Origin of the sequence: Streptomyces cinereoruber, assembly GCF_009299385.1 — a bacterium.
Classification (GTDB): Bacteria; Actinomycetota; Actinomycetes; order Streptomycetales; family Streptomycetaceae; genus Streptomyces; species Streptomyces bikiniensis.
Map to the genome: position 1 here is coordinate 2,615,191 of NZ_CP023693.1, position 57,671 is coordinate 2,672,861.

General features: G+C 72.1%; 44 protein-coding genes and 2 tRNA genes (2 of these 46 only partly in view). 15 read left to right on the top strand and 31 right to left on the bottom strand.

The window, feature by feature from the left end; genetic code table 11:
* The 13 genes from CP977_RS11650 to folC all read right to left on the bottom strand — a co-directional run.
* Positions 1 to 2,283, bottom strand: the 5' portion of a protein-coding gene (locus CP977_RS11650) for an Rne/Rng family ribonuclease (RefSeq protein WP_152370050.1). The gene continues 1,674 nt to the left of window position 1, outside the view; the window shows 2,283 of its 3,957 coding nt (coding positions 1-2,283); the start codon lies at positions 2,281 to 2,283; the stop codon falls past the left edge of the window.
* A gap of 233 nt (positions 2,284 to 2,516) precedes the next feature.
* On the bottom strand, positions 2,517 to 3,308 hold the full coding sequence (locus CP977_RS11655) for a TIGR03936 family radical SAM-associated protein (protein WP_062755706.1): 792 nt from the start codon (positions 3,306 to 3,308) through the stop codon (positions 2,517 to 2,519).
* Between the two features lie 123 nt (positions 3,309 to 3,431).
* Positions 3,432 to 4,625 (bottom strand): hypothetical protein, encoded by a 1,194-nt coding sequence (locus CP977_RS11660; RefSeq protein ID WP_229991654.1) that lies wholly within the window; start codon positions 4,623 to 4,625, stop codon positions 3,432 to 3,434.
* Positions 4,626 to 4,689: 64 nt separating this feature from the next.
* Positions 4,690 to 6,618 (bottom strand): TIGR03960 family B12-binding radical SAM protein, encoded by a 1,929-nt coding sequence (locus tag CP977_RS11665; protein ID WP_062755700.1) that lies wholly within the window; start codon positions 6,616 to 6,618, stop codon positions 4,690 to 4,692.
* An 86-nt stretch (positions 6,619 to 6,704) separates the two neighbouring features.
* Positions 6,705 to 8,213: a CYTH and CHAD domain-containing protein gene (locus CP977_RS11670; RefSeq protein ID WP_152370052.1), complete on the bottom strand. Its 1,509-nt coding sequence runs from the start codon at positions 8,211 to 8,213 to the stop codon at positions 6,705 to 6,707.
* A 60-nt stretch (positions 8,214 to 8,273) separates the two neighbouring features.
* Complete coding sequence (gene rodA, locus CP977_RS11675) at positions 8,274 to 9,473, bottom strand: rod shape-determining protein RodA (RefSeq protein ID WP_062755696.1); 1,200 nt, start codon at positions 9,471 to 9,473, stop codon at positions 8,274 to 8,276.
* A 4-nt stretch (positions 9,474 to 9,477) separates the two neighbouring features.
* Complete coding sequence (gene mrdA / locus CP977_RS11680; protein ID WP_062755694.1) at positions 9,478 to 11,685, bottom strand: penicillin-binding protein 2; 2,208 nt, start codon at positions 11,683 to 11,685, stop codon at positions 9,478 to 9,480.
* A 19-nt stretch (positions 11,686 to 11,704) separates the two neighbouring features.
* On the bottom strand, positions 11,705 to 12,373 hold the full coding sequence (gene mreD / locus CP977_RS11685; RefSeq protein ID WP_062755692.1) for a rod shape-determining protein MreD: 669 nt from the start codon (positions 12,371 to 12,373) through the stop codon (positions 11,705 to 11,707).
* Complete coding sequence (gene mreC / locus CP977_RS11690; protein ID WP_062755690.1) at positions 12,370 to 13,365, bottom strand: rod shape-determining protein MreC; 996 nt, start codon at positions 13,363 to 13,365, stop codon at positions 12,370 to 12,372. The genes mreD and mreC overlap by 4 nt, the downstream gene beginning before the upstream one ends.
* 118 nt (positions 13,366 to 13,483) lie before the next feature.
* A complete protein-coding gene (locus CP977_RS11695; protein WP_030211198.1) occupies positions 13,484 to 14,503 on the bottom strand; it encodes a rod shape-determining protein in 1,020 nt (339 codons plus the stop codon).
* A gap of 307 nt (positions 14,504 to 14,810) precedes the next feature.
* On the bottom strand, positions 14,811 to 15,224 hold the full coding sequence (ndk, locus tag CP977_RS11700; protein WP_109185942.1) for a nucleoside-diphosphate kinase: 414 nt from the start codon (positions 15,222 to 15,224) through the stop codon (positions 14,811 to 14,813).
* Positions 15,225 to 15,290: 66 nt separating this feature from the next.
* Complete coding sequence (locus CP977_RS11705; RefSeq protein WP_062755686.1) at positions 15,291 to 15,653, bottom strand: DUF4233 domain-containing protein; 363 nt, start codon at positions 15,651 to 15,653, stop codon at positions 15,291 to 15,293.
* Between the two features lie 5 nt (positions 15,654 to 15,658).
* Positions 15,659 to 17,188 carry a bifunctional tetrahydrofolate synthase/dihydrofolate synthase gene (folC, locus tag CP977_RS11710; RefSeq protein WP_062755684.1) on the bottom strand — a complete coding sequence of 510 codons (1,530 nt, stop codon included), beginning with the start codon at positions 17,186 to 17,188 and terminating at the stop codon, positions 15,659 to 15,661.
* Positions 17,189 to 17,377: 189 nt separating this feature from the next.
* Here folC and CP977_RS11715 point away from each other — a divergent pair, with 189 nt between their 5' ends.
* A complete protein-coding gene (locus tag CP977_RS11715; protein WP_152370053.1) occupies positions 17,378 to 19,963 on the top strand; it encodes a YfhO family protein in 2,586 nt (861 codons plus the stop codon).
* A gap of 86 nt (positions 19,964 to 20,049) precedes the next feature.
* Here CP977_RS11715 and CP977_RS11720 read toward each other — a convergent pair whose 3' ends face one another.
* Positions 20,050 to 22,671, bottom strand: a complete 2,622-nt coding sequence (locus CP977_RS11720) for a valine--tRNA ligase (RefSeq protein WP_062755678.1) — start codon at positions 22,669 to 22,671, stop codon at positions 20,050 to 20,052.
* A 138-nt stretch (positions 22,672 to 22,809) separates the two neighbouring features.
* Here CP977_RS11720 and CP977_RS11725 point away from each other — a divergent pair, with 138 nt between their 5' ends.
* Positions 22,810 to 23,736, top strand: a complete 927-nt coding sequence (locus CP977_RS11725; protein ID WP_062755676.1) for a hypothetical protein — start codon at positions 22,810 to 22,812, stop codon at positions 23,734 to 23,736.
* 74 nt (positions 23,737 to 23,810) lie between these two features.
* Here CP977_RS11725 and clpX read toward each other — a convergent pair whose 3' ends face one another.
* The 5 genes from clpX to CP977_RS11750 all read right to left on the bottom strand — a co-directional run bounded on the left by clpX (position 23,811) and on the right by CP977_RS11750 (position 28,521).
* A complete protein-coding gene (gene clpX, locus CP977_RS11730; protein ID WP_030210686.1) occupies positions 23,811 to 25,094 on the bottom strand; it encodes an ATP-dependent Clp protease ATP-binding subunit ClpX in 1,284 nt (427 codons plus the stop codon).
* A gap of 173 nt (positions 25,095 to 25,267) precedes the next feature.
* Positions 25,268 to 25,927: an ATP-dependent Clp protease proteolytic subunit gene (locus CP977_RS11735; RefSeq protein ID WP_121830265.1), complete on the bottom strand. Its 660-nt coding sequence runs from the start codon at positions 25,925 to 25,927 to the stop codon at positions 25,268 to 25,270.
* Between the two features lie 62 nt (positions 25,928 to 25,989).
* Positions 25,990 to 26,607 carry an ATP-dependent Clp protease proteolytic subunit gene (locus tag CP977_RS11740; protein ID WP_062755674.1) on the bottom strand — a complete coding sequence of 206 codons (618 nt, stop codon included), beginning with the start codon at positions 26,605 to 26,607 and terminating at the stop codon, positions 25,990 to 25,992.
* A 287-nt stretch (positions 26,608 to 26,894) separates the two neighbouring features.
* Complete coding sequence (tig, locus tag CP977_RS11745; protein WP_152370054.1) at positions 26,895 to 28,274, bottom strand: trigger factor; 1,380 nt, start codon at positions 28,272 to 28,274, stop codon at positions 26,895 to 26,897.
* 170 nt (positions 28,275 to 28,444) lie between these two features.
* Positions 28,445 to 28,521, bottom strand: a tRNA-Pro gene (locus tag CP977_RS11750).
* A 133-nt stretch (positions 28,522 to 28,654) separates the two neighbouring features.
* On the opposite strand from CP977_RS11750, the gene CP977_RS11755 reads away from it, so the two are divergent.
* A tRNA-Gly gene (locus tag CP977_RS11755) sits at positions 28,655 to 28,728 on the top strand.
* 64 nt (positions 28,729 to 28,792) lie between these two features.
* Here CP977_RS11755 and CP977_RS11760 read toward each other — a convergent pair.
* Entirely contained in the window at positions 28,793 to 28,987 is a 195-nt protein-coding gene (locus tag CP977_RS11760) for a hypothetical protein (RefSeq protein WP_062755669.1), read from the bottom strand.
* 317 nt (positions 28,988 to 29,304) lie between these two features.
* Here CP977_RS11760 and CP977_RS11765 point away from each other — a divergent pair, with 317 nt between their 5' ends.
* Positions 29,305 to 30,432, top strand: a complete 1,128-nt coding sequence (locus CP977_RS11765) for an acyltransferase family protein (RefSeq protein ID WP_152370055.1) — start codon at positions 29,305 to 29,307, stop codon at positions 30,430 to 30,432.
* A 34-nt stretch (positions 30,433 to 30,466) separates the two neighbouring features.
* Here CP977_RS11765 and CP977_RS11770 read toward each other — a convergent pair whose 3' ends face one another.
* Positions 30,467 to 31,615: a PP2C family protein-serine/threonine phosphatase gene (locus CP977_RS11770; protein ID WP_229991636.1), complete on the bottom strand. Its 1,149-nt coding sequence runs from the start codon at positions 31,613 to 31,615 to the stop codon at positions 30,467 to 30,469.
* Positions 31,616 to 31,732: 117 nt separating this feature from the next.
* Here CP977_RS11770 and CP977_RS11775 point away from each other — a divergent pair, with 117 nt between their 5' ends.
* Positions 31,733 to 32,962, top strand: coding sequence for a GNAT family N-acetyltransferase (locus CP977_RS11775; RefSeq protein ID WP_109186125.1), 1,230 nt, complete (start codon positions 31,733 to 31,735; stop codon positions 32,960 to 32,962).
* 10 nt (positions 32,963 to 32,972) lie between these two features.
* Here the strand turns inward: CP977_RS11775 and CP977_RS11780 are convergent, their stop codons facing one another.
* Positions 32,973 to 33,782 (bottom strand): Fpg/Nei family DNA glycosylase, encoded by an 810-nt coding sequence (locus CP977_RS11780; protein WP_062755656.1) that lies wholly within the window; start codon positions 33,780 to 33,782, stop codon positions 32,973 to 32,975.
* On the bottom strand, positions 33,782 to 34,276 hold the full coding sequence (locus CP977_RS11785) for a ribose-5-phosphate isomerase (RefSeq protein ID WP_152370056.1): 495 nt from the start codon (positions 34,274 to 34,276) through the stop codon (positions 33,782 to 33,784). Before CP977_RS11785 ends, CP977_RS11780 begins: the two co-directional genes overlap by 1 nt.
* Positions 34,277 to 34,570: 294 nt before the next feature.
* On the opposite strand from CP977_RS11785, the gene CP977_RS11790 reads away from it, so the two are divergent.
* Positions 34,571 to 35,128 (top strand): hypothetical protein, encoded by a 558-nt coding sequence (locus CP977_RS11790; protein ID WP_109185950.1) that lies wholly within the window; start codon positions 34,571 to 34,573, stop codon positions 35,126 to 35,128.
* Positions 35,129 to 35,204: 76 nt separating this feature from the next.
* Here the strand turns inward: CP977_RS11790 and CP977_RS11795 are convergent, their stop codons facing one another.
* Positions 35,205 to 35,798, bottom strand: a complete 594-nt coding sequence (locus CP977_RS11795) for a biotin transporter BioY (protein WP_152370057.1) — start codon at positions 35,796 to 35,798, stop codon at positions 35,205 to 35,207.
* A 261-nt stretch (positions 35,799 to 36,059) separates the two neighbouring features.
* Between CP977_RS11795 and CP977_RS11800 the strand changes: the two genes are divergently transcribed.
* From CP977_RS11800 to CP977_RS11810, 3 genes are all read left to right on the top strand, one after another.
* On the top strand, positions 36,060 to 37,451 hold the full coding sequence (locus tag CP977_RS11800) for an amino acid permease (protein ID WP_152370058.1): 1,392 nt from the start codon (positions 36,060 to 36,062) through the stop codon (positions 37,449 to 37,451).
* 161 nt (positions 37,452 to 37,612) lie between these two features.
* Positions 37,613 to 39,025 (top strand): amino acid permease, encoded by a 1,413-nt coding sequence (locus CP977_RS11805; RefSeq protein ID WP_152370059.1) that lies wholly within the window; start codon positions 37,613 to 37,615, stop codon positions 39,023 to 39,025.
* Between the two features lie 191 nt (positions 39,026 to 39,216).
* A complete protein-coding gene (locus CP977_RS11810) occupies positions 39,217 to 39,861 on the top strand; it encodes a superoxide dismutase (RefSeq protein WP_030210654.1) in 645 nt (214 codons plus the stop codon).
* A 137-nt stretch (positions 39,862 to 39,998) separates the two neighbouring features.
* Here the strand turns inward: CP977_RS11810 and CP977_RS11815 are convergent, their stop codons facing one another.
* On the bottom strand, positions 39,999 to 40,634 hold the full coding sequence (locus CP977_RS11815) for a mycothiol-dependent nitroreductase Rv2466c family protein (protein WP_062755641.1): 636 nt from the start codon (positions 40,632 to 40,634) through the stop codon (positions 39,999 to 40,001).
* A 147-nt stretch (positions 40,635 to 40,781) separates the two neighbouring features.
* Here CP977_RS11815 and pepN (CP977_RS11820) point away from each other — a divergent pair, with 147 nt between their 5' ends.
* Both pepN (CP977_RS11820) and CP977_RS11825 read left to right on the top strand, forming a co-directional pair.
* Entirely contained in the window at positions 40,782 to 43,331 is a 2,550-nt protein-coding gene (gene pepN, locus CP977_RS11820) for an aminopeptidase N (protein ID WP_062755639.1), read from the top strand.
* Between the two features lie 174 nt (positions 43,332 to 43,505).
* Entirely contained in the window at positions 43,506 to 44,510 is a 1,005-nt protein-coding gene (locus tag CP977_RS11825) for a hypothetical protein (protein ID WP_109185954.1), read from the top strand.
* A 4-nt stretch (positions 44,511 to 44,514) separates the two neighbouring features.
* On the opposite strand, the gene CP977_RS11830 is transcribed toward CP977_RS11825, so the two are convergent.
* From CP977_RS11830 to CP977_RS11850, 5 genes are all read right to left on the bottom strand, one after another.
* The gene (locus tag CP977_RS11830; RefSeq protein ID WP_152370060.1) at positions 44,515 to 45,678 is read right to left on the bottom strand and encodes a serine hydrolase domain-containing protein; all 1,164 of its coding nucleotides are present in this window, start codon (positions 45,676 to 45,678) and stop codon (positions 44,515 to 44,517) included.
* Between the two features lie 102 nt (positions 45,679 to 45,780).
* Positions 45,781 to 46,266 (bottom strand): NUDIX hydrolase, encoded by a 486-nt coding sequence (locus CP977_RS11835; protein ID WP_062755633.1) that lies wholly within the window; start codon positions 46,264 to 46,266, stop codon positions 45,781 to 45,783.
* Between the two features lie 9 nt (positions 46,267 to 46,275).
* On the bottom strand, positions 46,276 to 46,824 hold the full coding sequence (locus CP977_RS11840; protein WP_152371550.1) for an HPP family protein: 549 nt from the start codon (positions 46,822 to 46,824) through the stop codon (positions 46,276 to 46,278).
* A 143-nt stretch (positions 46,825 to 46,967) separates the two neighbouring features.
* A complete protein-coding gene (locus CP977_RS11845) occupies positions 46,968 to 47,849 on the bottom strand; it encodes a pyridoxamine 5'-phosphate oxidase family protein (protein ID WP_152370061.1) in 882 nt (293 codons plus the stop codon).
* A 34-nt stretch (positions 47,850 to 47,883) separates the two neighbouring features.
* Positions 47,884 to 48,339, bottom strand: a complete 456-nt coding sequence (locus tag CP977_RS11850; RefSeq protein ID WP_109185958.1) for a VOC family protein — start codon at positions 48,337 to 48,339, stop codon at positions 47,884 to 47,886.
* A gap of 138 nt (positions 48,340 to 48,477) precedes the next feature.
* On the opposite strand from CP977_RS11850, the gene CP977_RS11855 reads away from it, so the two are divergent.
* The 4 genes from CP977_RS11855 (at position 48,478) to pepN (CP977_RS11870) (ending at position 56,500) form a co-directional block, all read left to right on the top strand.
* On the top strand, positions 48,478 to 49,020 hold the full coding sequence (locus CP977_RS11855; RefSeq protein WP_152370062.1) for a CGNR zinc finger domain-containing protein: 543 nt from the start codon (positions 48,478 to 48,480) through the stop codon (positions 49,018 to 49,020).
* 174 nt (positions 49,021 to 49,194) lie between these two features.
* Positions 49,195 to 52,515, top strand: coding sequence for a S8 family serine peptidase (locus tag CP977_RS11860; RefSeq protein ID WP_152370063.1), 3,321 nt, complete (start codon positions 49,195 to 49,197; stop codon positions 52,513 to 52,515).
* 193 nt (positions 52,516 to 52,708) lie between these two features.
* A complete protein-coding gene (locus CP977_RS11865) occupies positions 52,709 to 53,725 on the top strand; it encodes an aspartate-semialdehyde dehydrogenase (RefSeq protein ID WP_062755621.1) in 1,017 nt (338 codons plus the stop codon).
* A gap of 198 nt (positions 53,726 to 53,923) precedes the next feature.
* On the top strand, positions 53,924 to 56,500 hold the full coding sequence (gene pepN, locus CP977_RS11870) for an aminopeptidase N (RefSeq protein WP_152370064.1): 2,577 nt from the start codon (positions 53,924 to 53,926) through the stop codon (positions 56,498 to 56,500).
* Between the two features lie 71 nt (positions 56,501 to 56,571).
* Here the strand turns inward: pepN (CP977_RS11870) and alc are convergent, their stop codons facing one another.
* Positions 56,572 to 57,671: the 3' portion of an allantoicase gene (alc, locus tag CP977_RS11875; RefSeq protein ID WP_062755616.1), read on the bottom strand. The gene runs 25 nt beyond the window's last position; 1,100 of the gene's 1,125 nt are visible here — the last part of the coding sequence; the start codon falls outside the window, past its right edge — the gene reads right to left on this strand; it ends in the stop codon at positions 56,572 to 56,574.

The window sequence follows — 57,671 nt, forward strand, 5'->3', positions numbered from 1 at the left end:
GCCGCTCTTCGCCTTCTTCTGGATGTCCTCCCACTGCGCCTGCAGGCGCTCGACGTCGCGGCGCAGCTCGTCCTCGCTCGCGCCCTCGGCGGCGGTGCGCACGATGACGCCCGCGTCCTCGGGGACGATCTTCTTGAGGATGGTCTTCAGGCGCGCGCGCTCGGTGTCGGGGAGCTTGCGGCTGATGCCGGTCATCGAACCCTCGGGCACGTACACGAGGTAGCGGCCGGGCAGGGAGACCTGGCTGGTCAGGCGGGCGCCCTTGTGGCCGATCGGGTCCTTGGTGACCTGGACGAGGACCGACTGGCCGGACTTGAGGGCGGACTCGATGCGGCGGGGGCCGTGGCCCATGCCGAGCGCCTCGAAGTTGACCTCGCCGGCGTACAGGACGGCGTTGCGGCCCTTGCCGATGTCGACGAAGGCGGCCTCCATGGACGGCAGGACGTTCTGGACCTTGCCCAGGTAGACGTTGCCGACGTACGAGGTGGCCTGCTCCTTGTTGACGTAGTGCTCGACGAGCACGTTGTCTTCCAGGACGCCGATCTGGGTGCGCTCGCCGTTCTGGCGGACGACCATGACGCGCTCGACGGCCTCGCGGCGGGCGAGGAACTCGGCCTCGGTGATGATCGGGACGCGGCGGCGGCCCTGCTCGCGGCCTTCCCGGCGGCGCTGCTTCTTGGCCTCCAGGCGGGTCGAGCCCTTGATGGACTGGACCTCGTCGGCGCCGGTGCCGGGCTCGGTCTTCTCGCGGGCCGGGCGGGGCTCGCGGACCTTGACGACCGTACGGACGCCGTCCTCGTCGCCCGTCTCGGCGTCGGCGGCGGCGTCCCCGCTGCGACGGCGGCGACGGCGACGGCGGCGGGAGCTGCTGGAGCCGCCGGTGAGGCCCTCGGCCTCCTCGGTCTCCTCCTCGCCGTCCTCGGACTCCTCGGACTCGTCCTCGGCGTGCGGCTCCTCGCCCTCCTCGGTCTCCTCGACCTCGGTGAGCTCCCCGCGGCGGCGGCGGCGGCCGCCGCGGCGACGGCGACGGGAGGGACGGTCCTCGTACTCGTCCGTCTCCTCGGCCTCCTCGGCCTCTTCCAGCGCGTCGGCGGCGGCCTCGACCTCGGGCTCGTCGGCGACGGTGGCCGGAACGGGCTCGACGGCGACGGGCTCGCCGCGGCGGCGGCGACGGCGGCGGGAACCGGACTCGGCCCGCTCGACGGTCTCCTCGGGCGCGGCGGCCTCGACCGTCTCGACGGTCTCCTCGACCTCCTCGACCTCGTCGTCCTCCGGCTCCACGGGCGCGGCGGCGGCGGCCGCGGCGGCCGTCTCCGGCGTCTGGAACATCGGCTCGGCGAAGACCGGGGCCTGGAAGACGGCGACGGCCGGGCGCGCGGCGCGGCGCGGCTCGCGGGCCGGGGCCGGCTCGGAGGTGAACTGCGGCGAGGTGACGCGGCGGCGGCCACGGCCACGCGTGGCGGCGGTCTCGGCGGCGGCGACCTCGGCCTCGTCGGCGGCGATCTGCGCGACGGCGGCCTCGGGCAGCGACTCGCCGGCGGCGGGCGTCTCGGCGGCCGGAGCCTCGGTGGCCTGCGGCTCGGCGGCGGGCTCGGGGGCACCGGCCGGGGCGGCGGCCTTGCGGGTGGCGCGGCGGCGGGTGCGCGGCGCGGGGGCTTCGGCCTCGGCCTCGACCGGGGCGGCCTCGGGGGCGGTCTCGGCGACCGGCGCGGGGGCCTCCTCGGCGGCGGCGGGCGCACCGGCCGGAGCGGTGGCCTTACGAGTGGCACGGCGGCGGGTACGGGCCGGCGGGGCGGCCTCGGTCTCGGCCTCGACCGGAGCGGCCTCCGCGACCGGCTCGGCGGCGGCCTCGGGCGCCGGGGTCTCGTCGGCGGGGGTCTCGTCGGCCGGGGCCGGGGAGGTCGCCGGAGCGGTGGCCTTTCGGGTGGCGCGGCGACGGGCCGGGCGCGCCGGAGCGGCCTCGGGGGCCTCCTCGGCGGTCTCGGGCGCGGTCTCCGCGACCGGCGCGGCGGTCTCCTCGGCGGCGGGCGCACCGGCCGGGGCCGTGGCCTTGCGGGTGGCGCGGCGGCGGGTGCGCGGCGCGGGGGCTTCGGTCTCGGCCTCGACCGGAGCGGGGGCCGCGGCGGGCTCCGGCGTGTCGGCGGCCGGGGCCTCGGTGGTGCCGGTGATCTCGGCGGCCTCGCCCGTCACCGGCGGGCCGGCGGGGCGGGAGGCGGCGCGGCGCCTGCGGCGCGGCGGCAGCTTGTCACCGGGGGCAGTGATGTCTTCGTTGGACTCGGGCATGCGGGGTTCTCCCGTCACGCTCCCGGGCGCCGCGCCTGGTTCCGGTCCGGCGGCACGGTCACGCCTGGGGCGAGGTGCCGCCGTCCGGGGCGCGGGCGCCGCACGGGAGCTGTATGTCTGGCTCGCCGGTTCCGTACGCCCTGTGCGGACGGCCTGGCGAAAGTCTCCTGGTCAGTGCGCGGCCCGACCCAGGTGGCTCCCGAGTACCAGGGCTGCGCTGCGACGACCGCTCCCTACGCGGTGTCCGTACCCGGCGCCGTCGCCGGGGCGGTCGCGGCGGCCGTGGGTGAAGCGGCCGTGACTGCCTCGCGGTCGGGCGCGAGCGGGTCGGTCACCGTGCCGGACTCCTCGTCGAAGAGCCCCTGCGCCAGCCTGGTCACCGCGGCGGGGACCGGCGGCGCCAGGTCGGCCACAGCTCGGAGACCGGACAGGACGTCGTCGGGTCGTACGGCAGGTGTCACGTGCCGAACAACCAGCCGCAGTATCGCACAGGCGCTGTCCAGCGGCCCATCTTCCCGGGGGTCGCCCTGGGGACGGACGGCCGTCAGCTCGGTGACCGCGGAACGGGTGTCGAAGGTGCGGACGCCGTTCTTGGTCTTGCGCTGTACTTCCACGGTCTCGGCCGCGAGAAACGCCTCGACGGCCTTCTCCGCGTCCTCGGGGGCGACGCCTTCGAGGCGCAGCTCCCAGACGGAGGCGGTGAGCCGGTCGGCGAGGCCCGAGGTGCGGGCCTCGACGGCGTCGGTGATGTCGAGGCCGGTCGGCAGGGACTCGTCGAGCAGGGCCCGCAGGGTCTCCGGGTCGCGCGCCTCGGTGAGGGCGATCTCCAGGTACTCGGCCTCGGAGCCCGTGCCGGTCGGGGCGGCGTTGGCGTACGACACCTTGGGGTGGGGGGTGAAGCCGGCCGAGTACGCCATGGGCACCTCGGCGCGGCGCAGGGCGCGCTCGAAGGCGCGCTGGAAGTCGCGGTGGCTGGTGAACCGGAGGCGGCCGCGCTTGGTGTAGCGCAGTCGGATGCGCTGCACCGCCGGTGCGGGCGGCGGGCCTTCGGGCTGTCGCTTGCCCAGTGGTTCTTCTCCTCGGTGCGGGGCGGCGCGGGTGTGCGCCGCCCACGAGCTGTGCGGGTCGCCTCGGGGGGTCCGCCCGGTTCACCCCCGCTTCCGCAGGGAGATCTCGGGGGCGGGCACCGCGCCGGAGACGTTCGTTGTACTACCCAGAGTACGCGCCCGGGCCGCCCCCGGTTCCCGGGGCTCGACCGGCCGGGCCGCGCCGACGAGGGCGCGCCAGGCGTCGCGGCGGGCCTCCCGGACGGTGGCGCGGGCGGAGGAGAGCGCGTCCTTCGCGGCGCGTCCCGCCTCGACGGCGGCGCGGCGGGCCGGGGCCCAGAGGGCGTCGCGGACCCAGTGCCCGGCGGGCCGGAGGACGGAGTTCCAGACCCGGGCGGCGGGCCGCGCGACGAGGTTGCGGCCGCACCACCGGAGCCCGTGCCAGACGTGGACCAGCGGCCGTCCGAGCAGGTTCCACGCGAGCCACTTGAGCCCGCGCCCGACGGCCCGCGACACGAACCCGGCGACCCGCCAGCACAGGCCGAGCGCGTCCCGCACCTCCCGGCCGACGGGCACGAGGACCCGGTTCCAGAGCCGGCCGACGGGGAGGACGATCCCGTACCGGACGACGGGCACGACCACGTACCGCCAGAGCCCGACCCACGGCCACACGAACAGCGCGAGGCCCAGCCGGGGCAGGAACCAGCCGAGCCCCCGGCCGACCTGCCGGAAGAGCCGCCCCAGGCCCTGCCCCAGCGGGGTGAGCACATACCGGTCGAGCCAGACGGCGGGGACGGCGACCCCGTACCGGAGCAGGGGGACCAGGACGTACCGGAAGAGCGCGGCGAGCGGGACGAGGACCAGCTTCTCCAGGAGGAAGAAGCAGCAGGTGCCGAGTGGGGAGAGCACCCGGCGGTACAGCCACACGGCCGGAACGGCGATCCCGTACCGGGCGACCGGCACGACCACGTACCGCCACAGCGCCACCCACGGCCACACGAGCACCGCCTTGAGCAGCCACATCAGGGCCGTGCCCAGCCACCCGGCCCCGATCGCGATCCCCCGGCCCGCCGGCGCGAGGAGCCACCGGTACAGCCACCGGGCCGGGAGGGCCACCGCGTGGTCGAAGAACCACTCCAGGCCGCGGCCCGCCGGGCGGAGCAGGGCCCGGTCGAGCAGGCGGCCCCCGGCGGTGAGGGCGTCCCAGGCGATGCGGACCGGCAGGACGGCGACGAGCACGACGATCCGGACCGGGATGCGGATCAGCGCAGGTGGCGTCGGGTGTTCCATGCTCATGCCGAACATGACGCGACGGCCCGGCGGAGGGTTCACCCCTCCGCCGGGCCGTCGTCCGGGGGACCTACTTGACGACCGTCAGCGGCAGCAGCTTCTTGCCGGTCGGGCCGATCTGGATGTGCGTGTCCATCTGCGGGCACACGCCGCAGTCGAAGCACGGCGTCCAGCGGCAGTCCTCGACCTCGGTCTCGTCGAGGGCGTCCTGCCAGTCCTCCCAGAGCCAGTCCTTGTCGAGGCCGGAGTCCAGGTGGTCCCAGGGCAGGACCTCCTCGTAGGTGCGCTCGCGGGTGGTGTACCAGGCGACGTCCACGCCGTACTCGGGGAGCGTCTTCTCGGCGCAGGCCATCCAGCGGTCGTACGAGAAGTGCTCGCGCCAGCCGTCGAAGCGGCCGCCGTCCTCGTACACGGCGCGGATGACGGAGCCGAGGCGCCGGTCGCCGCGCGAGAGGAGGCCCTCCACGATGCCGGGCTTGCCGTCGTGGTAGCGGAAGCCGATCGAGCGTCCGTACTTCTTGTCGCCGCGGATCTTGTCGCGGAGCTTGCGCAGGCGCTCGTCCGTCTCCTCGGCCGAGAGCTGCGGGGCCCACTGGAAGGGGGTGTGCGGCTTGGGCACGAAGCCGCCGATGGAGACGGTGCAGCGGATGTCGTTCTGGCCGGAGACCTTGCGGCCCTCGGCGATCACGTTCATCGCCATGTCGGCGATCTGGAGGACGTCCTCGTCGGTCTCCGTCGGCAGGCCGCACATGAAGTACAGCTTCACCTGGCGCCAGCCGTTGCCGTACGCGGTGGAGACGGTCCGGATCAGGTCCTCCTCCGAGACCATCTTGTTGATGACCTTGCGCATGCGCTCGGAGCCGCCCTCGGGGGCGAAGGTGAGGCCGGAGCGGCGTCCGTTCCTGGTCAGCTCGTTGGCCAGGTCGACGTTGAAGGCGTCCACGCGGGTCGAGGGGAGGGACAGGCCCACCTTGTCCTCGGTGTAGCGGTCCGCGAGGCCCTTCGCGATGTCGCCGATCTCGCTGTGGTCCGCGGAGGAGAGGGAGAGGAGGCCGACCTCCTCGAAGCCCGTCGCCTTGAGGCCCTTCTCGACCATCTCGCCGATGCCGGTGATGCTTCGCTCCCGCACGGGGCGCGTGATCATGCCGGCCTGGCAGAAGCGGCAGCCGCGGGTGCAGCCGCGGAAGATCTCGACGGACATGCGCTCGTGGACGGTCTCCGCGAGCGGGACGAGGGGCTGCTTGGGGTACGGCCACTCGTCGAGATCCATGACGGTGTGCTTGGAGACGCGCCACGGCACGCCGGACCGGTTGGGCACGACGCGGCCGATGCGCCCGTCCGGCAGGTACTCGACGTCGTAGAAGCGCGGGATGTAGACGTTCCCGGTCTTCGCGAGGCGGAAGAGGACCTCCTCGCGGCCGCCCGGCCTGCCCTCCGCCTTCCAGGCGCGGATGATCTCGGTCATGTCGAGGACGGCCTGCTCGCCGTCGCCGATGACCGCCGCGTCGATGAAGTCCGCGATCGGCTCGGGGTTGAAGGCGGCGTGGCCTCCGGCGAGCACGATCGGGTGGTCGACGGTCCGGTCCTTCGCCTCCAGCGGGATGCCCGCGAGGTCGAGCGCGGTGAGCATGTTGGTGTAGCCCAGCTCCGTGGAGAAGGACAGGCCGAACACGTCGAAGGCGCCCACGGGGCGGTGGCTGTCGACCGTGAACTGCGGGACCCGGTGCTCGCGCATCAGCTCTTCGAGGTCCGGCCACACGCTGTAGGTGCGCTCGGCGAGGACGCCCTCGCGCTCGTTCAGTACCTCGTAGAGGATCATGACGCCCTGGTTGGGCAGACCGACCTCGTACGCGTCCGGGTACATCAGCGCCCAGCGGACGTCGCACTCGTCCCAGGGCTTGACCGTGGAGTTCAGCTCTCCGCCGACGTACTGGATCGGCTTCTGCACGTGCGGGAGCAGGGCTTCGAGCTGCGGGAAGACAGACTCGGCAGCAGACATCTCGAACCTTCGTGAGCGGGCAGGGGGGCGACTCTCAAGCGTACCCCGGTGCCCGGCGGCCCCGAGCCGCCCCGGAACCCCCGGGCTCAGAGGGGGACGGCCCGGGCCCAGACCCCGGGCAGCCCGCGCTCGGCCGCGTCCGCCGCCGCCTCCTCCCTGCCGTACAGGAGTCCCCAGGTGAAGGCGGTCTCGCCGGCCGCGTGGGCCTGGACGGCGAGGTCGCGGAGGGTGGCGCGGGCGACCACGGCGTCCTGGTGCTCGCCGAGGAGGGACTGGACCTTCTTCACGCGTTCGGCGAACTTCTTCGCGGGCTTCCCGAGGGTGGGGCGGGCCGCGTCGGCGGCGTAGCGGGTGCGTTTGGCGGCCTTGCGGGCCTCGTGGAGGGCGAGGTCGCGTTCACGGCCGGGGGCGAGGGAGAGGGCGCGGTCGACGCGGGCGGCGAGCCGGGCGTGGTCCTTGCGGACGGCGCGGGCGAGGACCTTCGCGGCGTCGCGGCCGGCGGCCTCGCGCAGCGGCGGGTCGGCGAGGAGGGCGTCGAGGCGGTCGAGGAGGGCGAGGTACCGGTCGGAGTCGAGGGCGGCGACGGCCTTGCGCCGGGCGTCCTTGGTGCGGGCGGTGTCCCAGATCCGCAGCCGGGCCTTCACCGGGCCGAGGCGCAGGGGCCGGGGCGTGTCGGCGAGCCGGCCGCGCAGCCGTTCGACGAGCACCTCCTGGTCGCGGGCGACGCCCAGTTCGCCCGCGAGCCACTTGAGTTCGTCGCCGAGGGGGTCGGTGGCGTTCCGGTCGAGGACGGAGCGGTACGTCTTGAGGGCGCTGCGCAGGCGGCGGCAGGCGACGCGGAGCTGGTGCACGGCGTCGGGGAGGTCGCGGCGGACGGCGGGGTCGAGCGCGACGATCGCCTCGGCCTGTTCGCGTACGTAGGCGAGGACGACGGCTCCGGCGGTGCCGGGTGCGGCGGGCGGCGGGGCGTCGGGGAGGTCGTCGGGGCCGTGGTCCTCCGGGGTCGTCTCCGCGAGGGCCCTGGCCAGTTTGGAGGGGGCGTGCGCGGGGCGGATACCCGCCTTCCTGAGGCGCTTCTCGACGGCGTCGAGGATGCCGGGGTCCGCGTCGTCGGCGGCCTCGACCTCGATCTCGGTCCAGGAGGCCCGGGGGCCCTTCGGCAGGCGCCGGGCGCGGACGGTGTCGACGGAGAGTTCGGCGAGGAGGCCGCCGTCGGCGTCGAGGAGCCGGCGGACGTCGCGGGCGGAGCGGAGGCGGACGACGGGGACGACCTCGCCGCCGCGGACCCGGGAGCGCAGCAGGACCGCCAGGTCGGGCGGGAGGGTGTCGGAGAGGGGGGCCCTGATCTCGTCGCGGACGCCGACGGCGACGGGGAACTTCAGGTGCCAGCCCGCGTCCGGGCCGCCGGTGCGGCGGCGCAGGGTGATCGAGTCGGCGGCCAGGCGCAGGTCGGGGGTGTCGTGGTAGACGGCGTCGAGCTCCACGACGCCCTCGTCGGCGACGGTCGCGACGTCCCGGACCCGGGTGAGGTCCGGGACGTCGGTCCCCGCCGCGGCTTCGTACTTCCGCTCGATCTCGCGCTTCGTCTCGGCCATACCCCGCATCTAACCGCCGACGGGCCCGCTTACTCGGCCGAAGGGGCGGAAAGGCCGGTATCAGGCCGTCATCGGGCGCTGGACGCGGATCGACTGGAGGAGGCCGATGGCCACCCACACCGCGAACATGGACGAGCCGCCGTAGGAGACGAACGGCAGGGGCAGGCCCGCGACCGGCATGATGCCGAGGGTCATGCCGATGTTCTCGAAGGACTGGAAGGCGAACCAGGCGATGATCCCGGCGGCGACGATCGTGCCGTAGAGCTCGGTGGTCTCGCGGGCGATCCGGCAGGCCCGCCAGAGGACGATCCCGAGGAGGACGAGGATGAGGCCGGCACCGACGAAGCCCAGCTCCTCCCCCGCGACGGTGAAGATGAAGTCGGTCTGCTGCTCGGGCACGAACTGGCCGCTGGTCTGGTGCCCCTTGAAGAGACCCGCGCCGTACAGGCCGCCGGAGCCGATCGCGATGCGGGCCTGGTTGGTGTTGTAGCCGACGCCCGCCGGGTCGAGGTCGGGGTTGGCGAAGGCCGCGAAGCGGTTGATCTGGTACTCGTCGAGCATCCCGAGCGCGGTGACGAGGACCGCGCCGAGGACGCCCGCGCCGATCAGGCCGAGGACCCAGCGGTTGGACGCCCCGGAGGCGAGCAGCACGCCGAGGACGATGACCGCCATCACCATGACCGAGCCGAGGTCGGGCATCAGCATGACGATGCCCATGGGGAGGGCGGCGAGGACCAGGGCCTTGGCGACGGTGCCGTGGTCGGGGTGGATCTGGTCCCCCGCGTCGACCTTGGCCGCGAGCAGCATCGCCATGACCAGGATGATCGTGATCTTGACGAACTCGCTGGGCTGGAGGGAGAAGCCGCCGCCGATCACGATCCACGCGTGGGCGCCGTTGATGGTGGCGCCGAGGGGGGTGAGGACGGCGAGGATCAGCACGATGGAGATGCCGTAGAGGACCGGCACCGCGCCGCGCAGGGTGCGGTGGCCGAGCCAGATCGTGCCGACCATCAGGGCGAGGCCGATGCCGGTGTTGAGGAGGTGCCGGAAGAGGAAGTAGTACGGGTCGCCCTGGTTGAGCTGGGTGCGGCCCCGGGTGGCGGACCAGACGAGCAGGGAGCCGAGGAGGGAGAGCACGAGCGCCGAGAGCAGCATCGGCCAGTCGAGGCGGCGCAGGACCGAGTCGCGGGCGGTGAGCTTCACGAGCGGGCCGCGCCGGGGAGCGTACCGGGAGACGGAGAAGCTGGTGCGGGTCGTCATCGGGTCAGTCCCTCCAGACGGGCGGCGGTCCGGCGAGCGGCGGCTGTCCGTCGCCCTCCTGCGCGGGACCGTCGCTCTTCGCGGGGTCGGCCTTCTGCGACGCGGGATCGTACGGCTTGACCACGGGGGCGTCGATGGTGCCGTAGCGGTTGATCTTCGGCAGGGTCTTCTGGGGCTGGGGCAGCAGGGCCTTCTTGAGGTCCTGGTTGCCCTCGTCGTCCAGGCCGTAGAGGGCGTCGTAGATGTTGCGCACGGCGGGGCCGGAGGCGCCGGAGCCGGTGCCGCCCTGGGAGATCGTCATGACGATGGTGAAGTCGTCGGTGTAGGTGGCCAGCCAGGAGGTGGTCTGCTTGCCGTAGACCTGGGCGGTGCCGGTCTTGGCCCGCATGGGGATCTTGTCCTGGGGCCAGCCGCCGAACCGCCAGGCGGCGGTGCCGCCGGGCTCGACGACGGAGCGCAGGCCCTTGTCGAGGTCCCGGACGGTCTGGGCGCCGACCGGGAGCTTGCCGTGGGCCTTGGGCGCGATCTCCCGGACGCTCTTGCCGTCGGGGCTGATCACGGCCTTGCCGACGGAGGGGTCGTAGAGGGTGCCGCCGTTGGAGATGGCGGCGTAGATGGTGGCCATCTGGATGGGGGTGACGAGGACGTCGCCCTGGCCGATGGCGAAGTTGATGCTGTCGTAGGCCTTGAGCTGGTTGCCTTCGAGGCAGCTCTCGTAGGCGATCTGCTGGACGTAGGTGCCGCCCTTCTTGCCCTGCTTGCACCAGACGTCCTTGTTGGCCTCCCAGAAGCTCTGCTTCCACTGGCGGTCGGGGACGCGGCCCTTCACCTCGTTCGGCAGGTCGATGCCGGTCTCGGCGCCGAGTCCGAAGTCGCGGGCGGTGCGGTAGAACCAGTCCTTCGCGTCCTTGTTGGGCGTGATCCCGCCGTCGCGCTGCCACTCCTGGTGGCCGAGGGCGTAGAAGACGGTGTTGCAGGAGTACTTGAGGGCCTCGCCGAGGGTGATGGGGCCGTGTCCCTGGGACTCGAAGTTGGCGAAGCTCCGGCTGCCGAGGCTGTAGGAGCTGCTGCAGTTGTACCTGTCGTTGAAGTCGTGGCCGGCCCGCACGGCGGCGCTCGCCGAGATCACCTTGAAGATGGAGCCGGCGGCGGCCTGGCCCTGGATGGCGCGGTTGAGGAGCGGGTAGTTGGAGGCCTTGCTGGTGAGGGTGGAGTAGTCCTTGGCGGAGATGCCGCCGACCCAGGCGTTGGGGTCGTAGTCGGGCTGGGAGGCCATCGCGACGACGCGGCCGGTCCTGCTCTCCAGGACGACGACGGCGCCCGCGTCGGCCTCGTACTTCCGGCCGGTGATCTTGTCGGTCTCCTTCCGGACCTCCTTCATCGCCGCGTGGAGCTCGTACTCGGCGACGGCCTGGACGCGTGCGTCGATGCTGGTGACGAGGGTGGAGCCGGCCACGCCCGGGTCGGACTCGGCCTGTCCCATGACGCGGCCGAGGTTGTCGACCTCGTAGCGGGTGACGCCGGCCTTGCCCCGCAGCTCCTTGTCGTACGTGCGCTCGATGCCGGAGCGGCCGACCTGGTCGGAGCGGAGGAACGGCGAGTCGGTGTCCTTGGCCTTCTCGATCTCGGCGTCGGTGACGGGCGAGAGGTAGCCGAGGACCTGCGCGGTGCGCGCCTTGCCCGGCGCCGGGTAGCGGCGGACGGCGGTGGGCTCGGCGGTGATGCCGGGGAAGTTCTCCGAGCTCTCACGGATCGTCAGCGCCTGCTGGGTGGTGGCCTCGTCCGTGACGGGGATCGGCTGGTACGGGGAACCGTTCCAGCAGGGCTTGGGCGTCTTGGAGTCGCAGAGCCGGATCCTGTTCATGACGTCCTGCGGCTTCATGCCGAGGACGCCTGCGAGCCGGGTGAGGACCGCCTTGCCGTCGTCCTTCATCTTCATCAGCTCGGTGCGGGACGCGGAGACCACGAGGCGGGTCTCGTTGTCGGCGAGCGGGACGCCGCGGGCGTCCAGGATCGAGCCGCGGACGGCGGGCTGGACGACCTGCTGGACGTGGTTGTTCTTGGCCTCGTCCGTGTACTCCTTGCCGTTGCGGATCTGGATGTACCAGAGCCGGCCCCCCAGGGTGAGGAGCAGGGAGAAGACGAGGATCTGGATGACGACGAGCCGGATCTGGACCCGGGGGGTCCGGCCGGTCTCGGGGATGTTGCTCATGCTGCCTTGGCCCCCTCGGTCACAGTCGCTTGACTCCCTTGATGCGTCCGGCCCGTGAGGCCCGGTTCCGGGCGGCCTTCACGCGCAGGCCGCCGCGCTGGGCGCCGATGCTCAGGCCGGTGCCGGAGGAGAGCCAGCCGGAGGCGACGTCGGTTCCGGCGCCTCCGCCGGCGTCGGCGAGCGGGTCGTTGTCGGCGCGGCGGGCCAGGGCCATGATGAGCGGCACCGTGAAGGGCGCCAGGAGCAGGTCGTAGAGGGCCGCGGTGAACAGCAGGGAGGTCAGGCCGACGTGGCGGGCGGCGGTGTCGCCGACGAGGGCGCCGACGCCCGCGTAGAGGAGCGTGGAGCCGACGGCCGCGGCGACGACGACGGCCATGGGTCCCGCCGCGGAGGTGAGCCGGCCGTTCTCCGGGCGGGCCAGGCCGACGAGGTAGCCGACGAGGCAGAGCACGAGGGCGTAGCGGCCGGCGGCGTGGTCGGCGGGCGGGGCGAGGTCGGCGAGGAGGCCGGCGGTGAAGCCGATGAGGGCGCCGCTGACGTGTCCGTAGACGAGGGCGAGGCCGACGACGGTGAGGAGGACGAGGTCGGGGACGGCGCCGGGGAGCTGGAGGCGGGCGAGGACGGAGACCTGGACGACCAGGGCGACCACGATCAGGGCGGCGGAGAGGAGGATGCGGTTGAACTTCACGGTGTCGCGTCCCCCTGGTCCTGGCCCCGGTTCTGACCGGCCTGGTTCTCGTTCTGGTTCTGTGCCTGTTCCGGTTGTCCGCTGCCCGTCGGTTTCGGCGTGACGGTGACGGTGACGGTCGGCGCGGGCTTGGGCTTCTGCGGCAGGACGGCGTCGCGCGGGTCGGAGCGCGGGGCCTGGACGACGACGCCGACGATGTCGAGCTTGGTGAAGCCGACGTACGGGCGGACGTAGACGTTGCGGGTCAGGCCGCTGCCCGCCGGGTCGACGCGGACGATCTCGCCGACCGGGACGCCGGGCACGAAGGGCTTGTCGGCGCGCGAGCCGAAGGTGACGAGCCGGTCGCCGGGCTTCACCTTGGCCTTGCCGTTGAGGAGCTGGACGCGCAGCGGGCTGTCGCCCTGGCCGGTGGCGAAGCCGAGTTCGTCGCTCTTCTCCATGCGGGTGCCGACGGTGAAGTCGGGGTCGTTGGCGAGGAGGACGGTGGAGGTGGAGGGGCCGACGGTGGTGACGCGGCCGACGAGTCCGGCGCCGTTGAGCACCGTCATGTCCCGCCGGATGCCGTCGCGGGAGCCGATGTCGATGGTGACGGTCCAGGAGAAGCCCTGGGCGGCTCCTATGGCGATGACCTGGGCGCCCTTGATGCCGTACTGGCCGGCTCCGGCGGTCTTGAGCAGGGTGTCGAGCTCGTTCAGCCGGCTGCGGTTGCGGTCGTCGCTGCCGAGCCTCGCCTTGAGTTCGGCGTTCTCCTTCTCCAGGGCGGCGATCCGGGTGTGCCGTTCGCCGGAGTCCCGTACCGCTCCTATGGCGTTGCCGACGGGGTCGACGGCGGCGGCCACACCGTTCTCGACCGGTCCGAAGACCGCCGCCGCGGCCTGCCGGGCACCGTCGACGGGTGACTCCTGGCCGCCGCGGATGTCCACCGTGATCAGCGCGAACGCGATGGCGATCAGCAGTACCAGGAGCAGCCGGCTCTCTCGTGTGTCCCTCACGTGCGGCGGCCGTGCCTTTCCTCGTGGTTCGTCTGTTCCGTTGTTCCGTGGTGCACCGGGTGTGCCGGGGGGCCCGGGTCGGTGCGGTAGTTCTACCGCACCGACCCGGTCCGTGGTGCTAGCGGCGCGGCTGCGCGTCGAGGACCTGCTGGAGGGCCTCGAACTCCTCCACGCACTTGCCGGAGCCGAGCGCCACCGAGTCCAGCGGGTCCTCGGCGATGTGGATCGGCATGCCGGTCTCGTGGCGGAGCCGCTCGTCGAGGCCGCGCAGCAGGGCGCCGCCACCGGTGAGAACGATGCCGCGGTCCATGACGTCACCGGAGAGCTCCGGCGGGCACTTGTCGAGGGTGGTCTTCACGGCGTCGACGATCGCGTTGACCGGCTCCTCGATGGCCTTGCGGACCTCGGCGGCGGAGATGACCACGGTCTTGGGGAGGCCGGAGACGAGGTCGCGGCCGCGGATCTCGGTGTGCTCGTCCTTCTCCAGGTCGTAGGCGGAGCCGATGGTGATCTTGATCTGCTCGGCCGTGCGCTCGCCGAGGAGGAGCGAGTACTCCTTCTTGACGTGCTGGATGATCGCGTTGTCCAGCTCGTCGCCGGCGACCCGGATGGACTGTGCCGTGACGATTCCGCCGAGGGAGATGACGGCGACCTCGGTGGTGCCGCCGCCGATGTCCACGACCATGTTGCCGGTGGCCTCGTGGACGGGGAGGCCGGAGCCGATGGCCGCCGCCATGGGCTCCTCGATGATGTGCACCTGGCGGGCGCCGGCCTGGGTGGAGGCCTCGATGACGGCGCGGCGCTCGACTCCGGTGATGCCGGAGGGCACGCAGACGACGACCCGGGGGCGGGCCAGGTAGCGGCGCTTGTGGATCTTGAGGATGAAGTAGCGGAGCATCCGCTCGGTGATCTCGAAGTCGGCGATCACGCCGTCCTTGAGCGGGCGGACGGCGACGATGTTGCCGGGGGTCCGGCCGATCATCTTCTTCGCCTCGGCGCCGACCGCGAGGATGCCGCCGGTGTTGGTGTTGATGGCGACGACGGACGGCTCGTTCAGAACGATGCCTCGACCCCTGACGTACACCAGCGTGTTGGCGGTCCCGAGGTCGACAGCCATGTCACGGCCGATGAACGACATTGAGTTCCCCTTGATTTCCCATGGCTGAGAGTGGTGCGGCGTGGAGTTTTCCATCGTAGTGCTGCCCGCCCGGATGCCGCGCGGTGGTCCACCTCTGTACAGGTGACGGCAGGATGCGGCGATCCGTTCCCGGGATTGTCGTTCATATGCCTGGGGGCGACCGAATTCCTTCGGTCGCCCCAGCGGGATGGTGCGTTCGGCTGACGCCGGGTCAGGCGGGACCCGGAGCAGACGGGGTACGGGCCGGACGGAGTACGGGCCGGGCCGCGTACTGGTAGGGCCGCGTACGGGCCGGGCCGCGTACGGATCAGGCGAGGCCCGGGAAGAAGATCTTCAGCTCGCGGAGGGCCGACTCCTCGGAGTCCGAGGCGTGGATCAGGTTCTCGCGGACGATGGTGCCGAAGTCGCCCCGGATCGAGCCCGGCGCTGCGGCGATCGGGTCGGTCGGGCCGGCGAGCTGCCGGACGCCCTCGATGACCCGCTCGCCCTCGACCACGAGCGCGACGACGGGGCCGGAGGACATGAAGCCCATCAGCGGCTCGTAGAAGGGCTTGCCCTTGTGCTCGCCGTAGTGCTGCTCCAGCGTCTCCTGGTCCAGCTCGCGCAGCTCCAGGGCCGCGAGCGTCCAGCCGGCCTTGCGCTCGATGCGGCCGATGATCTCGCCGACCAGACCGCGGCGGACGGCGTCGGGCTTGAGCAGGACGAGCGTGCGCTGGCTCACGGGGGAACTCCTTCGGGAAAAGCGGTGTGCGGGCCTCCGAGGCTACAGGGCCCGCACGTGCCCCGATTACGCAGCGTCAGGCTCTGCCGGGCCCTGGGCGGCCTGGGCGGCCCAGCGGGCCTTGACCTCGTCCACCTGGCGGCCGTAGTGGACCGAGGCCCACCACAGGGCGGCGAAGGCCGCGCCGAGGAAGAACATGACCGGGACGAAGAAGCCGCTGGCGACCAGGCCGATCTGGAGGGCCCAGCCGAGCTGGACGCCGCCGGGCCGGGTGATCATCCCGCAGAGCAGGACCGAGAAGACCATGGCCACGCCGCAGACCCACCAGACGGTGGACATCGCGAGCGTGTCGTCCTTCATGGCGACGAGCCCGGCGAAGCCGATCACGAAGAACTCGCCGATGAGCGTCGAGGAACAGAGCGTGCGCATGGGTTTCAGCCCCTCTTGAGCAGCAGCCGGGCGTCGCCGACCGTGAAGATCGAACCGGTCACGAGGACACCCGCGCCGCCGTACTCGGCCTCTTCCTCCGCGAGGGTGATCGCCGCCTCGATGGCGTCGGGCAGCCGCGGCTCCACGACGACCCGGTCCTCGCCGAAGACCTCGACCGCGAGCGCGGCGAGCGCGTCCACGTCGGTGGAGCGGGGGTTGGAGTTCGTGGTGACCACGACCTCCGCGAGGATCGGCTCGAAGGCCTCCAGGACCCCCTTGGCGTCCTTGTCGGCGCTGGTGGCGACCACGCCGACGAGCCGGGAGAAGCCGAAGGCCTCGCTGATGCCCTCGGCGGTCGCCCGCGCGCCGTGCGGGTTGTGCGCGGCGTCCAGGACGACGGTCGGGGAGGAGCGGACGATCTCCAGGCGGCCGGGCGAGGCGACCCGCGCGAACGCCTGACGGACCGTGTCCACGTCGAGGGTGCGGGCGTGCTGCGCGCCGATGCCGAAGAAGGCCTCGACGGCGGCGAGCGCCACGGCCGCGTTGTGCGCCTGGTAGGCGCCGTGCAGCGGCAGGAAGACGTCCTCGTACTCGCCGCCGAGTCCGCGCAGGGTGAGGAGCTGGCCGCCGACCGCGACCTCGCGGGAGGCGACGCCGAACTCCATGCCCTCGCGGGCCACGGTGGCGTCCGCCTCGACGGCCTTCTTCAGGAGGACCTGGGCGGCGTCGACGGGCTGCTGGGCCAGGATGACGGTCGCGCCGGGCTTGATGATCCCGGACTTCTCGGCCGCGATCTCGGCGGGGGTCTCCCCGAGCCGGTCGGTGTGGTCGAGGTCGATGGGGGTGACGACGGCGACGGAGGCGTCGATGACGTTGGTGGCGTCCCAGGTGCCGCCCATGCCGACCTCGATCACGGCCACGTCGACCGGGGCGTCGGCGAAGGCCGCGTACGCCATGCCGGTGAGGACCTCGAAGAAGGAGAGGCGGTACTCCTCGCGGGCGTCGACAAGGTCCACGTACGGCGCGATGTCCCGGTACGTCTCGATGAACCGCTCGGCGGAGATCGGGGCGCCGTCGAGGCTGATGCGCTCGGTGATGGTCTGCACGTGCGGCGAGGTGTACCGGCCGGTGCGCAGCTCGAAGGCGCCGAGCAGGGCCTCGATCATGCGGGCCGTCGACGTCTTGCCGTTGGTGCCGGTGATGTGGATGGTCGGGTACGCGCGCTGCGGCTCGCCGAGGACGTCCATCAGGGCGGCGATGCGGGTGACCGAGGGCTCCAGCTTGGTCTCGCCCCAGCGGGTGGACAGCTCGGTCTCGACCTCGCGCAGCGCCTTGTCGAGCTCCGGGTCCTCGGGGCGGCTCGGCACGGGGTCGCCCTGGGGCGGTCCGGCCTGGGTGCGCAGGGTGCGGCTGCCGGCCTCGATCACCGCCAGGTCGGGATCGCGGTGGGTCTCGTTGTCGACGATCTCGTCGAAGGCGTCGGGGGCGCCGGTCGGGTCGTCGGGCGTGTCGGACGGGTCGCGGGGCTCACTCACGGGGCCAGTCTACGGAGCGGCTCCGGCGGGGCCGCGAACCCACCCCGTCCCGGCTCCCGGCCCTTGCGCCCCCGCGCTCCCGTCCGCGTCCGGGCACGGGGGCTTCACGAGTCGCCCACATATGATAATCGTCTGAGTTTCGGCCCCGTGGGGCGGCCGGACACGACCACCACACGGGACGACTTCACCATGACCGCTCCGATAGAGACCGCTCCGGACACACACGTCCCGGAGCGGCAGGACAGGGCTTCCGCGACGGGGGGACGACGGTTCGCCGACCGTCTGCGCGTCAGCGAGAAGGCGGCGGCACTGTCCGCCGCGATCCTGTCCATGACGGCCTTCTGCGTGGGCATGGCCGTCCACGGCACGTACCCCTTCGGGCCGAGCACGCGCGCGATGAACGACCTGCGCCACCAGTACGTGCCGTTCCACGCGCACCTGTGGGACCTCCAGCACGGAACGGCCCAGGGCGACCTGCTGTTCAACTGGCAGAGCGGCTTCGGCAACGGCTTCCTCGCGGAGTTCTTCACCTACCTGAGCAATCCGCTGTCCTGGATCACCGGGCTCTTCCCCCGCCAGTACGTCGACTTTCCGGTCTTCCTCGTCTCCCTCCTGAGCATCGGCCTCGCCGCGGCCGCCATGACGGTCTTCCTCGGCCGCCTGCGCCCCGGCTCACCCTGGCTGCGGGCCCTGCTCGCCACCGGCTACGCCGTCTGCGGCTGGACCGTGCTCGACGCGAGCATCGTCCCCATGTGGATGACCGGCCTCGTCGCGCTGCCGCTGCTCTGCATCGCCGTCGACGACTGCCTGAAGGGCCGCCGCTGGGTCCTGGGCGTCCTCCTGTTCGCCCTGTGCTGGTTCGCGAACTTCTACAGCGCCGCGATGGCCACCCTCGGCGCGGCGCTCGTCCTCCTGCTCCGGCTGCTCCTGAGCGACACCGGTTGGCGCACCCGCCTCCGCGTCCTGGGCCGGGCCGCCGGCACGGCCACCACCGGACTCCTGCTCGCCGCCCCCGCGATCATCGTCCCCGGTCTGGCCAACAAGCAGTCGCAGCCCACCACGAGCTACGTCGTCGACGTGAGCACCGGCCCCCTCACCTACCTGGGGCTCTTCCTCCCCGGCAGCGTCCCCGAGCCCGCCGCGCCCAACGTCTTCACCGGCGTCCTCGTCCTCCTGCTCGTCCTCGCCCTCCCGTTCCAGAACCGGGTCCGGGGCCGGGAGCGCGCCGCCTGGCTCGCGCTGATCGTCCTGACGGCCCTCTCCTTCGTCTTCACGCCCACCGCCAAGGTGTGGCAGGGGTTCACGCTCCCCCACGGCGCGCCCTTCCGGGAGAGCTTCGTCCTCAGCGGACTCCTCGTCATGGCCGCGTGGATCTGTCTGGCCCACGCCCCCAGGCCGCGGGCGCTGCTCGGCGGCGGGGCGCTCCTGGCCGGCCTGGTGCTCCTCACCCACTCGGCCCAGCCCGTCAGCTCGTACGCCCTCAAGGGCACGGTGATCGGCGGCGTGGTCGTCGGGGCGCTGCTCCTGCTCCACGCGCGCGACCTGCGCCCCGGGGGCCGGGCCCTCGTGGTCCTGTCGCTCGCCCTGTCGGTCCTCGCGACCACGGCGTACGCGGTCTACGGCGTCCAGGTGGTCTTCGACACGGCCCGCCGTTCGTACAACACGACCACCACCACGAGCCTGCTGACCAAGAACGTGAACCGGGCCGCGGTCGAGAACGGGAACTGGCCGGAGTCCCGCGTCGGCGTCGCCCCCTCGCTCTACGTCACCAACAACGACCCCATGCTCCTCGGCGTCCAGAGCGGCGGCTACTACAGCAGCTACGTCACCAAGGAGGCCGCCACCGGCCTGCGCGAACTGGGCATCGGTTACGCGATGGGCGGGCGCAACCTGTGGATCCCCCGGGACCCGTACCTCAACGCCCTGATGGGCGTGGGCACCCTCCTGGACCGGGCGGGCGGCGCTCGGATCACCGCGCGTTCCGTCCCCAGCGTGCCGCTGGTCAGCCTCCGCGCCCCCGGCAGCGACCAGGCGTACGGCGCTCCGGCCGGTTCGGTCTGGGCCGACCGCCACGCGGCGCTGGGCGCGCAGGTGTACACCGTGCCCGAGTTCCAGTACGTCAAGGGCCCGGTGGCCGTGCGCGGCGCGAACGGCTGGCAGCTCAGCCCCCGCGAGAAGGGGAAGGCGTGGTCCGGTTTCACCGCCCGCTGCGCCCCCGGTGACGAGGCGTACCTGTACGCGCCCGCCCTCTCCGGCCTGTCCGTGGCCACCGGCTCCAAGCCCATGAGCAACAGCGGTCGGCCGCCGGCCGTCGTGAGCCCGGTGAACCCGCTGGGCAAGGTCCCGGCGGACGGGAAGCTGGAGTTCGCGATCGGCGCGTCGCGACCGGGCCAGGTGCTGCCGTACGACGCCGTCGGCTGCATGGACCCGAAGAAGTTCCAGGACGCCGTACGGGCCCTGCGCGCCTCGGCGCCCGTGAACCCGTCCGTCGGCGGCCACTCGGTCGCGGCGGAGCTGCCGAAGGGCTCCACCGGAACCGTCGTCGTGGCGACCCCCGCCATCCAGGGCTGGTCCTGCTCCGTCGACGGCGGCGCGGCGCGTCCGCCGGTCTCCCACCGAGGCCTGCTCGGCGTCCCGCTCGGATCGGGCGCCGACCGCTTCGCCTGCTCGTACACCCCGCCGGGCCTGAAGGCCGGCCTCGGCGGCACGGGAGCCGGCGTCCTGGTCCTCGCCGGGGTGCTGGTCGCCGGAGCCGTCCGGCGCCGCCGGGCCTGACCCGGCGACGGGCCGGACCACGAAGAAGGCTCCCGCTCCGGAGGAATCCGGGGCGGGAGCCTTTCCCGTGGTGCCGTGCCGGGCCGTCAGGCCTGCGGCAGGTTCGCCAACTGGGCCTGGATGCGGGCGATGTCCTCGTCCGCCTTGGCGAGGCGGGTGCGGATCTTCTCGACCACGTTGTCCGGGGCCTTCGCCAGGAACGCCTCGTTGCCGAGCTTGCCGTTGGCCTGGGCCTTCTCCTTCTCGGCCGCCGCGAGGTCCTTCGTGAGGCGCTTGCGCTCCGCCTCCACGTCGATCGTGCCCGACAGGTCGAGCGCGACCGTGGCCCCGGCGACCGGCAGGGAGGCGGTGGCGGAGAAGCCCTCGCCCTCCGGCTGGAGGCGCAGGATCTGACGGATGGCGGGCTCGTGCGGGGCGAGCGCGGTGCCGGCGAGCTCCAGGCGGGCGGGGACCTTCTGGGCGTCCTGGAGGCCCTGCTCCTTGCGGAACCGGCGGACCTCGGTGACGACCCGCTGGACCAGCGCGATCTCCTGCTCGGCGGCGGCGTCGCGGAAGCCGCTGTCCTTCGGCCAGTCGGCGATGACGACGGACTCGCCGCCGGTCAGCGTGGTCCACAGCGTCTCGGTGACGAACGGGACCACCGGGTGCAGCAGGCGCAGCATGACGTCCAGGACCTCGCCGAGGACCCGGCCGGAGACCCGGGCGCCGTCGCCGCCGGCGAAGAAGGTCGTCTTCGACAGCTCGACGTACCAGTCGAAGACCTCGTCCCACGCGAAGTGGTACAGGGCGTCCGACAGCTTGGAGAACTGGTAGTCGTCGTAGAACGCGTCGACCTCGGCGACCGTCTTGTTGAGCCGCGACAGGATCCAGCGGTCCGTGGCGGACATCTCCGACGGGTCGGGCAGCTCGCCCTCGACCGTGGCGCCGTTCATCAGCGCGAAGCGCGTGGCGTTCCAGATCTTGTTGGCGAACTTGCTGGAGGCCTGGACCCACTCCTCGCCGATCGGGACGTCGACGCCGGGGTTCGCGCCGCGGGCCAGGGTGAAGCGGACGGCGTCGGAGCCGTAGGCGTCCATCCAGTCCAGCGGGTTGACCACGTTGCCGAAGGACTTCGACATCTTCTTGCCGTTCTGGTCACGGACCATGCCGTGCAGGGCGATGGTGTGGAACGGCGGGGTGCCGTCCATCGCGTACAGGCCGAACATCATCATCCGGGCGACCCAGAAGAAGAGGATGTCGTAGCCGGTGAGCAGGACGGAGTTCGGATAGAACTTCTCCAGGCTCTCGGTCCGCTCCGGCCAGCCGAGCGTGGAGAACGGCCACAGGCCGGAGGAGAACCAGGTGTCGAGGACGTCGGTGTCCTGGTGCCAGCCCTCGCCGGCCGGCGGCTGCTCGTCGGGTCCGACGCAGACGACCTCGCCGTTCGGGCCGTACCAGACGGGGATGCGGTGGCCCCACCACAGCTGGCGCGAGATGCACCAGTCGTGCAGGTTGTCGACCCAGTCGAAGTACCGCTTCTCCATCTCCTGCGGGTGGATCGTGACCTTGCCGTCGCGGACCGCGTCGCCGGCGGCCTTCGCGAGCGGGCCGACCTTGACCCACCACTGCATCGACAGGCGCGGCTCGATGGTGGTCTTGCAGCGCGAGCAGTGGCCGACGGAGTGGGTGTACGGACGCTTCTCGGCGACGATCCGGCCCTCGGCGCGCAGCGCGGCGACGATGGCGGAGCGGGCCTCCAGGCGGTCCAGGCCCTGGAAGGGGCCGTGGGCGGTGATGACCGCGCGCTCGTCCATGACGGCGAGGTTCGGCAGGTCGTGGCGCCGGCCGATCTCGAAGTCGTTCGGGTCGTGCGCCGGGGTCACCTTGACGGCGCCGGTGCCGAACTCGGGATCGACGTGGGTGTCGGCGACGACCGGGATCGTACGGTCGGTCAGCGGCAGCTTGATCTGCTTGCCGACCAGGTGCTTGTACCGCTCGTCGTCGGGGTGGACGGCGACGGCCGTGTCGCCGAGCATCGTCTCGGCCCGGGTGGTGGCGACGACCAGGGAGTCCTCGCCCTCGCCGTACCGGATGGAGACGAGCTCGCCGTCGTCGTCCTGGTACTCGACCTCGATGTCGGAGATCGCGGTCAAGCAGCGCGGGCACCAGTTGATGATGCGCTCGGCGCGGTAGATCAGCTCGTCGTCGTAGAGCTTCTTGAAGATGGTCTGGACGGCCTGCGAGAGGCCCTCGTCCATGGTGAAGCGCTCGCGGGACCAGGCGACGCCGTCGCCCAGGCGCTTCATCTGGCCGGAGATCTGGCCGCCGGACTCGGCCTTCCACTGCCAGACGCGCTCGACGAACGCCTCGCGGCCCAGGTCGTGGCGGGACTTGCCCTCCTTGGCCAGCTCGCGCTCGACGACGTTCTGGGTGGCGATGCCGGCGTGGTCCATGCCGGGCTGCCACAGCGTCTCGTACCCCTGCATCCGCTTGCGGCGGGTGAGGGCGTCGATCAGCGTGTGCTCGAAGGCGTGGCCCAGGTGGAGCGATCCGGTGACGTTCGGCGGCGGGATGACGATCGTGTACGGCGGCTTCTCGCTCTTCGCGTCCGCCTCGAAGTACCCGCGCTCCACCCAGCGCTCGTACAGCGGCCCCTCTACCTCGGCCGGCGCGTACTGGGTCGGCAGTTCGGTGGTGGGCGCTGTCTGCTGCTGAGTGTTCTCGGTCACGGGGCCAGTTTAGAGGTGTCGCGACCCTGTACTGAAACGCTTTGGTTCGGTAACGGTGTGGCCCCCGCCGCACCGAGTGTCCGACGGTTCCGCCAGGATGTTCGGCAGGCATAAACATCCTGTGAGGGGAACCTGTCCATGAGTTACAACCAGCCGGGCCCGTACGGCCAGCAGCAGCCCGGGCCGTACGGTCAGCCGGGTCCCTACGGTCAGCCGCAGCAGCCGGGGCCGTACGGGTCCCAGCCCGGCTACGGGTACCCCCAGCAGGCCCCGCAGGGCGTCCCGCCGCAGCAGGCGGGCCCGTACGGCTACCCGCAGCAGCCCGGCCCGTACGGCCAGCAGCCCCCGTACGGCGGCCCCCAGGGCCCCGGCGGCTTCCCGCCGCCCCCGCCGGCCCCCAAGAAGTCCAAGGCGGGCTGGATCGTCGGCGCGGTGGCCGTGGTGGCGGCGATCTCCGTGGGCGCGTACTTCGTGTTCGGCGGCGGAGGTTCCTCGGTCGCGAACGACGGCCCGCACAAGCTGATCACCCCGGAGACGGTGCTCGGCGAGTACGAGAAGACCCCCGGACAGAACGAGTCGTCCGAGAAGAGCGCCCTGGACGGGCTCCGGGAGGACGGCGTCAAGAACGCCAAGAAGGTCGAGGCCTCCTACGAGTTCAAGAACGAGGCCAACCCCCTCGCGGGCAAGATGCTCTCCTTCGGCGGCCTCTACGGCGAGATCGAGGACCCCGAGAAGACCGTCGACCTCGCCTTCGCGGGCATCAAGGCCGAGACCGAGAAGAACGCGGGCAAGCCCAACGCGCCCCGCATGGAGGGCGAACCGCGGGAGTACACGCCGGAGGGGCTCGACGGCGCGGTCCTGAAGTGCCAGCAGGCCAAGATGAAGACCGGGGAGAAGACCATGCCCGAGGTCACCATCACGATGTGCGTCTGGGCCGACCACAGCACCGCGGCCGTGGTGATGCCGATCGACATGGCCTCCATGCTGACCGGCGCGGGCTCCTCCGCCGACGAGGCCGCCGCCACCACCGCCAAGCTCCGCAAGGAGATCCGCGTCAAGCTCTGACGCGGCACAGCAGTACGTACGGAAGGGGCGCCCCACCGGTCCGGTGGGGCGCCCCTTCCGTATGCGTACGGCCGTCAGGCCGACTTCTCGTGCCTGCCGTCGTTCTTCACGATCCGCGGGACCAGCGTCGGGTTGACGTTGTCGCGGACCACGTCGGCCGTGATGACGACCCGGGCCACGTCCTTGCGGGACGGCACCTCGTACATCACCGACTGGAGGACCTCCTCCATGATGGCGCGCAGACCGCGCGCGCCGGTGCCGCGGAGGATCGCCTGGTCGGCGATGGCCTCCAGGGCGGGGCGGTCGAAGTCCAGCTCCACGCCGTCGAGTTCGAAGAGGCGCTGGTACTGCTTCACCAGCGCGTTGCGCGGCTCGACCAGGATCTGGAGGAGCGCCTCGCGGTCCAGGTTGTGGACGGAGGTGAGGACGGGGAGACGGCCGATGAACTCGGGGATCATCCCGAACTTCACCAGGTCCTCCGGCATGACCTCCTGGAACTGGTCGCTCGCCTCGATCTCGCGCTTGGAGCGGATGGTCGCCCCGAAGCCGATGCCCTTGGCGCCCGCCCGCGACTCGATGATCTTCTCCAGGCCGGCGAAGGCGCCGCCCACGATGAAGAGCACGTTCGTCGTGTCGATCTGGATGAACTCCTGGTGGGGGTGCTTCCGGCCCCCCTGCGGCGGTACGGAGGCGGTGGTGCCCTCCAGGATCTTCAACAGGGCCTGCTGCACGCCCTCGCCGGAGACGTCCCGGGTGATCGACGGGTTCTCGCTCTTGCGGGCGACCTTGTCGATCTCGTCGATGTAGATGATCCCGGTCTCGGCCTTCTTGACGTCGTAGTCGGCCGCCTGGATCAGCTTCAGCAGGATGTTCTCGACGTCCTCGCCGACGTAGCCGGCCTCCGTGAGCGCCGTCGCGTCGGCGATGGCGAACGGGACGTTGAGCATGCGGGCCAGGGTCTGCGCGAGCAGCGTCTTCCCGGAGCCCGTGGGGCCGAGCAGCAGAATGTTGGACTTCGCCAGTTCGATGGCGTCGTCACGGCCCTGCGCGCCGCCGTTCTCGCCGGCCTGGACGCGCTTGTAGTGGTTGTACACCGCGACCGAGAGGGCCTTCTTCGCGGGCTCCTGCCCGACGACGTACCCCTCCAGGAACTCGTAGATCTCGCGGGGCTTGGGAAGTTCCTCCCAGCGCACCTCGCTCGTCTCCGCGAGTTCCTCCTCGATGATCTCGTTGCAGAGGTCGATGCACTCGTCGCAGATGTACACACCGGGTCCCGCGATGAGCTTCTTCACCTGCTTCTGGCTCTTTCCGCAGAACGAGCACTTGAGCAGGTCGCCGCCATCACCGATGCGTGCCACGAGGTGCTTCCCCTTCGCCTGGGAGTCGCTTGGTTCGGCAACTCCTGGTGCCTCATATTCGACGGTACCTTGCCGGGCCCCCCGTTCGGGCCCCCCTTGGCACGGTTCACACGGTCGCGATTCGGCCACGAGGCCGCCGGTCCGTGGTCACCGTGCCAGGGGAAGGTCGAGCGTCAGACCGCGGCGGCCGTGCTCTTGCGGGTCGAGACGATCTGGTCGACCAGGCCGTACGCGAGGGCGTCCTCGGCGGTCAGGATCTTGTCGCGCTCGATGTCGTCGCGGATCTTCTCGATCGGGGTCGAGGAGTGCTTGGCCAGCATCTCCTCCAGCTGGCTGCGCATCCGCAGGATCTCGTTGGCCGCGATCTCCAGGTCGGAGAGCTGCTCGCGGCCGGTGCCGCCGGAGGGCTGGTGGATCAGCACGCGGGCGTTCGGCAGGGCCATCCGCTTGCCGGGGGTGCCGGCGGCGAGCAGCACGGCCGCGGCGGAGGCCGCCTGGCCCATGCAGACCGTCTGGATGTCGGGCTTCACGAACTGCATCGTGTCGTAGATCGCCGTCAGCGCCGTGAAGGAGCCGCCGGGGCTGTTGATGTAGATCGAGATGTCGCGGTCCGGGTCCATCGACTCCAGGCACAGGAGCTGCGCCATGACGTCGTTGGCGGAGGCGTCGTCGATCTGCACGCCGAGGAAGATCACGCGCTCCTCGAACAGCTTCGCGTACGGGTCGTACTCGCGCACGCCCTGCGAGGTGCGCTCCACGAAGCGCGGCACGACGTAGCGGTTGTCCATCGGCGCGCCGGTGTAGAGGCCGCTCGGGGAGAGGTTGTTCTGCATCTGGGTGTTCACCGTCCTGGTGGCGTTCGGTGGGCTGGGGCTCTGGAGCGGTCCGGCGGGGCTCAGGCGCCCGTGCCGCCGCCGCCCGGAACGCCCGAGGCGGCAGAGATGATCTCGTCGATGAGGCCGTAGTCCTTGGCCTCCTCCGCGGTGAACCAGCGGTCGCGGTCGCCGTCGCGGATGATCGCCTCGACGGTCTGGCCGGAGTGGTGCGCGGTGATCTCGGCCATGCGCTTCTTGGTGCGCAGGAGGTACTCGGCCTGGATCTTGATGTCCGAGGCGGTGCCGCCGATGCCGGCGGAGCCCTGGTGCATCAGGATGTCGGTGTTCGGCAGCGCGAAGCGCTTGCCGGGGGTGCCGCCGGTGAGCAGGAACTGTCCCATGGAGGCCGCCATGCCCATGCCGATGGTGACGACGTCGTTCGGGATGTACTGCATGGTGTCGTAGACGGCCATGCCGGCCGTCACCGAGCCACCGGGGCTGTTGATGTAGAGGTAGATGTCCTTGTCCGGCTCGGCGGCCAGGAGGAGCATCTGGGCGGTGATCTTGTTGGCGATCTCGTCGTCGACCTGCTGGCCGAGGAAGACGATGCGCTCGCCGAGCAGCCGGTTGTAGACATGGTCGCCGAGGCCGCCACCGATGGACGGCTCACCCGCGGCGTAAGGCTTCAGATTCGTCACGTATCCACCTGCTCGTCTCCGACGGCCCCGGGCCGTCTCCGCGTCTCGTTCAGAAGGCACTGCGTCTTGTCCAGAAGGCACTGCCCCCGTATTCATGGACCCTAACGCGCAGGTGGGACAACGCCATCCCGGTTCTCGAACTGTTCGCTGGGAGCGCAAGGTAGTTGGGGGCGTTCGGCGGGGTCCGCGTACGTCCGCGGGCCCGTGCGCACAGGTGTGCGCACGGGCCCGCGGAGGAGTGCGGAGAGATCGGGGCGGGGGCAGGGCCCCCGCCACCGCTCCGGACCCTACTTGTCCTCGGAGGCCTCGGACTCGGTGCCCTCGGCCGCCTCGACGGTCTCGGTCGCCTCGTCCTCGTCGTCGGAGAGGTCCACGACCTCGCCGTTGGTGTCGACGACCTTGGCGGCCTCGACGACGACCGCGAGGGCCTTGCCGCGGGCGACCTCGCCGACGAGCATCGGCACCTGGCCGCCCTGGGCCACGGCCTGGGCGAACTGGTCGGGGCTCATGCCGGAGGAGGCGGCACGGCGGAACAGGTGCTCGGTGAGCTCCTCGCGGGAGACGTCGAGCTTCTCCCGGTTGACCAGCTCGTCCAGGATGAACTGGGTCTTGATGCCCTTCTCGGCCTGCTCCTTGGTCTCGGCCAGGAACTCCTCCTCGGTCTTGCCCTGGATCTCCAGGTACTTGCCGAGGTCGAGGCCCATCTGGCCGAGCTGGTGGTGCTCCAGGTTGTGCTTGCGGGTGTTGATCTCGTCCTCGAGGAGCTTCTCGGGCATCGGGACCTCGACCAGCTTGAGGAGCTCGTCCAGGACGCGCTCCTGGGCCTGGGTGGCCTGGTCGAACTGCTTCATGTTCTCGAGGCGCTTGCGGCTGTCGGCCTTGAGCTCGTCGAGGGTGTCGAACTCCGACGCCAGCTGCGCGAAGTCGTCGTCCAGCTCGGGGAGCTCGCGGGCGGCGACGGCGGAGACCTTGACGGTGACCTCCGCGTCCTTGCCCTCGGCGGAGCCGCCCTTCAGCTGCGAGGTGAAGGTGGCCTCGCCGCCGGCCTCCAGGCCCTTGACGGCCTCGTCGATGCCGTCGAGCAGCTCGCCGGAGCCGATGGTGTACGAGACGTCGCTCGCGACGCCGTCGGGCAGCACCTCGCCGTCGACCTTGGCCTCCAGGTCGATGGTGACGACGTCGCCGTCCTGGGCGGCGCGCTCGACCGGGGAGGTCGAGGCGAAGCGCTCGCGGAGCTGCTCCACGGACTTCTCGACGTCCTCGTCGGTGACCTCGACCGCGTCGACGGTGACCTCGATGCCGGAGTAGTCCGGGATCTCGATCGCCGGGCGGACGTCCACCTCGGCGGTGAAGGCCAGCAGCTCGCCGTCCTTCAGTTCGGTGATGTCGACCTCGGGCTGGCCGAGCGGGTTGACCTCGGCCTCGTTGACGGCCTCGGTGTAGAACTTCGGGAGCGCGTCGTTGACGGCCTCCTCCAGCACGGCGCCGCGGCCGAACCGCTGGTCGATCACGCGAGCCGGGATCTTGCCCTTGCGGAAGCCCTTGACCGTGACCTGCTGGTTGATCTTCTTGTACGCCGCGTCGAGGCTGTCCTTGAGCTCCTCGAAGGGCACCTCGACAGTGAGCCGAACCCGGGTCGGGTTCAGGGTCTCCACGGCGCTCTTCACGGTTCGGTCTCCTTGTGGCTGATTCCTGGATTCCGCCGGGCCGCGCGGGGCGGGTCCGGCCGATCGGCCCGGTCAGAGAGACACACGGGCACGCAGTTTGCATAGTAACCGCAAGCGGGAGGACGCCCACAACATGATCAAGAACGCCCGGGACGGGCAGGTGATCGTCATGGTCGGGGTGGCGGGATTTGAACCCACGGCCTTCCGCTCCCAAAGCGGACGCGCTACCAAGCTGCGCCACACCCCGTCGGTGCGACACGTAGGGTACATGTACGGGGACTGTGCGGCGCCCCCTCTTTCACGGGGTGTGCGAGGACGGTCGCGGACCCGGTAACATGCTCTTCGTGCCGCGGTCCTCATGACCTGCGGCGCGATGCTGTGCGGGTGTAGCTCAATGGTAGAGCACTAGTCTTCCAAACTAGCTACGCGGGTTCGATTCCCGTCACCCGCTCCAGATGGCCCGGGGCCCGGACCGCTTCTCGCGGTCCGGGCCCCGTGTCGTACCCCCGGGAGCGCCCTCAGAACTTGATGGACGCCACGGTCTGCGTTATCGAGTCCAGGAAGCGCTGGATGTCGTCGGCCATGCCGGTGGAGGCGAGGAAGAAGCCGAAGAGGACCGCCACGATGGCCGGGCCCGCCTTGAGGTTCCCCCCGCGGATCAGCACCACCATGATGATTGCCAGGAGCAACACCACAGACAGCGAAATGGCCACAACTGATCACACCCTCGGTCGGTTCCGCCTTGCCGTCCGGGGGCCGCGCGTCACCCGCGCCCCCGCTGCTCCCATGGTGCCATCAACCCCTTTGCCCACGCCGCCCGGTGACGAACCGTCGGGCGGGCGGACCGCGGACGCCCCTCGGCGGCGGGGTGGAGGAGAGAAAGGGCACACCCGTACAACCAAGCCCGTTTTACCCGGGCGTACGGCCTATCAACCGGGAACATATGGGCGAACAGCAACCGGTTCCTCCCTCGATGTCCGTTGCCGCGGGGAGGGTTTGACCGAATTAAGTGCGCGGTTAGGGTCCAGCGATGTCCTCCGCCACACACCACATCGTCAGCGCCCCGCCCTCCGGACACGGAGAGGCGGAGCGCGCGCCGACGGCCCCGGCGACAGCGTCGCGGAGCGGGGCCGGGCACGAGCCCGCCGGACGCGACCCCTACTTCGACAACGCGAAGTACCTCGCGATCCTGCTCGTCGTCATGGGCCACACCTGGCCCACGGTGATCGCGGGGAGCCAGGCCACCCGCGGGCTCTACATGCTCGTGTACACCTTCCACATGCCGGTCTTCATCCTGATATCCGGCTACCTGTCCCGCAGCTTCACCGGGCGGCCCGACCAGCTCAAGCGCCTGCTCACGGGCGTCGCCGTGCCGTACCTCCTCTTCGAAGCCGCGTACACGCTGTTCACCCGGTGGGGCACCGGCAGCTTCCGGCCCTTCAGCCTGCTGCACCCCACCTATCTGATGTGGTTCCTGATCGCGCTGTTCGTCTGGCGGCTGACCACCCCGTTCTGGCGGGTCGTGCGGTGGCCGGTGGCGACCTCCCTGGTGATCGCCGGGCTCGCGACGGTCACCCCGTCCATCGGCGCCGCCCTGGACCTGACCCGGGTGCTCCAGCTCCTGCCGTACTTCGTGATCGGGCTGAGCATGAAGCCGGAGCACTTCGCCCTCCTGCGGCGGAGGCCCGTGCGGATCGCCTCGGCCGTCGTGCTCGTCGCCGCGGTGCCGTTCTTCTACTGGCAGGCGCCGACCTTCTACCTCAACTGGTTCTACCGCTCCCGCAGCGTGCAGGAGCTGGGCGCCGGCGTGGGCTGGGGCATGTTCCTGGTCGCGGTCCTCCTCGTCGGCACGCTGGTGCTGTCCGCGGCGTTCCTCTCCCTCGTGCCGGGCACCCGGCGCTGGTTCACCGTCCTCGGCGCCGGCACCATCTGCGGCTACGTCCTGCACGGCTTCCTGATCCGGGGGGCCGAGTACCTGGACGTCTTCAAGGACCACCCGTGGCTCACCACGGACCCGGGCCGGGTGGTGGTCACCCTGGTCGCCCTGGTCACGATGACCCTGCTCTGCACGCCCCCGGTGCGCAAGGCGCTGAAGTGGGTGACGGAGCCCGAGATGGCCTGGGCCTTCCGCAAGGACGCGGCGGCGAAGTCGTCCTGACCGCCCCCGTGTCCGGGCGTGCCCGGAGGCGTCCTCAGTGGGCGCGGCGGCTGATCAGGAGCAGGGCCCGGTCGTCGTTGACGTCCTTGGCGACGGCCTCGATGAGGTCCCAGGCGACGCCGTCGAAGCCGTCGGTGACGCAGCGGTCGGCCTCGCCGGTGAGCCGGTCGATGCCCTCGGCGATGTCCCGGTCGGCGGCCTCGACCAGGCCGTCGGTGAAGAGCATCAGGACGTCGCCGGGGCGCAGGGAGCCCTTGACCGGGTGGAACTCGGCGCCGTCGTAGACGCCGAGGAGGGGCCCCTCGGCCTCCTTCTCCTCCCAGCGGCCGCTGCCCGCGTGGAGCTGGAGGGCGGGCAGGTGGCCGGCCGAGTAGAGCTCGTAGTCGCCGGACTCCAGGTCCAGGACGAGGTGGATCGAGGTGGCGAAGCCCTCGTCCCAGTTCTGCCGCAGCAGGTAGCCGTTGGCGGCGGGCAGGAAGCCGTGCGGCGGGAGCGAGCCGAGGAGGCCGCCGAAGGCGCCGGAGAGCAGCAGGGAGCGGGAGGCCGCGTCCATGCCCTTGCCGGAGACGTCGGTGAGGACGACCTCCAGGGTGCGTCCGCCGTGGGTGCGGGCGGCGACGACGAAGTCCCCGGAGAAGGACTGGCCGCCGGCCGGGCGCAGCGCCATCTCGCGGTGCCAGCCCTGCGGGAGGCGGGGCAGGGCGCTCTGGACCCGGATGCGTTCGCGCAGGTCGAAGAGCATGGTGCCGCCGCGCCGCCAGGGCACGCCGACGCGGGCCCGGAACTGGGCGATGAGGAGGCCGAAGAGGCCGCAGGCGGCGACGACGAGGACGGTGCCGGGGGTGACCCGGGCGGGGCCCTGGGTGTAGGGGCCGAGGACCACGGACTCGACGATGAGGGCGCCCGCGGCGGCCGCGTACAGGCCGAGCAGGCTGGCGGGGCGCAGCAGCAGGCCGCCTGCCACGATCGGCAGGGCGAGCGCGGTGGGCGAGCACCAGACGGGGTCGATCAGGGTGCCGGCGGCGATGGCCGGGATCGTGAGGAGGAGCCCGACGAAGGCGAGCCAGTCGGCGCCGTCGCCGCGGAAGTAGTCCACGGCGGACTTGCGCAGCGCGACGCGGGCCCGGCGCACGCGCCTGCGTGCCCGGGCCGCGTACGCGCTCACTCCGTCGCGGTGTCCCATGGCCCGGACCCTATCCATCCCGTCCGGAGTCGTGCAGGGGTACCCCGGTGACAATGTGCGCGAAACCGGGTCGCCCCGGGCGCGGGTCGCTGATATCGATGGCATATGACTGGGGACATGACTACTGAGCTGCGGGTTCTCGACCCGATCGAATGGGACCGCTGGTACGGGGTGCTCGAACTCGCCTTCGGAGGGGTGGCCGAGTCCCCCGAGGAGCGACGGCTGTGGCGGGACCTGACCGAGTTCGACCGTTCCCTGGGCGCCTGGGACGGGGATCTGTGCGTGGGGACCACGGGGTCGTTCTCCTTCCGGCTCACGGTGCCGGGCGGGGCGTCGGTGCCGGCGGCCGGGGTGACGATGGTGAGCGTGGCGGGGACGCACCGGCGGCGCGGGATCCTGACCTCGATGATGCGGCGGCAGCTGGACGACCTGCGGGCGGCGGGCGAGTTCCTCGCGGTGCTCACGGCGTCGGAGCCGGGGATCTACGGGCGGTTCGGCTACGGGATCGCGTCGTACTCGCTGCGGGCCGTGATCGACACGAACCGGGTGCGGCTGGCGGTGCCGGAGGGCGTGGACGGGGTGGTGCTGCGGCAGGCGGACCCGGCGGAGTCCTCGGCGGCGTGCGAGGCGGTGTACGCGCGCCGGGTGTCCGCGCGGCCGGGGATGCTCGCCCGGCGGCCGGGTTGGGAGCGGCTGCCGCTGATCGATCCGGAGGGCGAGCGGGGCGGGGCGTCGCCGCGGCTGTGCGTGCTGGCGGAGCGGGACGGGGAGGTCGTGGGGTTCGCGCACTACGCGGTCAAGCCGGACTGGTCGTTCGCGGGGGCCGACGGCTCGGTGAACGTGCGCCAGTTGATGGCGCTCGACCCGGTGGCGGAGGCGGCGCTGTGGCGGTTCCTGTGGTCGGTGGACCTGACGGCGTCGGTACGGGTCTGGGGGCGGCCGGTGGACGACGGCTGGCAGCACCTGGTGGACGACGTGCGGCGGTGCGAGCCGACCCTGCGGGACGCGCTGCACGTGCGTCTGGTGGAGGTGGGTCCGGCCCTGGAGGCGCGGACGTACCAGGCGCCGGTGGACGTGGTGTTCGAGGTGGAGGACGCGTTCTGTCCGTGGAACGAGGGGCGTTGGCGGCTGACCGGGGACGCGAAGGGCGCGAGCTGCGTGCGGACCTCGGACCCGGCGGACCTGTCGCTCTCGGTGCGGGAGTTGGGGGCGGCGTACCTGGGCGGTGTGCCGCTGACGTCCCTGGCGGCGGCCGGGCGGGTGCGGGAGCTGCGGGAGGGCGCGCTGGTGGAGGCGTCGGTGGCGTTCGGCTCGCCGGTCGCGCCGTGGCTGCCGCACGGGTTCTAGCGGAGGGCTCCTAGCGGGTCTGGCAGCCCGGGCACCAGAAGAGGTTGCGGGCGGCCAGGTCCGCCGTGCGGATGCCGGTGCCGCAGACGTGGCAGGGCAGGTGGGCGCGCCGGTAGACGTACACCTCGCCGCCGTGGTCGTCGACGCGCGGCGGGCGGCCCATGGCCTCGGGGGTGTGCTCGGGCCGTACGGTGTCGATGCGGTTGAGGCGTACGCCCTCGCGCATGAGGAGGACGAGGTCGGCCCAGATCGCGTCCCACTCCCGCTCGGTGAGGTCCTTGCCGGTGCGGTACGGGTCGATGCCGTGCCGGAAGAGGACCTCGGCGCGGTAGACGTTGCCGACGCCGGCGACGACCTTCTGGTCCATGAGGAGGGCGGCGACGGTGGTGCGGGACGTGGAGATCCGGCGCCAGGCCTTGTCCGGGTCGTCGCCGTCGCGGAGCGGGTCGGGGCCGAGCCGGTCGTGTATCGCCCGCTTCTCGGCGTCGGTGATGAGGGCGCAGGTGGTGGGGCCGCGCAGGTCGACGTACGCGTCGGGGTTCGCGAGCCGCAGCCGGACCGTGTCGGTGGGCGGCGGAGCGGGGGCGTCGCCGAAGGTCACCTTGCCGAAGAGGCCGAGGTGGATGTGGATCCAGCCACGGCCGGCGAAGCCCAGGAAGAGGTGCTTGCCGTGGGCCTCGGTGGTCTCCAGGACGGCGCCGTCGAGCAGGGCGGCCGAGTCGGTGAACCTGCCCTGCGGGCTGGAGACGCGCACGGGCCGGCCGCCGAACCGCTCGCGGTGGTCGGCGGCCAGCCGGTGGATGGTGTGCCCCTCGGGCATCAGGCGGTCGGCTCCTGCGGGTGGTGGGCCGGGATCGGGGGGAGCTCGCCGGTGTTCTCGTAGGCGGTGAGCATGTCGATCCGGCGGGTGTGGCGCTCGTCACCGGAGTACGGGGTGTTGAGGAAGATCTCGACGAACTTGGTCGCCTCTTCCTGCGTGTGCATCCGGCCGCCGACGGAGATCACGTTGGCGTTGTTGTGCTCGCGGCCGAGGGCGGCGGTCTGCTCGCTCCAGGCGAGGGCGGCGCGCACCCCCTTCACCTTGTTCGCGGCGATCTGCTCGCCGTTGCCCGAGCCGCCGATGACGATGCCGAGGCTGTCCGGGTCCGCGGCCGTCTTCTCGGCGGCACGCAGGCAGAACGGCGGGTAGTCGTCGAGGGCGTCGTAGATGTGGGGGCCGCAGTCGACGGGCTCGTGGCCGTGGGCCTTCAGCCACTCGACGAGGTGGTTCTTGAGTTCGTAGCCGGCGTGGTCGGAACCGATGTAGACGCGCATGGTGCCGAGTGTGGCACGTCCGGAGCGGGGTGGTGGGCAGCGGGGTCGGGACCTCCGTCCGGCCTGGTACGGACCTTCGCTCCTCGCGCGGCCGTTCGCACAACGATGTGGAATACGACCTTCCGATCAGCCCCTTCCCCGGGGTTGGACGCCCGGGCTCGCGACCCGGGCACCCCCCACACCCGAGGAAGCGTCCATGAACACGCAACCGACCCCGACGAAGGTCGCGCCGGCCCGTGAGCGGGTCGGGAAATCCGCTCGCCGCTGACGCCCGGCGACTGGAAGGGTGGCGGCATGCTGCCGCACGACCGGGTCAGGGCGCTCCTGCGCCGCCATGACGCCCCTTTCCCCGGGGACGCCCCCGCCGACTACGACTGGGCGGCCGCCGAGGAGCGGTTCGGGCGGCTCCTCGACGCCGCGCGCGAGCGCTTCGGCCCCGCCGCCCGGACCGAGCGCGGGCAGGACGTCTCCTACTACGGCGCGGTCGTGGTCCCGGCGGAGGACGCGGGGACGGAGGGGCCGCTCGAAGTGCGGATGAGCAACTACGGACCCTTCGTCGCCGCCTGGACCCTCGTCGGCCCCGCGCCGTCCCGCGAGGAGACGCCGGGCGCGGAGGTCCTCGACTGGCTCGACGGGGTCTGCGCCGCGCTGGACTGCGTCCACGTGCCCGTCGAACTGCTCCAGGAGGAGTACGACGGGGTCGTGGACCTCTACGGGGACAAGGCGTTCGCCGCGTTCCTGGAAACCCTCGACAAGGACTCGCCGTTCTTCGCCTCCTCCGAGGGGGACGAAGAAGAGGACGAGGAGACCGTGCCCCTGCGGTGGATGGACCGGTACTTCGCCTACGTGTGAGCCGTGCACGCGCGCGTGCGTACACGGAAGGGCCCCGGCGCACTCGCCGGGGCCCTTCCGTGTGCCGTGTCGGGGCTCAGCCCCTGCGGCCGGCGAGCTTCCAGGCGGCCGGGAGGGCGCCCATCGCGAGGGCGGCCTTGAGGGCGTCGCCGATGAGGAACGGGACGAGGCCGGCGGAGACGGCCTGGCCGAGGGTCATGCCGGTGGCGAGGGCCAGGTAGGGCACGCCGACCGCGTAGACGAGCGCGGAGCCGAGGGCCATCGCGCCGGCCGTGCGGAGCACCGAGCGGTCGGCGCCGCGGCGGGCGAGGGCGCCGACGACGGTGGCGGCCAGGAGCATGCCGAGGATGTAGCCGAAGGACGGCATCCCGTAGCCCGAGGTGCCCTGCGCGAACCAGGGCACGCCCGCCATGCCGACCACCGCGTACAGCGCGAGGGAGAGGAAGCCGCGGCGGGCGCCGAGGGCGGTGCCGACGAGCAGGGCGGCGAAGGTCTGGCCGGAGACCGGGACCGGGGAGCCGGGGACCGGGACCGAGAGCTGCGCGGCGAGACCGGTGAGGGCGGCGCCGCCGACGACGAGGGTGATGTCGCGGGCGCGGCTCGCCGGGATCAGGTCGGCGAGGACGATGCCCGGCCGGAGGGAGCGGGCGGGGGCGGCGGCGGTGCTCATCGGTACTCCGCGGGGGTGAGGGTGGAAGGACAGGTTGACGCTATGCCAGGAGTGAACGTCCGATCACCGTCAGCGGCCGACAAAGCCGGAGCCAGCCGCTTCATGGGGTTTCGACAAAGGACGGTTTTCACGCCGCGCGCCACGTGACCCTTGTCACTGGCAACTCGCTGGGAGACGCCCCTTTTGCGCCGGAGGGAGGTCAGCGGAGAGACTGTGGAGTCTCCATAAAGCACCGTCTCCCGAGAGCACGAGCCCCCCACCATGCCCGACGCCCCGCCGCCCTCTCCGTTCACCGAACCGGAGCCCCTCTCCCACGGCCTGAAGCAGCGTCACCTGACGATGCTGGGGCTCGGCGGGGTGATCGGCGCGGGGCTCTTCGTGGGCTCGGGGGCCGGCATCGCCGTCGCCGGGCCGGCCATCGTGCTCTCGTACCTGATCGCGGGCGCGCTCGCGATGCTGGTGATGCGGATGCTGGGCGAGATGTCGGCGGCGATGCCGGCGTCGGGCGCGTTCTCGGTGCACGCGGAGCGGGCGCTCGGCCGCTGGGCCGGCTTCTCGGTGGGCTGGCTGTACTGGTTCCTGCTCGTCGTGGTCCTCGCGGTGGAGGCGACGGGCGCGGCCCGGATCGCGCACGGCTGGGTGCCGGGGGTCCCGCAGTGGGGCTGGGTCCTGGCCTTCATGGTGGTGTTCACCCTGGCCAACCTGGCGGCGGTGAAGAACTTCGGCGAGTTCGAGTTCTGGTTCGCCGCCCTCAAGGTCGGCGCGATCGTCCTCTTCCTGGTCCTGGGCGTCCTCGCGATCGCCGGCTGGCTCCCGGACACCGATCCGGTCGGGCTCGCGAACCTGACCGGGCAGGGCGGCTTCGTGCCCAACGGCTGGTCGGGGGTGGTGTCGGGGGTGCTCGCCGTCGTCTTCGCCTTCGGCGGCCTGGAGGTCGTCACGATCGCGGCGGCCGAGTCCGACGACCCGGCGCGGAACGTGGCGCGGGCGGTGCGCAGCGCCGTGTGGCGGATCCTGTTCTTCTACGTGGGCTCGATGCTGGTGATCGTGACCCTGCTGCCCTGGACGTCGATGAAGCCGGGCGAGTCGCCGTACGTGGCGGTCCTGGACGCGATCGGGGTCCCGGCGGCGGGCCAGATCATGAACGTGGTGGTCTTCGTGGCGCTGCTCTCGGCGCTCAACGCGAACCTGTACGGCTCCTCCCGGATGGTGTTCTCGCTCGCCGAGCGCGGGGAGGCGCCCCAGGGGCTCCTGAAGGTCTCGGGCGGCGGGGTGCCGCGCCGGGCGGTGCTCGCCTCGGTGGCCTTCGGCTTCGTCTCCGTGCTGCTCAATCTGAAGTGGCCGGACTCCGTCTTCCTCTACATGCTCAACGCGGTCGGCGCGGTGCTGCTCTTCGTGTGGGGCCTGATCGCGGTCTCGGAGCTGCGGCTGCGGCGCCGGATCGAGCGGGAGGCGCCGGAGACGCTGACCCTGCGCATGTGGGGCTTCCCCTGGCTGACGTGGGTGGCGCTCGCGGCGATGGGCGCGGTGCTCGTCCTGATGCTGTACGACGACGGGGCGCGGCCGCAGGTGCTGTGGTCGGCGGCGGCGACCGGGGCGGTGCTGCTCGTGGCGTGGGTGCGGGAGCTGCGGGCGGGACGGGAGCGGGGCTGAACGCGGACGCGCCCGCGTACGGAGGTCGTCCACGAATCGGAACCGGATCTTCACCTTGTGTGAAGCCCGTGCCCGTATAGCGGACACGTGTTCCCTCTCAGCGGTGCGCCCGCCCAGACTGTGGCCCGTTCCCCCGTCCCAGCCAGTGAACAGGGCGGCCCATGTCCCGGACCACCGCGCCCGCTTCCGTCGACCGCCAGGACGACGGCGCGGCCCCCGCCGAGGGGCTCTCCCACGGCCTCAAGCAGCGCCACCTCTCGATGATCGCCCTCGGCGGCGTCATCGGCGCCGGCCTCTTCGTCGGCTCCGGCGCCGGCATCGCCGCCGCCGGCCCCTCCATCGTCATCGCCTACTCCCTCTCCGGCATCCTCGTGATGCTGGTGATGCGGATGCTCGGCGAGATGTCCGCCGCGAACCCGGCCTCGGGCTCCTTCTCCGTCCACGCCGAGCGCGCCTTCGGCTCCTGGGCGGGCTTCACCTCGGGCTGGGCCTTCTGGTTCCTGCTCTGCGTCGCCGTCGGCCTGGAGGGCATCGGCGCGGCGAAGATCATGACCGGCTGGTTCCCCGGCAGCCCCGAGTGGGCCTGGGTCGCGCTCTTCATGGTGGTCTTCTGCGCCACCAACCTGGCGGCCGTGAAGAACTTCGGCGAGTTCGAGTTCTGGTTCGCCGCGCTCAAGGTCGGCGCGATCGTCCTCTTCCTGGGCATCGGCGTCCTGGCGATCACCGGTCTGCTGCCCGGCGCGGACGCCCCCGGCACCGCCAACCTCACCGGCGACGGCGGCTTCTTCCCGCACGGCTCCGAGGGCCTGATCGTGGGCCTGCTCGCCTCGGTCTTCGCGTACGGGGGCCTGGAGACGGTCACCATCGCGGCGGCCGAGTCGGAGCACCCGGTGCAGGGCGTCGCCAAGGCGGTCCGTACGGCGATGTGGCGGATCGCACTCTTCTACATCGGCTCCATGGCGGTCATCGTCACCCTGGTGCCGTGGGACGACGCGGCGGTCGTCGAGAAGGGCCCGTACGTCGCCACCCTCGACCACCTGGGCATCCCGGGCGCCGGCCAGATCATGAACGTGGTCGTGCTCGTCGCCCTGCTCTCGGCGATGAACGCCAACATCTACGGCGCCTCCCGCATGGCCGGTTCGCTGGTCGCGCGCGGCCAGGGTCCGAAGGCGCTCGGCCGCACCTTCGGCGGCGTCCCCCGTCCGGCCGTGCTCGTCTCCTCCCTCTTCGGCTTCGGCTGCGTGCTGCTGAGCTACTGGCGTCCGGACGACATCTTCGTCTGGCTGCTCAACACCATCGGCGCGATCATCCTGGTCGTCTGGTTCTTCGTCGCCGCCTCCCAGCTGGTGCTGCGCCGCCGCACCGAGCGCGAGGCGCCCGAGAAGCTGGTCGTGCGGATGTGGGCCTTCCCGTTCCTGACGTGGGTGGCGCTGGCCGGGATGACGGTGGTCTTCGTCCTGATGGCCCGCGAGGAGGGCACCCGCGTCCAGCTGTACTGGACGGGCGGCCTGACCCTGCTGCTCGCGGCCGTCGGCCTCGTACGCCAGAAGGCGGCACGGAAGCGCACTTCCTGACCCCCGTCCCGTACCGAGGGGAGAAACCCCCGGACCGCGCCCGGTCCGGGGGTTTTCCCGTGCCCGGAGGAAAGAACGGGCCGGGACACGAGACCTAGGACGAAGGGCTGATCAACTACTCGGCGCACCTGCTGTTAGCCTGCACCTGCATACAGGTTGCAATAAGCAGGAGCAGTCGAAGGGCCGGGCACATGCCGATCTACACACTTCCCGAGCTGCCGTACGACTACGCGGCGCTGGAGCCGGTGATCAATCCGCAGATCATCGAGCTGCACCACGACAAGCACCACGCGGCTTACGTCAAGGGCGCGAACGACACCCTGGAGCAGCTGGAGGAAGCCCGCGACAAGGACCAGTGGGGTTCGATCAACGGGCTGGAGAAGAACCTCGCGTTCCACCTCTCCGGCCACATCCTCCACTCCATCTACTGGAACAACATGAACAGCCCGAAGGACGGGGGCGGCGGCGAGCCGCTGGCCGCCGACGGCGTCGGTGACCTCGCGGACGCGATCACCGAGTCCTTCGGCTCCTTCGCGAAGTTCAAGGCCCAGCTGACCAAGGCCTCCGCGACCACCCAGGGCTCCGGCTGGGGCGTCCTCGCGTACGAGCCGATCAGCGGCCGCCTGATCGTCGAGCAGGTCTACGACCACCAGGGCAACGTCGGCCAGGGCTCGGTCCCGATCCTGGTCTTCGACGCCTGGGAGCACGCCTTCTACCTGCAGTACAAGAACCAGAAGGTCGACTTCATCGAGGCCATGTGGCAGGTCGTCAACTGGCAGGACGTGAACAAGCGCTACCACGCCGCCAAGGCCTCGGTCCCGCTGATCTCCTTCTGAGCGACCCCGTCCTGACCGACGGACCCCGTCGTCCCACTCGTGATCGTCTTCTCAACCTTCACGTGCGGGCGGAATGAGGAAGAACCCCCGCGATGACGTGAATCGCGGGGGTTCTTCTGTCCGTACGGGGCCGGTGGCTACTCGAAGCTGGGCGCCGCCGTGCGGGTGCGCTTGATCTCGTAGAAGCCCGGCGTCGACGCCACGAGCAGCGTGCCGTCCCACAGCCGGGCCGCCGCCTCGCCGCGCGGGGTCGGGGTGACGACCGGGCCGAAGAAGGCGACCTCGTCGCCGTCGGGGCCGGGCACCGCGACCACCGGGGTGCCGACGTCCTGGCCGACCTTGTCGATGCCCTCCTTGTGGGAGGCGCGCAGCTCGGTGTCGTACGTGTCCTTGTCGGCGTACTCCACCAGGTCCTCGGGCAGGCCGACGTCCTTCAGGGCGCCGGCGATCGCCTCGCGGGTCGGGCCCTCGCCGTTGTTGTGGAAGCGGGTGCCGAGCGCGGTGTAGAGCTTGCCGACGACCTCGTCGCCGTGCAGCTCCTGAGCGGCGATGACGACGCGGACCGGGCCCCAGGCCTTGGTCCGCAGCATCTCCCGGTACTCCTCCGGGAGCTCGTCGATCCGGTTCTCGTTGAGCACGGCGAGGCTCATCACCTTCCACCGCACGTCGACCGGGCGCACCTTCTCCACTTCGAGCATCCAGCGGGAGGTCATCCAGGCCCAGGGGCACAGCGGGTCGAAGTAGAAGTCTGCGGTGGTCCTGCTCTCGGACATGTCACTCCTCGGTACGGCCGCGGGAAAGGAACGTGGTGCGCCGATGGGGAAGAACGCCACGCACCCGGAAGGGCATTCCCGTGCGCCGGGCGACAGGGGCACATGGGAGGATCGGTGCTGTTTCGAACGTGCCACGAAGGAGTGACCGTGCCCGGTGAGAATCTGTCCCGCGACGAGGCCCGCGAGCGGGCGGCGCTGCTGTCCGTCGACGGGTACGAGGTCGAGCTCGACCTGCGCTCGGCGGTCGGCGAGTCCGACGAGGCGGTGCGCACCTTCCGCTCGGTGACGACGATCCGCTTCCGCCGCACGGGGTCGGGCACGAGCACCTTCGCGGACCTGATCGCCCCCGCCGTGACCGCGGTGACCCTGAACGGGCGGTCGCTCGACCCGGCGGAGGTCTTCGACGGCGCGCGGATCGCGCTCGACGGCCTGGAGGACGAGAACACGCTCGTCGTGGACGCGCGGTGCGCCTACAGCCGGACCGGCGAGGGCATGCACCGCTTCGTCGACCCGGAGGACGGCGAGGTCTACCTCTACACGCAGTACGAGCCGGCCGACGCCCGCCGGGTGTACGCGAACTTCGAGCAGCCCGACCTGAAGGCGCCGTACCGCTTCTCGGTGACCGCGCCGGAGGAGTGGACGGTCTGGTCGAACGGCGCCGGGGAGCGGGACGCCGACGGGGTGTGGCGGTTCGCGGAGACGGCGCCGATCTCCACGTACATCACCTGCGTGGTCGCCGGTCCGTACCACTACGTGACGGACACCTACCGGCGCGGGGACCTGGAGATCCCGCTCGGGGCGATGTGCCGCAAGGGGCTCGCGAAGCACTTCGACGCGGACGACGTCTTCCTGGTCACCAAACAGGGCTTCGACTTCTTCCACGACAACTTCGACTTCCCGTACCCCTTCGGGAAGTACGACCAGGCCTTCGTCCCCGAGTACAACCTCGGCGCGATGGAGAACCCGGGCATGGTGACCTTCCGCGAGGAGTACGTCTTCCGGGGCAAGGTCACGCAGGCCTCGTACGAGGCGCGGGCCAACGTCATCCTGCACGAGATGGCGCACATGTGGTTCGGCGACCTGGTCACCATGGTGTGGTGGGACGACCTGTGGCTGAAGGAGTCCTTCGCGGACTTCATGGGCTCCTTCGTGAACGCCGAGGCGACCCGCTTCACGAACAGCTGGGTGACCTTCGCCAACAACCGCAAGTCCTGGGCGTACCGCGCCGACCAGCTGCCGTCCACCCACCCGATCACGGCCGACATCCGTGACCTGGAGGACGCCAAGCTGAACTTCGACGGCATCACGTACGCCAAGGGCGCCTCGGTGCTCAAGCAGCTCGTGGCGTACGCCGGGCGGGACGCGTTCCTGGAGGGGGCGCGCCGCTACTTCAAGCGCCACGCGTACGGGAACACGCGCCTGGGCGACCTGCTCGCGATCCTGGAGGAGACCTCCGGGCGCGACATGAAGGCGTGGGCGAAGTCCTGGCTCCAGACCTCCGGCGTGAACGTCCTCGCGCCGGACGTCACCTACGACGCCGAGGGCCGGATCACCGAACTCGCCGTCCTCCAGGAGGGCGACGAGCTGCGCCCGCACCGGACGGCCGTGGGCCTGTACCGGCTCGGGGCGGACGGCGCGCTCGTCCGGTACGCGCGGGCCGAGGCGGACGTCACCGGCGCGCGCACGGTCGTGGCCGACCTCGCGGGCGAGGAGCGGCCCGACCTGGTGCTCGTCAACGACGACGACCTCACCTACTGCAAGATGCGCTTCGACGAGGGCTCCCTCGCCACCCTGCGGGAGCACCTGGGCGACGTCACCGACCCCCTGACCCGCGCCCTGTGCTGGTCGGCGCTGTGGAACCTGACCCGCGACGGGCTGATGCCCGCCCGGGACTTCGTCGCCGTCGTGCTGGCCTTCGCGGGCCGCGAGACGGAGATCGGCGTCCTCCAGATGGTGCACGCCTGGACGAAGTCGGCCGTCACCCTGTACGCGGACCCGGAGTGGCGCGCGGAGGGCGGCCGGCTGCTCGCCGAGGGCGGGCTGCGCGAGCTGCGGGCGGCCGAGCCGGGCAGCGAGCACCAGCTGACCTGGGCGCGGTTCTTCGCGGCGGCGGCCTCCACCGACGCCGATCTCCAGCTCCTGGAGGGGCTGCTCGACGGTACGGCGCGGATCGACGGCCTGGACGTCGACCAGGAGCTGCGCTGGGCCCTCCTCTCGCCGCTCGCCGTGCACGGGCGCGCGGACGAGGCCCGGATCGGCGAGGAGCTGGCCCGGGACGACACGGCGACGGGCAAGCGCCACCAGGTGCGGCTGCTCGCCTCGCGCCCCTCGGCGGCGGTCAAGGCGCAGGCCTGGGCGCAGGTCGTGGAGTCGGACGCCCTGTCGAACGCGCTGGTCGAGGCGACGATCGCGGGCTTCGTCCAGCCCTCGCAGCGCGAGCTGATCGCCCCGTACGCGGAGAAGTACTTCGCGGCGATCGAGCGCCTGTGGGCCGAGCGGTCGATCCAGATCGGCATGGACGTGGTCCGGGGCCTGTTCCCGGGCCTCCAGGACGACCCGGCGACGCTGGCCGCCACGGACGCCTGGCTGTCGGCCCACGCGTCGGCCGCGCCGGCCCTGCGGCGCCTGGTCCTGGAGTCCCGCGACGACCTGGCCCGGGCCCTGCGCGCCCAGGAGTGCGACCGCGCGGCGGAGTGACGGACGGCCGGTCGCGGCGGGGGTCACGGGCTGCGGCCCGGGGCCCCCGTCGGCGCGCGGGCGCGGCACCTCATCGGCATTCGAACGCGCGTACTTTAGGGCGAGCTTGTCCCCAATTGTCGACGAGCGTGTAACAGGGGTTAGGGGAGCCTTCGGAAGCGGAAGACCCCCGGCATGAACCACAACGCCCCCATCACCCCCCGCCCCCTCCCCCTCTCCGCCCGCACCGGACGCACCCAGCGGCTCGCCAGTGCGGCCCAGTTGAGGGCGCAGGGCGTGCCCGCCGCCGAGGTCGCCGCGCGGTGCCGGCCCGGTGGCTGGCAGCAGTTGCTGCCCGGTGTCTTCCTGCTCCAGCCGGGTCCGCCCACCAGCGAGGACCGGCTGCACGCCGCGCTGCTCTACGCCCGTCGGCCCGGGACCCTGCCGCAGCAGGAACGGGAGGCGATGATCACCGGGCTCGCCGCCCTGACCCTGCACCGCTTCTCCTCCGCTCCCCCGCTCACCGCCCTGGAGCGGATCGACGTCCTGGTGCCGCGCACCCGGCGGCTGCGCTCGACCGGCTGGGTGCGGGTGGTGCGCACCCCGGAGGCGCCGGAGCCGGTCCAGCTCACGGGCGTCCCCGTCGCCCCGGTCGCCCGCGCCGTCGCCGACGCGGTGTCGGGCCTCTCGGCGGCGGCGGAGGTCCGCGCGCTGCTCACCGAGGCGGTGCGCGGCGGCCACTGCGAGCCGGCCGCGGTCGTACGGGAGTTGAGCCGGGCCCGGCTGCTGTCCCGGCCGCACGTGGTGGACGCGGTGGACGCGCTGCTCACCGAGGGGCGCTCGCTCTCCGAGGAGCGGCTGTACGAGCTGGTGCGGGAGTTCGGGCTTCCGGACCCGCTGTGGAACGTGGACCTGCGGCTGCCGGGCGGCCCGCACCTGGGCGGGGTGGACGCCTACTGGCCGGACCAGGCGGTGGCCGTCGAGCTGGACACCCGGGCGCCCCGGCAGGACGACGACGAGCTGTGGTCCGAGCACACCCGCAAGCGCGAGCACCTGGAGCGGCTCGGCATCACGGTCGTCCACCTCACCCCGCGCAAGCTGCGCGAGGCGAGGGAGCAGCAGGCCACCGTGGTCCGTACGGCCCTGATGGCCGCGCCGGACCGGCACCCCGCCGCGTACGTCGTCGTCCTGCCCCGGTGAGGTCCTAGCCCTTGGGCACGGTGCCGCAGAACTCGGCCTCCAGGACGAGGTTGCTGTCGCCCGCCCAGTCGGCGTTGAGGTTCAGGGCGAGGGAGTGCTCGCCGTCTCGGGTGACGCGGCCCTCGGTGGAGGAGCCGTGGATGCCGCCGCTGTGGCCCCAGATCTCCTTGCCGCAGCTCAGCTTCTGCCACATGATCCCGAGCCCGTACCGGATCTGCGGGATCTCCGGGGAGACCGGGACGGTGGCGGTCAGCTCCCGCATCTCCGCCTTCGGGAGCAGCCGGCCCTTGAGGAGGGCGCGGTAGAAGGTCTGGAGGTCGTTCGAGTCGGAGATCATCTCGCCCGCCGCCCCGGCCACGGACGGGTTGAGCCGGGAGACGTCGTGGACGGGCGCGTCCGGGTCCTGGGAGAGCTTGGACCAGGCCGGGCTGCTGGGCCTCGGCATCGACGGGCGGGTGCCGGGGACGCTGGTGCCGCGCAGCTTCAGGGGCTTGATGATCCGGTTCTCGACGGCCTTGCCGTAGGGGCGGCCGGTGACCTTCTCGATGATCATGCCGGCCAGGACGTAGTTGGTGTTGGAGTAGCTCCAGCTCGTGCCGGGCGGGAAGTCGGCGGGGTGGGCCAGGGCCACGTCGACGAGCTGCCGCGGGGTCCAGGTGTCGTAGCGGTGCTCCAGGAAGCCGGGGCCGAAGACCTTCTCCTGGAAGGCGGGGTCGGACGTGACGTCGTAGACGCCGCTGGTGTGGTTGAGGAGCTGGCGGACGGTGATCCGCCGGCCGTCGTGGCCGTTGCCCCGGACGACGCCCGGCAGCCACTTCTCGACCGGGTCGTCCAGGTCGATCCTGCCCTCGGCCTGGAGCTGGAGGAGGACGGTGGAGACGAAGGTCTTGGTGAGGGAGCCGATGCGGTAGTGGTCGTCGCCGCCGCGCTCGCCGGCGGTGCCGGTCCAGTTCCTCCGCCCGTCGCGGGCCTGGGCGACGACGCCGGGCACGCCCGCGTCGACCTGCGCCTGGAGCGCCCGCTGGGTGGCCGCGTGGCCGTGCCGGTCGGGCGCGGGGGCCGCGAGGGCGGGGGTGGCGAGGGCGGTGGCGGTGAGGCCCGCCACGAGGGCGGCGGCGACGGCGGTACGGGTGGTGCGGGTGGTACGGGTGGTGCGGACGGCCGGCATGCGGTCTCCCCTGGGGCTCTGCGCGGTGTGTGTCTCGGTCGGCGGGCAGGACTCGCCGGGGTGCCGGGAGGGTTGAGCGGTCCGGGGACGGTTGAGCCGTTTTCAGCCGTTCGGCGGGAGGGCGGGGTCGAGCGGCGCACTGAGCCGGGAGCGGCCGGTCGGGGGCCGCTCCCGCCACAGGTCGAGGCCGATGTCGACGAGTTCGACGCGGGGCAGGTCGGGGACGGCGGAGAGCGGGTGCCAGGCGGCCAGGTCGGTGGAGCCGCCGGTCTCGGGGCGCAGCTCGCCGCCGGTGATCCGGGCCTCGTAGACGATCCGGAGGCCCTGGAAGTCGCCGGGGCCGGCGAAGCGGCGCAGCCAGGAGCGCCGGACGGAGTCGATGCCGAGGAGGGCGACGGGCTCGGCGGCGTACCCGGTCTCCTCCTCGACCTCCCGGACCACGGTCCGGACGGGCTCCTCGCCGTGGTCCATGCCGCCGCCCGGCAGGGTCCACAGCCTGCTGCCGTCGCCCGCCACCCAGCGGGCGAGCAGGATCTCGTCGTCCCGGACGCACACGGCGTAGGCCGCCACCCTCAACTCCTGTTTCATGCAACGAGGTTAGAACCAGTACGTGGGGTACGTCCGCCCCGTCGCGGGAGCGCCCGCGAGGCCGGCGGCGACCAGGAGGAGGCAGGCGAGGGCGAGAAGGCCGAGAAACGACCAGAAGGGCGTGGCCTGGAGGGCGACGACGACGGCCGTGGCGGCGGCGGGCGAGTGCGGGGCGCGGGCGAGGGCCATCACGCCGAGGGCGAGGCCGCCCGCGACGGCGGCACCCCACGGCCCCGGCCCGGCCACGGCCAGGACCGCGAACCCGGTCAGGGCGGAGAGGAGTTGGCCGCCGACGACCGAGCGGGGCTGGGAGAGCGGCAGGTCGGGGGCGCCCGCCACGAGCGCGGCGCTCGCGGCGAGCGGCGGGATCAGCAGGGGCTGGTGGAGGAGGGTGCCCAGCGCGACCAGGAGGAGGAGCACGGCGACCGCGGCGGCGGTGGCGCCGAGGAGGACACGGGGGCGGGGCCGGGCGGGCGGCCGGGGCCGGGGGGCCGCCGGCGCGGCGGGGGTTCGGAGGGCTTCGGGGGCGGGGGCCTCTGCGGCCGGGGTGGTGGGCACGGGGTCCTCGGGGTCGTCGGTCGGTGGCGGGGACTGGGGGACTGCGACCACGAGGCGGTCGGGCCTACGGGCCGGTGGGCCCGTGAGCCCAGGGAGCCCGCAGGCCCGGCGCCCGGTGGGACCGGGCTCGCGGCGGCCCGGCGTCAGGGCGTGGTCGGGTTCGCCGGGGAGTACTCCGGGGGCGACCAGCGCAGGGGGCTGGCCCCCGGCGTCTCCACCACGCGGTCGGCGCGGAAGCGGACCACGCGTTCCTCGGGGCCGTACTCGGCGTGCGCGCGGCCGGTGAGCTGGAGGGTCGTCCCGGTCTCCCAGTCCAGGAGGAGCAGGCCGGTGCGGCCGTCCGACTCCAGGTTGCCCAGGGTCAGGAACATCGCGTTGCCCGGGTAGTCCCGCCAGCTCAGCTCCCGGGGCCCGTCGACCCGGACGAAGCCGGGGTTGCCGCCCCGGTGGCTCGCGTCGGCGCCGTCGGGGGCGGCGGTGGCCACGAAGAAGGTGTCCGCCGCCCGGACGCGGGCCGCCTGGGCGGGGGTGAGCTCCGCGCCGTGGTGCGGGGTGCCGGTCCCGGGACCCGCGGGCTCGGAGCCGTACCACTGTCTTTTCTGGAGGTACTTGGGGCAGTTGGAGAAGACCTGGTCCGCCTCGACGGTGAGGCCGCGGGGGCTGGGCCGGGCGGTGCCGTTGAGGCGCATGCGGCGGCGGGTGCGGGGGTCGAGGGCGATCGTGCCGACGGGGGTGCCGGCCGGGACGATCGCGCCGGCGAGCGGGTCGCGGGCGGGAACGCCGCCCGCGACGGAGACGGTGTGCGGGCCGGTGGCGCGGGCGAAGCCGGGCGGGCCGGTGAGCAGGCTCGCCCAGACCTGCCCGCCGGCGTCCGCCGCGCCGATCACCAGCATCGGCTGGGCCTCCAGGAAGGCGGCGGCGACCGGGCGGATGCCGGGGCCGACGGAGCGGCCCACGTGCTCGGCGAGGTCACGGACGCCCACGCGTTCCTGCACGGCGAGCGATCCGGGGTGGTAGGCGTCCATGAGGGTCCTCCGTGGGTGGTCTTCCGGGCGGGATCTAGAAGAAGCCGCAGGCGGGAGCCGTGCCCGACGGGGCCGGGGCCGCTTCGGCGCCCTTCGGGACGGAGATCTCCAGGCGGGTGCCGTCGGGGTCGTGGAAGAAGATGCCGCCGGCGGCCGCGCCCTCCTGGTGGGCGACGACGCCCTCGTACGCGAAGGTGGTGCCGCGCGCGGTGAGCGCGGCCTCGGCGGCGCGGACGTGCTCGATGGACTCGGCCTCGAAGGCGAGGTGGTGGAGGCCGGGGCGACCGGAGTCGTAGACGCCCTCGGCCTGCTGCCAGAGGGCGATCACCAGGCGTCCGTCCCTGCCGAGGAAGGCGTAGCCGCTCTCCTCCTTCGCGCCCCGCCCGATGACCTCGAAGCCGAGCACGTCGGCGTAGAAGGCGAGCGAGCGCTCCAGGTCGGTGACGTTGATGCCGACGTGGTGCGTGGTGAGCGTGCCGATCGCGGACATGACGGTTCCCTCCCGTGCGGGCCGCCCCGAGTGGGCTAACCCTCTAACTCGACTTTAGGGGTTAGAAGAAGCCGACGTCAACCGCTCACGTACTCTTGAGGGGTTAGTGCGCGAGGAAAACGAGGAAGGTGTCCGCCCATGACCGCCGTCGACCCCCGGCCGCTCACCGGCGAGCCCGTCTCCCTCGACCTGCTCAACACCCGCTGGATCGAGGAGGGCGTCCGCCGCGACCTGCTCACCGGCGTCGACGGCCTCGCCGTCTGGCTCGCCGCCAACGGCCTGGAGGGGCGGTTCGCCGCCGACGCCGCCACCCTGCGCCACACCCTCGCCGCCCGGGACGCGCTCGCCGCGCTCGTCGACCGCCCCGGCGACCCCGCCGCCACCGCCCACGTCGACGCCGTCCTCGGCCACGGCCGCATCCGGGCCACGCTCACCGCCGAGGGCCCCGGCGAGGAGCCCGAGTTCGCGGACCCGGCGTGGGGTCCCGGCTGGACCGCCGCCCGCGACTACCTCGACCTGCTGCACACCGCGCCCGACCGCATCCGGGCCTGCGCCCACGAGGCGTGCATCCTGCACTTCTTCGACACCTCGCGGAACGGCACCCGCCGCTGGTGCTCGATGGCGGCCTGCGGCAACCGGGCCAAGGCCGCCCGGCACCACGCCCGCTCCAAGGAGGCGTGACGCCCCGGTTGGGGCCGATTCACCCCCCGTGGCACATCGGGCGCGCTGGCGGGTTCACGCCATGACGCACACCTTCTCCCGGTCAACTCTCCCCAAAACCCTGTCGTTTACGAAAGGCTGAGCGGTCATCCGGAACCGATATCCGGACCCTCTCCTTCACAGACAGGGATGTACATGGCCACCCCCCAGACTCCGGGTCCCATAGCCCGGTCCTCGGCGCCCGGGCGGAGACGGGCGGCGCGCGTCGCGGCCGCCACCGGTCTCGTCGCCGCGCTCGTCGCGACCGGCACCGTGCCCGCGTTCGCCTCCGACGACCCCGGGACCACTCCCCCGGTCAAGGCGTCGGACTCCGCCGACAAGCTCGGCGCCGTCGACGCCCAGCGCCTCACCGAGGCCCAGGCGACCGGCGAGAAGAACGTCACCGTCCTCGTCGCCACCGCCCCCGGCGCCACCGAGCAGGTCGCCGCCCAGCTGGACGCCGTCGCCGGCGCCTCGGTCGGCAAGCGACAGGACGCGCTCGGCTACGTCCGCGCCACCCTGCCGACCGCCAAGGCCGAGGCCGCCATCCGGGCCGCGACCAAGCTCTCCTCGGTCCAGGCCGTCGACCTCCAGGCCGAGATCCCGCTGGACGACCCGCGTCCGGACACGGGCGGCGCGACGGGCCCCGTCGAGGGCACCACCGTCAAGAAGACGTACCCGGCGCCCAGCCGGAAGACCCCGGCGAAGAACCCGTACAACCCGTCCCACGAGACCGGTGCGGTCGACTTCGTCGAGAGCCACCCCCGGGCCGACGGCCGCGGCGTGACCATCGGCGTCCTGGACTCCGGCGTCGACCTCGCCCACCCGGCCCTCCAGAAGACCACCACCGGCGAGCGCAAGATCGTCGACTGGGTCACCGCCACGGACCCGCTGACCGAGGGCGACGCCACCTGGCGCGCCCAGATCACCCCGGTCGCCGGCCCCGTCTTCAGCGCCTCCGAGCAGAGCTGGAAGGCCCCGGCGGGCTCGTACCGGTTCAGCCGCTTCACCGAGTCGATCACCGCGGGCGGCGACCCGGCCGGCGACATCAACCGGGACGGCGACACCACCGACGTCTTCGGCCTGCTGTACGACCCGGCCGCCGGAACCGTCCGCGTGGACACCGACCAGAACAACGACTTCACGGACAACGCGCCGATGAAGCCGTACAAGGACGGGTTCCAGATCGGCTACTTCGGTACCGACGACCCCGCCACCGAGGTCGTGGAGAAGACCCCGTTCGTCGTGGAGATCCGCAAGGACGTCCCGATGGACCCGGCCGGCGGCAGCTGGGTCGGCAAGAAGGCCGACTTCGTCAACATCGGCCTCGTCGAGTCCTCGCACGGCACCCACGTCGCCGGCATCACCGCCGCCCACGGCCTCTTCGGCGGCCGGATGAACGGCGCGGCCCCCGGCGCGAAGATCGTCTCCTCGCGCGCGTGCACCTGGACCGGCGGCTGCACCAACACCGCCCTCACCGAGGGCATGACGGACCTCGTCGTCAACCGCGGCGTCGACATCGTCAACATGTCGATCGGCGGCCTGCCGCAGCAGAACGACGGCGACAACGTCCGCGCCCGCCTCTACACCCGCCTGATCGACCAGTACGGCGTCCAGCTGGTCATCTCGGCCGGCAACTCGGGCCCCGGCATCAACACGATCGGCGACCCCGGCCTGGCCGACAAGGTCCTCTCGGTCGGCGCGGCCGTCTCCAAGGACACCTGGGCCGCCAACTACGGCTCGGCCGTCGCCAAGAAGTACGCCATGTTCCCCTTCTCCTCCCGCGGCCCGCGCGAGGACGGCGGCCTCACCCCGACGATCACCGCCCCCGGCTCGGCCGTGAACACCATCCCGACCTGGCTGCCGGGCGCCGGCCTCGCCGAGTCGGGCTACGCGCTGCCCGCCGGCTACGGCATGCTCAACGGCACCTCGATGTCCTCGCCGCAGGCGGCGGGCGCGAGCGCGCTGCTGCTCTCGGCCGCCAAGCAGCGGGGCATCGCGCTCTCCCCGCTGACCCTGCGCACCGCGCTGATCTCCACCGCCCAGCGCATCCCGGGTGTCGCCGCGCACGAGCAGGGCGCCGGCCTCATCGACATCGAGGAGGCCTGGGAGTCCATCAAGGACGGCGCGACCGCGCACGACTACACGGTGCAGGCCCCGGTCGACACCGTGATCTTCCCGGCGCCGCGCACCGGCACCGGCGTGTACGACCGCGAGGGCGACCTGAAGGTCGGCCAGAAGCGGGTCTACGACGTCACCATCACGCGCACCAGCGGCCCGGACCGCCCGGTCCGGCACGACCTGGACCTCAAGTACAACGACGGCACCTTCCGCATCGTCGGCGACGACCGGATCCACCTGCCGCTGAACAAGCCGGTCACCGTCAAGCTCCAGGCCAAGGCGTCCTCCGCCGGCGTGCACAGCGTCATCCTGGAGGCCGACGACGAGCGCACCGAGGGCGTCGACAAGCAGATCCTCGCCACCTCGGTCGTCGCGAGCGACCTGGCCGCTCCGGGCTACGGCTTCACCGCCAAGGGCTCCGTGCAGCGCAACAGCACCGTCTCCCACTTCGTCACCGTGCCGCAGGGCGCCAAGACGCTGGAGATCGCGCTGTCCGGCCTGAAGGCGAAGAGCCAGACCCGCTTCATCGCGATCCACCCGGTCGGCGTCCCCGTCGACCCGACCGCGACCACGGGCTGCTACCCGCACTACAACCCGGCCAACACCTGCCGCCCCGACCTGCGCTCCTACCCGAACCCGACGCCGGGCGTCTGGGAGATCGAGGTCGAGGCCCGCCGCACGTCGCCGGACCTGGACAACCCGTACACCCTGGGCGTCTCGGCGCTCGGCGTCGACTTCGCCCCGGCCGTCCAGACCGTCCCGGAGGCGAAGGTCGGCACCCCGGCCCCCGTCCAGTGGACGGTCACCAACCGCTTCGCGGGCATCGAGGGCACCCTCAAGGGCGGCTCCCTCGGCTCGCAGAAGACCGAGACGCCGACCATCCGGCACCACGAGACGCACACCCGGACCGTCACCATCGGCGAGGGCGTCGAGCGGCTCGACATCGGCATCGGCAACACCTCCGACCGGGCCGCCGACCTCGACCTGACCGTGCTGCTCGACGGCAAGCAGGTCGCGCAGGCCGCCGACGGCGACTCGGAGGAGGCCGTCTCCCTGGTGAAGCCGGCCGCGGGCACGTACACCGTCGTGGTCGACGGCTACTCGGTCCAGGCCGAGGGCGGCACCACGTACGACTACAAGGACGTGTACTACTCGTCCGCGCTCGGCACCGTGAAGGTCGACGGCTCCAAGCCGGCCGCCCTGCCCAACGGCGGGTCCGCCACGGTGACGGCCGAGATCGTCGTCGCCGGCGCCGCTCCCGAGGGACGCCAGTTCTTCGGCGAGGTGCAGCTGGTCAACGCCCGCGGCACCGTCGCGGGCACCGGCAGCGTCCTGATCGGCGCGGTCACCCCGTAACACCGTGTGACACCGCGTGACGGGGAGGGGCGGGTGCCGGTTCCGGCGCCCGCCCCTCCCCCCGTCTCCCCCGTTTCCGTCCCGGACCTTGGACAATGGATTGGACAAGGCGGCCGGGGTCGCCCGCATGATGGACGGGCAGCACCCGCCCGTACGTCCCCATGAGCAGTCCCCAGAGCACGGAGGAGTCCCCGTGAAGGTCGGAATCGTCGGAGCCACCGGTCAGGTCGGCACAGTCATGCGCAGCATCCTGGCCGAGCGCGCGTTCCCGCTGGACGAGCTGCGGCTCTTCGCCTCCGCCCGCTCCGCCGGGACCGTCGTGGACGGCATCACGGTCGAGGACGCCTCCACCGCCGACTACACCGGCCTGGACATCGTGCTCTTCTCCGCCGGCGGCGCCACCTCCAAGGCCCTCGCCGAGAAGGTCGCCTCCCAGGGCGCCGTCGTGATCGACAACTCCTCCGCCTGGCGCCGCGACCCCGAGGTCCCCCTCGTGGTCTCCGAGGTGAACCCGCACGCGGTCAAGGACCGCCCCAAGGGCATCATCGCCAACCCGAACTGCACCACGATGGCCGCGATGCCGGTCCTCAAGCCGCTCCACGAGGAGGCCGGCCTGGTCGCCCTCGTCGCCACCACCTACCAGGCCGTCTCCGGCTCGGGCGTGGCCGGCGTGGCCGAGCTGGACGGCCAGGTGAAGGCCGTCGCCGAGGGCGCCGCCGCGCTCACCCACGACGGCGGGGCCGTCGACTTCCCCGAGCCGGGCGTCTACCGGCGTCCGATCGCCTTCAACGTGGTCCCGCTGGCCGGCTCGATCGTGGACGACGGCACCTTCGAGACCGACGAGGAGCAGAAGCTCCGCAACGAGTCCCGCAAGATCCTGGAGATCCCGGAGCTCAAGGTCTCCGGCACCTGTGTGCGCGTCCCGGTCTTCTCCGGCCACTCCCTCCAGGTCAACGCCCGCTTCGAGCGCCCGATCGGCGTCGAGCGCGCCCACGAGCTGCTGAAGGGCGCGGAGGGCGTCGAGCTGTCCGAGATCCCGACCCCGCTCCAGGCCGCCGGCAAGGACGCCTCGTACGTCGGCCGCATCCGCGTGGACGAGACCGTCGACAACGGCCTCTCGCTCTTCCTCTCCAACGACAACCTGCGCAAGGGCGCGGCGCTGAACGCCGTGCAGATCGCGGAGCTGGTCGCGGCCGAGCTCAAGGGCTGACGACCCCGCGGGGCGCGTACGACCGGAGGGGCGGTCTCCCGTTGCGGGAGCCGCCCCTCCGGCGCGTCCGCGCGGGCCGGGCCCCTCCTTCGAACCGGGCGGCCGGGGCGGCGACGGGCCGTGGAAATGTGCCGTGCGCCACGGTGTGGGCCCGTGGAAGGATGGGGCCAATCGTCATGAAACAGAGGAGTTGACCGGGTGCCTGGTACGAACCTGACCCGTGAAGAGGCCCGGCAGCGGGCGGCGCTGCTGACCGTGGACGCGTACGAGGTCGAACTCGACCTCTCCGGTGCGCAGGAGGGCGGCACCTACCGGTCCGTCACCACCGTCCGCTTCGATTCCGCCGAGGCGGGCGCCGAGACCTTCATCGACCTCGTCGCCCCCGCCGTCCACGAGGCCGTCCTGAACGGGCACTCGCTGGACGTCGCCGCCGTCTTCCGCGACTCGCGGATCGCCCTGCCGGACCTGCGGGAGGGCCGCAACGAGCTCAAGGTCGTCGCCGACTGCGCGTACACCAACACCGGTGAGGGCCTGCACCGCTTCGTCGACCCGGTCGACGACCAGGCCTATCTGTACACCCAGTTCGAGGTGCCGGACGCGCGGCGCGTGTTCGCCTCCTTCGAGCAGCCCGACCTCAAGGCGACCTTCCAGTTCACGGTGAAGGCCCCGGCCGGGTGGAAGGTCGTCTCGAACTCTCCGACGCCGGAGCCCAAGGACGACGTGTGGGTCTTCGAGCCGACCCCTCGGATCTCCACGTACATCACGGCCCTGATCGCCGGCCCGTACCACTCGGTGCACTCGACGTACGAGAAGGACGGGCAGACCGTCCCGCTCGGCATCTACTGCCGTCCGTCGCTGGCCGAGTTCCTCGACGCGGACCACATCTTCGACGTCACGCGCCAGGGCTTCGACTGGTTCCAGGAGAAGTTCGCGTACGACTACCCGTTCGCCAAGTACGACCAGCTGTTCGTGCCGGAGTTCAACGCGGGCGCGATGGAGAACGCGGGCGCGGTCACCATCCGCGACCAGTACGTCTTCCGCTCGAAGGTGACGGACGCGGCGTACGAGCGGCGGGCCGAGACCATCCTGCACGAGCTCGCCCACATGTGGTTCGGCGACCTCGTCACCATGGAGTGGTGGAACGACCTGTGGCTGAACGAGTCGTTCGCCACCTACACCTCGGTCGCCTGCCAGGCCGCCGTGCCCGGCACCCGCTGGCCCAACGCCTGGACCACCTTCGCCAACGCGGAGAAGACCTGGGCCTACCGCCAGGACCAGCTGCCCTCCACGCACCCGATCATGGCCGAGATCAACGACCTGGAGGACGTGCTCGTCAACTTCGACGGCATCACGTACGCCAAGGGCGCCTCGGTCCTCAAGCAGCTCGTCGCCTACGTCGGCCAGGACGAGTTCTTCAAGGGTGTGCAGGCATACTTCAAGGCGCACGCCTTCGGCAACACGCGCCTGTCGGACCTGCTCGGCGCCCTGGAGAAGACCTCGGGCCGCGACCTGACCGCCTGGTCGAAGGCGTGGCTGGAGACGGCCGGCATCAACGTCCTGCGCCCGGAGATCGAGACCGACGCGGACGGCACCGTCACCGCCTTCGCGGTCCTCCAGGAGGCCCCGGCGCTGCCCGCCGGCGCCAAGGGCGAGGCCGTGCTGCGTCCGCACCGGATCGCGATCGGCTTCTACGAGCTCGACGAGACCGGCCGGCTCGTGCGCACCGACCGCCTGGAGCTGGACATCGCGGCGGACGGGCGGACCGAGGTGCCGCAGCTGGTCGGCAAGAAGCGCCCGGCGGTCGTCCTCCTCAACGACGACGACCTGTCGTACGCCAAGGTGCGCCTGGACGACGTGTCCCTGGCCAACGTCACCGCGCACCTGGGCGACTTCGCCGAGTCCCTGCCGCGCGCGCTGTGCTGGGCCTCGGCCTGGGACATGACCCGCGACGGCGAGCTGGCCACCCGCGACTACCTGGAGCTGGTGCTCTCGGGCATCGCCAAGGAGTCCGACATCGGCGTGGTGCAGTCGCTCCAGGGCCAGGTCAAGGCGGCCCTCGACCTGTACGCGGCGCCGGAGTGGCGCGAGGCCGGGCTGTCCCGCTGGACCGAGGCGACGCTCGCGCACCTGCGCGCGGCCGAGCCGGCGAGCGACCACCAGCTGGCGTGGGCGCGCGCCTTCGCGGCGACCGCCCGCACCCCGCAGCAGCTCGATCTGCTCGCGGCCCTGCTCGAGGGGCGCGAGACGATCGAGGGCCTGGCGGTGGACACCGAGCTGCGCTGGGCGTTCGTGCAGCGGCTCGCGGCGACCGGGGTCTACGACGAGGCGGAGATCGCGGGCGAGCTGGAGCGCGACCGCACGGCGGCGGGCGAGCGGCACGCGGCGACCGCGCGGGCGGCCCGTCCGACGGAGGCGGCGAAGGCGGAGGCCTGGGCGTCGGTCGTCGAGGACGACAAGCTGGCGAACGCCGTGCAGGAGGCCGTGATCGGCGGCTTCGTCCAGACCGACCAGCGCGAGCTGCTCGCCCCGTACACCGCGAAGTACTTCGCGGCGATCAAGGGCGTGTCGGAGACCCGCAGCTACGAGATGATCCAGCAGATCGTGGTCGGCCTCTACCCGAGGCTCCAGGTCTCGCAGGAGACGCTGGACGCGACGGACGCGTGGCTGGAGGAGCACCGGCCCGCTCCGGCGCTGCGGCGCCTGGTGACGGAGTGCCGCGCGGGCGTCGAGCGCGCCCTGAAGGCGCGGGAGGCGGACGCGGCGGCGGCGGTCTGAGACCGCAGGCAGGCCGTAGGCGAGAAGGGGCGCCCTCCCCGGTGGGGTGCCCCTTCTCCCTGTCCCGGCGGTCAGCCGCCGAGGGTCGTGAAGCGGGCGCGCAGGTCGGCCGCGCCCTGCTCCGTGAGCGTGCCGTGGAGGCGCATCCGGGCGACCCCGCCGTCGGGGAAGGCGTCCAGGCGCACATGGGTGACGACGGCCTGGGCGGGGAGCTTGAAGCGGTGGAGGGTGTCGGGCTGGAGCCGGGTCCTGGGGATGATCTCGAACCACTCGCCGCTCTCGCCGTTGCGTCCCTGGAGCGCGATCCAGCCCGCCGAGTTGCCCTTGAGGTAGGCGGTGTCGATCTCGACGGCGCGGACGGCGCCCTGGGCGGCGAGCCGGAAGCGCACCCAGTCGTTGGTGTCGCGGACCCGGCGGCGGCGGTTCTCCCAGCCGTCGTCCATCTTGCGGGAGGTGCCGGGCAGGATGATCTGGGTGGGCGAGGAGTAGAACCGGTCCGAGGCGTCCTCGTACGTGCCGCCGTTCAGTACGGAGACCAGGTCGAGGGTGCCGAGGAGCTCCAGCCACTCGGGGTCGGGCACGACCTCGCCGTGGACGCGGAGGCGGGCGACGCCGCCGTCGGGGTGCTGGCAGAGGCGGACGTGGGTGAAGCGGCGCTCCACGTCGATCGCGAAGCCGTTGGCGGCGTGGCCCCGGACGGGGGTGGGCGGGACCAGCTCCTCCCACTTGGCGTCGAGGAGTTCGGCCGGGCTGGGGCTGCCCTCGACGGCGGTGGCCTGGACCGACACCTTCTGCGGGTAGTTGCCGCGGAAGTGGGCGGTGTCGACGACGATCCCCCGGACGACGCCGGGGGCGCCGAGGCGGACGATCGCCCAGTCGTGGTCGTCGGGGGCGGGGAAGACGTTCTCGGCGTCGGCGCCCCGGCGGCGGCGGGTCTCCCAGCCGTCCATGATCTTGCCCTTGTGGCCGAAGCGCTCGGGGTCGAAGACGGCGCGCTCGCGGACCAGGAGGTTCTCCCGCTCGGCGAAGAACTCGTCGTTGGCGGCGACGACCCCGGCGCCGAGGCGCCGGTCGGCGAGGTCGACCAGCTCGGTGAAGGGGAAGTCCCCGGCGCGGTAGTCGGCGTAGGGGTCTCCGCCGGAGTAGGGGGCGGCGTCGTTGGCGTGCGGGT

Coding starts and splice junctions, on each gene's coding strand:
- CP977_RS11780 (WP_062755656.1), bottom strand. CDS start 33,782: ATGCCCGAGGGGCACACCATCCACCGGCTGGCCGCCGACCACCGCGAG.
- CP977_RS11735 (WP_121830265.1), bottom strand. CDS start 25,927: ATGCAGAACAACCTCTCCCCGAGCGGCCTCTACACCGGCGCGCCGATG.
- CP977_RS11825 (WP_109185954.1), top strand. CDS start 43,506: ATGAACCACAACGCCCCCATCACCCCCCGCCCCCTCCCCCTCTCCGCC.
- CP977_RS11695 (WP_030211198.1), bottom strand. CDS start 14,503: ATGTCGTTCATCGGCCGTGACATGGCTGTCGACCTCGGGACCGCCAAC.
- CP977_RS11835 (WP_062755633.1), bottom strand. CDS start 46,266: ATGAAACAGGAGTTGAGGGTGGCGGCCTACGCCGTGTGCGTCCGGGAC.
- CP977_RS11705 (WP_062755686.1), bottom strand. CDS start 15,653: ATGCGCACGCTCTGTTCCTCGACGCTCATCGGCGAGTTCTTCGTGATC.
- CP977_RS11860 (WP_152370063.1), top strand. CDS start 49,195: ATGGCCACCCCCCAGACTCCGGGTCCCATAGCCCGGTCCTCGGCGCCC.
- CP977_RS11765 (WP_152370055.1), top strand. CDS start 29,305: ATGTCCTCCGCCACACACCACATCGTCAGCGCCCCGCCCTCCGGACAC.
- CP977_RS11795 (WP_152370057.1), bottom strand. CDS start 35,798: ATGAGCACCGCCGCCGCCCCCGCCCGCTCCCTCCGGCCGGGCATCGTC.
- CP977_RS11845 (WP_152370061.1), bottom strand. CDS start 47,849: ATGGACGCCTACCACCCCGGATCGCTCGCCGTGCAGGAACGCGTGGGC.
- CP977_RS11850 (WP_109185958.1), bottom strand. CDS start 48,339: ATGTCCGCGATCGGCACGCTCACCACGCACCACGTCGGCATCAACGTC.
- CP977_RS11660 (WP_229991654.1), bottom strand. CDS start 4,625: ATGAGCATGGAACACCCGACGCCACCTGCGCTGATCCGCATCCCGGTC.
- rodA (WP_062755696.1), bottom strand. CDS start 9,473: ATGACGACCCGCACCAGCTTCTCCGTCTCCCGGTACGCTCCCCGGCGC.
- CP977_RS11815 (WP_062755641.1), bottom strand. CDS start 40,634: ATGTCCGAGAGCAGGACCACCGCAGACTTCTACTTCGACCCGCTGTGC.
- CP977_RS11715 (WP_152370053.1), top strand. CDS start 17,378: ATGACCGCTCCGATAGAGACCGCTCCGGACACACACGTCCCGGAGCGG.
- CP977_RS11790 (WP_109185950.1), top strand. CDS start 34,571: ATGCTGCCGCACGACCGGGTCAGGGCGCTCCTGCGCCGCCATGACGCC.
- CP977_RS11785 (WP_152370056.1), bottom strand. CDS start 34,276: ATGCGCGTCTACATCGGTTCCGACCACGCCGGCTACGAACTCAAGAAC.
- CP977_RS11670 (WP_152370052.1), bottom strand. CDS start 8,213: ATGGCCGAGACGAAGCGCGAGATCGAGCGGAAGTACGAAGCCGCGGCG.
- CP977_RS11800 (WP_152370058.1), top strand. CDS start 36,060: ATGCCCGACGCCCCGCCGCCCTCTCCGTTCACCGAACCGGAGCCCCTC.
- CP977_RS11775 (WP_109186125.1), top strand. CDS start 31,733: ATGACTACTGAGCTGCGGGTTCTCGACCCGATCGAATGGGACCGCTGG.
- CP977_RS11770 (WP_229991636.1), bottom strand. CDS start 31,615: ATGGGACACCGCGACGGAGTGAGCGCGTACGCGGCCCGGGCACGCAGG.
- CP977_RS11855 (WP_152370062.1), top strand. CDS start 48,478: ATGACCGCCGTCGACCCCCGGCCGCTCACCGGCGAGCCCGTCTCCCTC.
- CP977_RS11830 (WP_152370060.1), bottom strand. CDS start 45,678: ATGCCGGCCGTCCGCACCACCCGTACCACCCGCACCACCCGTACCGCC.
- CP977_RS11725 (WP_062755676.1), top strand. CDS start 22,810: ATGAGTTACAACCAGCCGGGCCCGTACGGCCAGCAGCAGCCCGGGCCG.
- CP977_RS11665 (WP_062755700.1), bottom strand. CDS start 6,618: ATGTCTGCTGCCGAGTCTGTCTTCCCGCAGCTCGAAGCCCTGCTCCCG.
- mrdA (WP_062755694.1), bottom strand. CDS start 11,685: ATGAGCAACATCCCCGAGACCGGCCGGACCCCCCGGGTCCAGATCCGG.
- CP977_RS11805 (WP_152370059.1), top strand. CDS start 37,613: ATGTCCCGGACCACCGCGCCCGCTTCCGTCGACCGCCAGGACGACGGC.
- CP977_RS11810 (WP_030210654.1), top strand. CDS start 39,217: ATGCCGATCTACACACTTCCCGAGCTGCCGTACGACTACGCGGCGCTG.